Raw genomic sequence first — 57671 nt, forward strand, 5'->3', positions numbered from 1 at the left:
TAATACCGGCAAGCACACCGATCAATTGCAGCAGGCGCCGCGAAATGAGTTGCAGAAGGGGCAATCCGGTTCTCCGGTTCGAGCGTCAGGGGTGGAGGCGGCTCACTGGCCGATGGAGGTTTCTTCCAGCGTCCACTGTAGCGAGGGCGTCAGCTTGAGACCCTGGAGACGCTTCGAATAGGCAACCGCGTTTGGCGCATAATAGAGGGGGATCTGCGCCACCTCCTCGGTGGTGATCTTCTGAATCTTCTTGTAGATTTCCGCGCGCTTGCCCTGATCGGCCTCTTTGGTGCCCTGCTCCACGAGCGCGTCAACCCTCGCGTTCGCATAGAACGTGTTGTAGGAGTTCGAGCCGCAGGATCCGCACACGGCCCAGCGGACGGCAAGGTCAGGATCGGGGGTTTCGTTGTACCACCAGTTGGCAGCAGCGTCGTAATCGCCTTTGCCGGTGGCATCCCACCAGGCGGCGCCATCGACGTTGACGATCACAGGCTTCAACCCGATCGCCTGCCATTGGGCCTGGATCAGCAGTGCCGTCTGCTGCGCCGGCGCATCGGCGGTCGCCAGGATCTTTACGTCGCGCCCCGCCATGCCGGATTCGGCCAATAATTCCTTTGCCTTGGCGGGTTCGTGCGGAATACCCGGGTAATCCTTGTCATGGAAATCGACGCTGCCCGGCAGCGTGGTGTTCGCCGGTTCGGCATAGCCACGCGTGATGGCTGCGGCTATGGCCTTGTTGTCGATCGCCATGCTGGCCGCCTGCCGCGCCTTCAGATTGGAGAAGGGCTCGCGCTTGTGGTTGAGCAGAGTCATGTAGATCGTGGTCGAAGGCTCGAGCCGCATATCTACCGACTCGGCCGCCTTCAGCTCGTCGATCTGCGCCCACGGCACCGCGCGCACCACGTCGACCTCGCCGGCCTTCAGCATAGCGATGCGGGTTTCGGGAGATGTGATCTCGATCAACTCGACCGTGGCGTCCGACTTCGGATAGCCCTTGCGCCAGTAGTGCGGATTGGGTTGGAGAACAAGCTTCTCGTTCGGCTTCCACTGTTTGACTTCATAGGGGCCGGACGTAACCGGGACCGTGGCGAAAGCCGCCTCCTCGCCGCGCTTCTCGACATCGGCCTTCGAGATGATGCCCATGTTCCAGATTTCCGCGTTGCCAAGGAAAGGCGCGAAGGCCGACTTGAGCGTGATCAACACGGTTTTCGCATCCGCCGCGGTCACAGATTCCACGGCCCCCAGCGGCGCAGGATAAGCCGACCTCTTGTCGCTCCGGATACGGTTGAGGCTGAAGGCCACGTCGGCAGCCGTGATCGGCGAACCGTCCGAGAACTGGGCATCGCGCAGATGAAAGGTGTAGCTCTTGCCTTCCGGCGAAATTTCCCATTTCTCGGCGAGCCCCGGCTCGAGCGCGCCGGTTTCGGAGTTCCGGCGCAGCAGACGCGAATAAAGCTGGCCGTAGGTTTCGATATTGCCGGCCGCTGCGGAGCGCATCGGATCAAGCGTCGTAGTCTGGTAAGGCGAAACGACGCGGATTACATCGTCGGCGAAGGCCGGCACGGTCCAACATAATCCCATAGCGACGAGGGCCGCGCCGTGCAGCACCGCGCCCGCACCCCGTGGGCGGAATCCGCTCAAGGAATTCATCTTGTTCTCCTCCCGATATTTCTCTTGTGCCTTTCGGCATGAGGAGACGTTATGTGGTATTATTAACTTTTGTCAACATTAAAGTTGAAAAGCTAACATAGTCCCACTCGCTGATCGCAAGAGATAAAAAAATATCGGCCGAGCGCCCGCTGCAACGAAAAACTCTGCGTGGTCACCGGCTCACGGCCTCGGCCGTTACGAGGTCAAAATGATCGATTTACAAGATCGTCAACTGCTCACCGTGCCTTGCCTGAAGGTCGGGGCGAGGCCGGCGAACTCCCCGTCGTTGAAGCGGATGGTCCGCACCTCGTCCTGGAAATCGGCGCAGGACTGCCGCCAGACTGACCCCGGCCAAACCAGTTCCACCGAGGCGTCGAGAGGCCGGTAGACGGCAGTGTAGAGCGTGCCGCAGTCACGTCCGTAGTGTGTCTGATACACGGGGGGGCGATGGAAGCCGGCAAGAACCCTTTTGATACTCGCCGAGGCGGGCAGCAATTTCTCCACCGCCGCCTCGCGCTCGACCGAATTGGTGATCTCGGCGTAGCACGCCCATTCTACGCCGTGCTGGTGATTGGTGCTGACGCGACGCTCCACCACTTCCGCCGGGCGATCCGGATTTACATAGACGGTCGCGTGGTTTCCCTGACGGTCGATCACCGCGATGGAATAGGACATGTGCACTGGAATATCACGGAGCATGGCAACGGCTGCGGCCGTGGTGTTGGCAAACTCCAGCACGTATCGCAGCACAACCGGCATGCCGAATCCCTGCCCCACGGCTGTGCGCCCGCCGAAGGCGAGCGAGACCGCCAGCCCGTCCTCATTGATGCCATCGAGCACGCCCCACAGGCAATCGACCACCGCGACGACGCGCTTGCCGTTGAAGCGCGACGCGAGCCAGGTGCCTTCGAGAAGGCGCGGGCTGTAGTCATAGTTGCGAATGAGCGACGGCTCCGCACCGGTCACGATCGCCTGCGAACAGCCGCCCACATAGAAGGGCGGGCACCACATGGATAGGAAGCGGGCTTCGAGATCCCCGCCGCCGGCCGTCTCCACGATGGCCTCGTAGGTCGGCAGCAGTTTCGGCATATGTGTCCGCAATGCATTGAGGCTCACGGAATGGGTTGGGCGCGATCGGACACCTTCGCGCACGAACCAGCGGCTGTAGACGGGCCAATGGCGATCGAACACCCGGCGCCATTTGGGACCGGGTACATCTTCGTTTATAGCTTCGAACTTGAAGTCCATGGCGTCCTGCCGAATCTTCAACGGATCGGCTCCTTCGCTTCGTCGCACTGGATTTCGGTGACCGGCTTACTGGCATAGAGGCGCTTGATGCCCGTGATCCAGTTGTGGGCGCGCTCGTTCAGCTCGAATTCGTCGTCCATCACCCGCCCCCGCACGATCAGGGCTCCGAGGTCGACGCCCCTCTGTAGGGAGTCGCCGCGGCCGGTGAAGCGCACGAAGAGAGCCTCCTCATCGCTCTCGATCGCCTGCCGATGATAGTCGAAGCGCTGGTAGGACACGCTGCCGTCTGGCGCCATGCGGTAGATGCCCGTCGCCGGTGCATCGGTAACTGTTCCGACGAGGTCCTCGGTCCACTTGAGAATCAACTGCGACCAGGAATCGATGAATTCCTCGCGTGCCCAACGATCGTTCAGTTCCTCGACGTCGATGTCGTACTCGATACCGGAAAATTCCAATAGGTGGAATAGGAAGAGCGGCGCATCGGCATAGGCAAAGGCGGCTTGGTTTGTCAGCGAGCTTGCGCCGGATATGCGCGGATTGAGCTCGCCGAGATAGACTTCGTTGGCCTCAACATCGATGAGGAAATCGAGGTCGAAATAGCCGCGATAGCCTTCCTCGCGCAACTGATTGCCGAAGCGGTAGGCCATGTCGCGCGCCTTGGCGCGGACCTTTTCGGAAAAGGCGCCGGCGAAGATTTCATTGCCGGCCCAGCCGCCCTTGTAGGGCGTCAGCTCCAGCTTACCGACCACTTCGGTCATAAGTGGGCCGACGAGCGTGCCGGAGGCCGTGGTGCAGCCCTCCATGGTCGCGCTGCGGCAGTTGATGCGCTTCATGATCTTGACCTCGTCTTCCGCGGAAATTTTCGCGGCGTGACGGTTGAAGTCATCCTCGCTGGCGATGAAGAAGGTCGTCTTGCCGCTGTCGCCGAATGCAGTCTGCACCACGAGGTCGGCGCCGAGACCAGCCTTTCTCGCCGAACAACGAAGTTCCTCATAGGTGCGGGCGGGGCCCAGCGTGTTGGGCACGGAGGGCACGCTCGCCTTGTTGCCGATGCGCACGGTCTCCATCTTGTCGTCGCAGCGCTGACGCAACTTGGCCTTAGGATGCCAGATCTCGATACCGTGTTCCGTGCAAATTTTTTCGGTCGTCTCGTCGAACATCAGGAAGACGGCGACCGGGTCGGGGCCGCCCCTGGCGATATAGTCGATCACTTCCTCGCACTGGAGCAGGTGGTTGTTGACGCCCTCAATGCTCTTGCAGCGGGCATGGGGGATTTTGGAGGGAACGAAGACGTTTGGATGCCGCCCATCGTAGCAGTCGATGGAGTTGATGAACTTGAAGCTCCCTACCCATTCGTCGATGCCCATCAAATTGAAATTCGTCGGGGAAATGAAATAGATTGGGCGCTTATTGCGGCGCATGGCGAGCCGAAGCTCGGCAATATTGCTAATGCGTTTCATGATTGGCCCTCGTTTTCTTCGAGTGGTTGTTGCGCTTGATCGCGCCTCCTTTCTTCTTTCTTGTCTTTCTTCTTCGAGATACCCTGCTCCTGATGGGCACACTTCCGGAGATTTTCATCGCCATTTAGGCATGGGGGAGATGAGCCAAGACTGTCGAGATAGGCGGATTCGCTGGCATTCTTGTAGGTCGAGAAGGCGACGTTGCGGTCGCGGAACGACTTACGCACCTGGCCGAGGCCGTTGGCGCGCCCCGGAATTTGGGAGGAAGTGTGGATCGATTCGCTAGCGCAAATCGGTACGCGCAGATGTGGATTGGTGCGTGACAGATGAGGAAACCCATATATTTGAGGGAGCACACTCAAGACGCGCCTCCATGCTCGGGAGACGACTTTTGTGCGTCCAGAACTCTGCGAAGCGTTTCCTCCCTGAAAACCCGCAAACCCAGCTCCCGCCGGAAGCCATGTATTTCGCAAACATCGAGCGCGCACAGATATTGCAGTATCTCCGGACTAATGAGTTGGCCCCACACGAGAATGGCTGAGCCTGGAGGGTAAGGGGTGACAAGACTCGCAGAGACCAGTTTGCGGCCCCCGGCGATGGCGCCTTCGGCTTTGTCGAGGGGGAGATATTCACAGTTTGCAGGGTCACGGGACAAGGAGCGTGCCGAGCGTATGTCGCCGTCTGTGGTTCCCAGGTTAATAGCAGAGTCCATCGCGCGGAACGCCGGATGGAAGGCTGAAAAGTTCGGCAGTGGCGGCTGCTCCTGCGTCAGCGAGATAAGATCGTGGCTGCTTCGCTGGCTTGTGGAAAGATCGCGCACTTTTTCGTCTGTTTCGCGAGCGATCTTCTTCAGCGCTCCGATCAGATGGGCGATTTGGGAGCGTGTGCTGCCGATATTCACGATGAACAGCGCAGTGTTGCGCGTAGTCTTGTTGATCTGGATCTCGTGTTCATTCATCAGCTTGTCCTTGAACGCGTTGCCACTGAGGCCCGTGGCGCTGATTTCCAGCGTTAGGTGCGTCGGATCGAGGACGAATTCGTCCATCCGCCAGGCCGTCTCGAAATTGCTCCAGCCGGTCTTCTCGTCGAAATAGGATTCCGCGTTCGACTCGCGATATTCCCGCGGCACGAAACCGTCGACGCCAATGACCCGGAAATATTTCTTCAGCAGCGGATCGCAGGACAGCTGCTCGGGCAGACCCACGGCGAGCTCCCGCATGCGCTTGACGAGCCCGTAGCCTTCCATTTCCACCTGCCGACGGGCGACGTCAAGCGACGCAAGGAGCTGGTAGTTGGGTGAGGTCGAGGTGTGCGTCATTAAGGCATCGTTGAAGTTCTCCTCGGTCTTTTGCTCGAACTCTTCATCCCAGACGAGGGTCATTGTCGCCTGCCGCAGTGCCGTCAGCGACTTGTGCGTTGACTGGGTTGCATAGACGCGCGATCGCGCCTTCGACGGATCCGGCAGGAGGCGCGCGTTCAGGATCCTTTCGTCGTCCTTCCAGGCCTCGGCGTTGAATTCGGCGCTGAAGGCCTCGTAGCTGGCGGCATAGTCAGGATCTTGCAGCATCGCTGAAAGGTTGGCGGCGCTTTTCATCGCCGTGCGCTGCCGGTATGTCGGATGCGCGCAAGCAAAGGCGAACCAGGCCTCGTCCCACATGAAGATGAGATGCGGCGCGATCGCCAGGCACTCCTCCATCACGCGCTGGGGCGTGTAGACGATGCCATCGAAGGTGCTGTTGGTGAGCACCACCCCACGAACGCTGTCGATCGTGCCGGCGCGCTTGTGGGCGAGAAGGACCCGCTTCAGCTCCCGTAGGCGCACTGCGCCATATATGGAATAATCGTTCAGCGGATAGGGATCCAGATACACGGGCCGCGCGCCTGCCAGCGCCAGCGCGTAATGGTTTGATTTGTGGCAGTTGTGGTCGACCAACACCACGTCGTCTGGCCCGAAAAGCGCCTGCACTACCATCTTGTTGGCCGTCGAAGTGCCGTTGGTGCCAAAGAAGCAGCGCTTGGCGCCAAAGGCGCGGGCGGCATATTCTTGCGCAATCTTCAGTGGGCCGCGCGGATTGAGCAGGGAATCCAGGCCGCCCGAGGTGGCGGAGCTCTCCGCGCTGAACAGGCCCGTGCCATAGAACTGCTCGAAATCGCCGATCCAGTTCGAATGTCTGATCGACTTGCCGCGGGAGACCGGCAAGGCGTGGAAGTTGCTTACCGGCAGTTTGGCGTGGTCGCGCAGGGCAAAGAAGAACGGCGTATCGTATCGCTGCACGACGTTGCGGATGATGGATGGATAGAGTTCGTCGCAGTCCTCCTCGCGGAAGAAGATGCGCTTGAAGGTCTCGCCCGTGTGCGCGGGGATTTCCTCAACATTGCCGTCGGTGAAGAGATAGAGATCGAGCTCTGGTCGAAACTCCGCAATCAGGCGGCCGAGCGTCGGGCCGAGCTCAGATTCCGGAACGGCCTCGATGTCGGCGTCCAGCCCCTCGAGTCCCCAGTGCGACGTGGCCAGATGACAGTCCTGGGAGCGGAGGGGAAACCCGTTACGAATAACCACGGCTTGGATCTTGGTGTTGTCGAGCGTCGCATTCCAGGCTTCGTCGAAGCTCCGGACGAAGACGGTGCGGATGACGAAAACGTCATCGACGCTGCGTTTGCGCTGCAGGTGACGGCGTAGGGCCTTCTGCTCGGCCGCCGAATGCGTGCCGACAATCAGTACCACTACATCTGGGAGAGCTGCCATGCTTGGCGTTCCTTCATGTGTTCGAAGCAATGCGGTTATCCGCAATGCGGCTCCGCTGCCTCGCAATAGCTCTCAAGATTCGTGCCAAGCAGGCCGATTGAGATGACGAACAACAATTCGCTGCGATTTCAGTTATGTGGGCGGAAATTACGGGGATTGAGAACAGGAACGCTTGTCATAACCGACAAAGGTAGCGACAAAGGTAGCGACAAAGGTAGCGACAAAGGTAGCGACAAAGGTAGCGACAAAGGTAGCGACAAAGGTAGCGACAAAGCCGCAACTCATGACGTACCCCAATTCAATGGGCCATTTGGAATTTGCCAATTAAGATCCCTGACGGGGAGAAGTAAGGTACTCGGCGAAGGCCTCGAACATTACGAGCAGATCATTTGTTCTGAAGCTGGCGAAGGATAGACGCCACTGAAAGGCCGAGCTTTCTAAACGATCTACGCCGGGCGGGTGCCCTTGAAGAAGCAGCTAGGCCACTTGGACGCGTGCCGCACGACGTATGGTCACAAATGGCGCCTTCTTCGTCGTCTAAGGGTCATGATTTGTGCGGGGCGAGAGCTTCGTTGACATCGTTGCCACTATCATGATGGACAGCAGAGTAGGACGTTAACCCTATGCGGGGCACCAGACCCGGCATCAATTACGCCTTCCCGGTGAAGTGGATTGCTAGCCGTGGAGTAATCGAAGTGACATGACGCTTGATCATCGCCGGAAACAGCGCTTTGCGGCAAGTGATCAGAATTCGTTACGGCTGGTCTGGTGATGGGATACAGGCTGTTCGAACAATAATCCTAGAAGCTACACATGGATAAATGAGACATCCTGTCGGTTGGTCAGATATTGCACAAAGGGTCAGTACCATTCATCGGCCCTCAGAGGGTGACAATCCATTTCGACATTGTCATCACCTTTTGTCGGTTACGTGACAAGCGTCCTGTTCTCAATCCCCCTATTTTGCGCCCACACAACTGGAATCGCAGCGAATTATTGTTCGTCAGCTCAAGCGGCCCGCTTGGCACGAATCTTGAGAGCTATTGCGAGGCAGCGGGACGGCCTCCGCATCCGCGTTGCCTCGAACATATGAAGGAACGCCAAGCATGGCAGCTCTGCGTCAGATTGCATTCTATGGAAAGGGCGGAATTGGCAAGTCCACTACGTCCCAAAACACACTAGCCGCCCTTGTGGACCATGGACAGAAGATCCTCATCGTCGGCTGTGACCCGAAGGCTGATTCTACGCGCTTGATCTTGAACTCGAAGGCCCAGGATACGGTTCTTGATCTCGCAGCGACGAGAGGTTCGGTTGAAGATCTTGAACTCGAAGACGTGCTCAAGATAGGCTATAAAGGTATCAAATGCGTGGAGTCTGGCGGCCCGGAGCCAGGCGTCGGATGCGCGGGCCGCGGCGTTATCACGTCGATCAACTTTCTCGAAGAGAACGGCGCCTACAACGATGTCGACTACGTGTCTTATGACGTTCTCGGTGACGTTGTGTGCGGCGGCTTCGCGATGCCGATCCGTGAAAACAAAGCTCAGGAAATCTACATCGTCATGTCCGGCGAAATGATGGCACTCTATGCCGCCAACAATATCGCCAGGGGCATCCTGAAATATGCTGCAGGCGGCAGCGTCCGCCTGGGTGGGCTCATTTGCAACGAGCGTCAGACCGACCGCGAACTCGACCTGGCCGAAGCGCTGGCTGCCAAACTCAATTCTAAGCTCATCCACTTCGTGCCACGCGACAACATAGTCCAACATGCCGAGCTTAGAAAGATGACGGTGATCCAATATGCGCCGGACTCTCAGCAAGCGGCCGAGTACCGGACACTTGCCCAAAGAATACATGACAATTCTGGAAAAGGCACCATCCCGACCCCCATCACCATGGAAGAACTTGAGGACATGCTTCTCGATTTCGGGATCATGAAGACCGACGAGCAGATGCTTGCCGAACTTCAAGCCAGAGATGCCAAGTTGAAAGCTGCCCAGTGATCACACTGACACGAGCGAGCAGCGACACGCAAAGCGCCTGCCATCCCGTGAGGGAGGTTTCGCAGTTGAGATTTCAGCCGGATTTTCCAAGGGGTTGGGTCAATGACCTTCAAATACGCGAATGACAGTGATTTACATGCGAAGCTTATAACGGACGTGCTGTCGCAATATCCGGACAAAGCAGCAAAGCGCCGCAGTAAGCACCTTAGCCTTGCAACGAGCGAAAAGGACGCAAACGCGATTAGCGAATGCGAGGTAAAGTCGAATATCAAGTCTGTTCCAGGCGTGATGACGATCCGCGGCTGCGCTTACGCCGGTTCAAAAGGTGTCGTCTGGGGACCAATCAAGGATATGGTTCACATTTCACACGGGCCTGTGGGCTGCGGTCAATATTCCTGGTCGCAACGTCGCAACTATTACGTCGGTCTGACGGGCATCGACACGTTCGTAACCATGCAATTTACATCCGACTTTCAGGAAAAGGACATCGTTTTCGGTGGTGACAAGAAACTGGAAAAGGTCATCGATGAGATCGCTGAACTTTTCCCGCTAAGCAATGGCGTCACCCTGCAATCAGAATGTCCGATCGGCCTGATTGGCGACGATATCGAGGCCGTAGCGCGAAAAAAGGCCAAAGAACACGCGACGACCGTTGTGCCGGTACGCTGCGAAGGCTTCCGTGGCGTGTCGCAATCGCTTGGCCACCACATCGCCAACGACGCAATTCGAGATTGGGTCTTCGACAAGAAAGACATAAAATTCGAGTCAGGTCCCTACGACGTAAATGTCATAGGCGACTATAACATCGGCGGCGACGCATGGGCCTCGCGCATCCTGCTCGAGGAGATCGGATTGCGCGTGGTCGGCAACTGGTCGGGAGATGCCACTCTCGCGGAGGTGGAGCGCGCGCCGAGAGCCGCACTCAACCTCATTCACTGCTATCGGTCGATGAATTACATCTCCAGGCACATGGAGGAAAAATATGGCATTCCTTGGATGGAGTATAATTTCTTTGGGGCGTACCAAATCAACGCCTCGCTGCGCAACATTGCCAAGCACTTCGGGCCGGAGATCCAGGAAAAAGCCGAAAAGGTCATAGTCAAATACCAACCCCTCGTTTGGGCCGTAATCGACAAATATTGGCCGCGCCTCTCTGGCAAACAGGTGATGCTCTACGTCGGGGGATTGCGTCCTCGTCACGTCGTCACCGCCTATGAGGACCTCGGTATGGAAATCGTAGGAACCGGCTACGAATTCGGTCACGGCGACGACTATCAGCGCACTGGCCATTATGTAAAAGAAGGCACGCTGATCTACGACGATGTGAATAGCTACGAGCTAGAGAAATTCATTGAGGGAATTCGGCCCGATCTCGTCGGATCCGGCATCAAGGAGAAATACCCGGTGCAGAAAATGGGCATTCCATTCCGTCAGATGCACTCCTGGGACTATTCTGGTCCGTATCACGGTTATGATGGCTTCGCAATTTTCGCCCGGGACATGGATATGGCAATTAACAATCCAGTTTGGGGTCTCTACGACGCGCCCTGGAATAAAGACCGCGCTTTGGCTGCGGTTGCTGGGTGAGAACCTAGCGTTCGCGCGTAAAAAACGCTCAGGGCTTAAGCGACGCATGTTTCTGGACCGCCCTTGAGCCGCGGCCAGATTGAAAGAGGTGACCCTATGCCGCAATCAGCTAAGAAAACTCTCGACCACGCGCCCCTATTCTGCGAGCCGGAATACAGGAAGATGTTGGCCAAAAAAAAGCTGAAATTCGAATGCCCACACCCGGACCAGGTTGTCTCTGACCAACGTGAATTCACGAAGACCTGGGAATATCGCGAAAAAAACTTGGCCCGCCAAGCTCTTGTGGTTAATCCAGCCAAAGCCTGCCAGCCACTCGGCGCGGTCTTTGCAGCGGCGGGATTCGAGCGGACGATGTCGTTTGTCCATGGCAGCCAAGGTTGCGTAGCCTACTACAGATCGCACCTATCTCGCCATTTCAAGGAGCCGTCATCGGTGGTCTCGTCATCGATGACGGAAGACGCGGCTGTATTTGGCGGCTTGAAAAACATGGTCGACGGTCTCGCCAACACATACAAGCTCTATAACCCGAAGATGATCGCGGTGTCGACCACATGTATGGCCGAGGTCATCGGAGATGACCTGCATGGTTTTATCGAAAACGCCAAAAGTGAAGGTTCGGTCCCGCGCGATTTCGATGTCCCCTTCGCCCACACGCCTGCCTTTGTCGGCAGCCATGTCGATGGCTACGACAGCATGGTAAAAGGTGTGCTGGAGAATTTCTGGAAGGGCGCCGCGCGAAGTGAAGCCACCGCTTCTATCAACATCATTCCTGGATTTGATGGCTTCTGCGTTGGGAACAATCGCGAATTAAAACGCCTGCTCGACTTGATGCAAGTGACTTACATGTTCATCCAGGACGCATCAGATCAGTTTGATACGCCCTCCGATGGCGAATTTCGAATGTATGACGGCGGGACCAAAATCAATGACGTGAAGGCGGCGTTGAACGCGGAGTGGACATTGTCCCTGCAGCATTACAACACTCGCAAGACGCTGGACTATTGCAGAGACGTTGGACAAGTGGCTACCTCCTTCCACTACCCTCTCGGCGTCCAAGCTACCGACGAACTTCTGATGGTGATATCGGAGATTTCCAGGAGAGAAATTCCCGAGGCGATCCGCCTGGAGCGCGGTCGACTCATCGATGCGATGGCGGATAGCCAAGCTTGGCTATATGGAAAAAAATACGCGATTTACGGCGATCCAGATTTCGTTTATGCGATGGCGCGCTTCATCATGGAGACCGGCGGCGAGCCAACCCACTGCCTCGCCACAAACGGCACCTCGGCTTGGGAAGCCGAGATGAAGGAACTCCTCGCATCCTCGCCCTTCGGGAAGAATGCACAGGTTTGGCCAGGCAAAGATCTCTGGGCAATGCGCTCGCTACTTTTCACTGAGCCCGTGGATCTCCTGATAGGCAATTCTTATGGGAAGTATCTCGAACGGGACACCGGTACCCCACTGGTTCGGCTGACGTTTCCAATTTTTGACCGGCACCATCATCATCGATTCCCCCTCATGGGCTACCAGGGCGGACTGCGTCTTTTAACGGCGATCCTCGACAAGATTTTCGACAACCTCGATCGCGAAACAATGCACGCCGGTGTGACGGACTATTCGTATGACCTCACTCGCTAAGAGCGGTGGTCTCCCAAACGGCCTATCTCTCAACCCAGCATGAAGGCAGACGAATGGCCTCGCTCAACGCCAAAATCACAGATGCCTTCCATGAGCTCGCGAGCGAGAGGAGCGGCAGCAAGGACCCTAGGGTTCGCCGAAGGGATTGCGCGAAGCCAATGGCCCCCGGAACGGCTGTCGGCGGTTGCGCTTTCGACGGCGCCAAGGTCGCACTGCAGCCGATCACCGATGTCGCGCATCTGATTCACGGGCCGCTCGCCTGCGAGGGAAATTCCTGGGACAACCGTGGCGCTGCCTCGTCAGGTCCAACACTTTGGCGCACGAGCTTCACGACTGATCTTACGGAAATCGACATTGTGATGGGACACAGCGAACAGAAGCTCTTTAAAGCGATCCGGGAAATCAAGGAGGGGTATGCGCCCGCGGCAATCTTCGTCTATTCAACCTGCGTTACGGCGATGATCGGTGACGACATCGAGGTTGTTTGCAAGCGAGCGGCGGACGAATTTGCCTTACCGGTGGTGCCGGTCAATGCGCCAGGCTTTGTCGGATCTAAGAACCTCGGCAACAAGCTAGCGGGCGAGGCGCTACTCAAGCATGTCATAGGTACCTTGGAGCCCGATGAGCCAGGCCTTTGCGACATCAACATACTCGGCGAATTTAACCTCTCTGGTGAGTTCTGGCAGGTGAAGCCGCTCTTGGATAAGCTCGGCATCCGCGTCCGCGCCTGTATTCCCGGAGACGCGCGATATCTGCAAATCGCCTCCGCCCACCGCTCACGCGCAGCGATGACGGTGTGTTCGACAGCGTTCGTTACGTTGGCACGTAAGATGCAGGAGCGGTGGGACATTCCATTTTTCGAGGGCTCCTTCTATGGCATTTCCGGCACCTCGGAGGCGCTCCGGCGGATCGCCGATCTGCTTGTAAGGAAGGGTGCTGACCCCTCGCTTTTGCATCGCACGGAAATCCTTGTAGCGGAAGAAGAGGCAAAGGTGTGGAAGAGGCTAGAAGCCTACCGACCTCGCCTCGAGGGCAAGCGCGTGCTTCTAAATACAGGCGGCGTGAAATCCTGGTCGGTCGTCCATGCCTTGATGGAGATCGGCATGGAGATCGTCGGCACATCAGTCAAGAAATCGACGCTCGAAGATCGGGAGCGAGTGAAACAGACCCTGAAGGAGGAGAACCTCCTGTTCGAGTCGATGTCGCCGCGCGAGCTTTTCTCGCTTCTACTCGAGAGAAAGGCTGACATCATGCTGTCGGGCGGGCGCACCCAGTATATAGCGTTGAAGGCTAAACTGCCCTGGCTCGATATTAATCAGGAGCGTCATCACGCTTACGCTGGCTACGAGGGAATGGTGCAACTTGCTCGACAAATTGACCTGGCAATCCACAACCCTATGTGGCCGCAGGTGCGCGAGCCGGCGCCATGGGAGCCGGCTTTGGTCGTTGCAAAGCGAGCGAAAAGAGAAGCGTAAGCGCGTCGAACCAAAACCGCGAGATCACTCGCAAAGAACGTTGAGGTCGTACTATGGCACGCGTCGTATCACAAACTAAGTCGGCGGCGGTCAACCCACTCAAGTCGTCTCAGCCGCTTGGGGCTGCCTTCGCCTTTCTGGGCATCGACGGCGCAATACCTCTGCTCCATGGCAGCCAGGGATGTACGAGCTTCGCGCTCGCACTGCTCGTGAGGCATTTCAATGAAGCGATCCCGCTGCAAACGACGGCGATGAACGAAGCCGCGATAATCGTCGGCGGCGCGGATCGTCTCGAAGAGGCAATTCTCAGCCTCAAAGCCCGCACGAGGCCTCGACTGATCGGAATATGCACGACCGCATCGGTAGAGGCCCGCGACGAGGATGTCGCCGGTGACGTCGAAAACATCAAGCGCAGGCGGGCGATGGAACTTATGGGGACCGAAGTGGTAGTCGCCAACACGCCTGACTTTGATGGCGCCATAGAGGAGGGTTGGTCCAAAGCTGTTACCGCCATGATCGAGGCAATAGCGCGACCTGACAAGCAGTATCGCAATCCGAGGAAAATCGCGATCTTGCCTGGCTGGAACTTAACGGTTGCTGACATAGAACATCTGCGCGAGACGGCCGTAAGCTTCGGCCTCGACCCGGTTATTCTGCCTGACGTATCCGGATCGCTCGACGGCTCCATCCCCGAAGAATGGATGCCGATAACGTATGGCGGCACGAAATTGAAGGAGATTCGCGATCTCGGGGCGACGATGCAGTGTATCGCAATCGGTGAGCATATGCGGCGACCGGCTGAAGCGCTGCAGAGACTGACCGGCGTGCCGTACGTGCTGTTTAGATCGCTGACGGGCCTAGAAAACGTCGATCGCTTTATTCGCGTGCTTGCCGCTATGTCACGCAAACAGTCACCACTCAATGTCCGCCGCAACCGAATGCAGTTGCAGGATGCCATGCTCGACGGACATTCCCATATGGCTGGCAAGAAGATCGCAATCGCTTCCGAGCCCGATCAACTTTTCCAGCTCTCCGACTTTTTTACTGCCATGGGTGCGGAAATTGCGGCCGCGGTCACCACGACCGGCACTTCGAAGGCGCTCGAGATGGTACCGGCGAAGACCGTCAAAGTCGGCGATCTCAGTGATCTGGAAAGTCTCGCCGCAACGGCCGATCTTATCGTCACACACTCGCACGGCCGAGAAGCTGCCAGACGTCTCGGCGTTCCGCTGATGCGGGTGGGGTTCCCCATGTTCGACCGCTTCGGCAGCCAGCACAAACTTACAATATTATACCGCGGATCCCGCGAGGTGATCTTCGACTTCGCGAACATCATTCAGGCTAACCACCACCCTCCGAACCCCTGGCCACTTGACTCAACCGACAGGCGGGGATCGCAATAATGAGATCAATTCGTCGCCTCTCGCTCTTCAATGGCAGATTCTATCAACAGCGGCCGAAACGGTAGGTGGGCGCTTTGAATTGCGATCGCCCACGCAAGATGTGAAGGGACTGAACTCGGAGTTAGAATCGGCCAGACTCTTTGTCATCTACGACGCGACTCGCAACGCGTGGACCTTCGTGGAAGCCGCCGGGTTCGAGGACATCTCCGACGAGATCGGAAGACACTGATCGAAGGTAAGGAACCGCATCGCGGCAAAGATAACGGCGTTAGAAAGCTGCCGGCTCGCATTTTGTCTGGCGATCGGCGCGCCTTCGGCGGTCACATATATCATGGCAGAACTCGCTAAAATCGGAGGAATCTATGACAAGGTCATGCGTTACTCGCGACGGGTCCCGATGGATGCCGGAATATCTGAATTCGATCAACCCTGCGATGTGCATCGGCTGCGGTCGCTGCTTCAAGGTCTGTTCACGTGAGGTCATGCACCCCTACGGCATCGACGACGCAGGTGAAACGCTCGGTGTCTGCGATGGCGAGGACGACTTTAATGGTGAGCTCAGTCGCGTGATCATGGTCATTGATTATCCCGGCCGCTGTATCGGCTGCGGAGCGTGTGCCCGCGTCTGTCCCAAGAACTGCCAGACTCATATCGCCGTTGATCATCGTGCGGTGCACGAATCTTGAACTCCGTTCCGAGCGGTAGAAGCCGCCGGCGCCGTCCAAATTGCGAGACTATCGCATCGGTTCGAAGACGTGGAGAAGGCCGCATGGCAACTTCCTGAAAGCAAATCCGGCTGGCGACGCGAAGATCTTTCTAGGCGTCCACCAGGTCGAAAGTCCAACGATCTGAAGAGAGGAGGCATTGAACTGTGCATCAAGCCGCGACGACAGACTTCCAGTTACATCCTTGGGCGGCCGAAGCGAGCTTCGAATTTTGAAAGCAAGATCCAACCACGAGCGTCTAAATGAGGTACTCATGAGACCATTAGATATTTCTGTCGTTGGAGCAACCGGGGCGGTCGGAACGGCCCTGATCAAATTGTTGGAAAAAAGCGAGATTAAGATCAATCGACTGCGGCTGTTCGCCTCCAGTTCGGGTGCGCGTCAATTCAAGTTTCGAGACCAAACATACCAGGTTGAGGCACTCCGCGACATTAGCGATATCGGTGATACCAAAACCGACATTGCATTCTTCTCTGCAGGCGGCGACGTAAGCGCCGTATGGGGACCTCGGTTCGCATCCCAAGGAGCCTTGGTGATTGACAACTCGAATGCCTTTCGAATGAGGCCTGACGTACCCCTCATCGTACCACAAGTTAACGCGTGTTCACTTACGGTTCGTCCACCGTCTGGAATAGTAGCAAATCCAAATTGCTCCACGATACAGCTGGTTCGGGCACTGCGACCGTTGATAGCGACGTTCGGCGTTAACCAGGTTCTTTTGACCACCTATCAAGCCGCCTCAGGAGTTGGCCTGCGCGGGATTAAGGAGCTAGAAGACGGTGTCAAAGCCTGGCTCGAGGGGAGCACAGGACCCGCTGCGGAGAGCTTCCCTGTCCCTCTTGCATTCAATGTCATACCGCAGATCGGAGAGATTTCCCGCGAAGGCGTGGCGCTTGAGGAACGCAAGCTGGTTCAAGAGTCACGGAAGATCTTCGGTATGCCTCATCTGCAGTTAACCGCCACCTGCGTTAGAGTGCCAGTAAAGACGGGTCATTCCGAGGCGGTATACGTCGAGTTCGACGAACATGTTCGAATAGAACAGGTCCGTGAGCTCCTGGCAAATGAACCAGGTGTTCGACTTTATGCTGACGAAGTTCGCGACGGATATCCAATGCCACGCTATCTGGGAGATCCTGCAGATGTTCACGTCGGACGGGTCCGAGTTAATCCCGAGAATCCGCGCGGGCTGTGGATGTGGGTAGTAGCCGACAACATTCAGGTTGGGGCGGCACTCAACGCACTCCTCATCGCACAGCTTGCGATCGCCAATAACTTGATCGGTGAATCATGAAGACGACTATTGTCAAATTCGGGGGCTCGAGTTTTCGAGATCCTTGTGATTACGCTCGAGTTGCTCAGCATTTAGCTGAGCTGCGGGCAGCAGGCGGAGCCAAGATTATCGCCGTGGTCAGCGCAATGTATGGAATGACCGACAAGCCGAAAGCAACCATGCTTGGCGTCAACAGGGAAGCATCACCATCGAATCTCGATGCGGCACTTGCCACGGGCGAGATGCTAAGTGCCTGCATGTTGGAGGCTGCAGTCTGCTGCCTTGGGATTCCCGTAACGTCGTTGAATGGCTATGTCCTAGGGATAGGCACAAATTCAGACTTCGGTCGGGCATCAGTAGAAAGGGTCGATCCTCAGCCAATCAGGGCTGCACTTCAGGAGCATGACATTGTCATTGTAACGGGCGGTCAGGCAATTGATCAGTCGGGCAGACTAACGTTTCTCGGCAGAAACAGCTCCGATCTGACAGCCGTCGTGATCGCTGCCATGTTAGGAGAGCAAGCGTGCGAAATATATTCAGATGTTAAGGGCGTCTACACGGCAGATCCTCATCTTGTACCAGGGGCACGATTAATCCCGAAGATTGGGTATTGGACAATTGCGCAGATGTCGCAGCAGGGCGCAAAGGTGCTGCACCATAGGGCAGTGGATTATGCTAAAGAGCACGCAGTCACCATAGTGTGCAAAGCACTGACTAGTGACGGAGCGGCGACGGGCACGATCATCACAGGCCACGGATACTCCGCTTCCGTGACACTAGCACGCGACACAGCAGTATTAGCTGTCGCGAGTGTTGCAGAACGCGACACTCTCCTTGTGCTTCTTGATCAACACGATATTAGCTCGATATGCTTTGAAGAGGACGGCAGGCCCTGCCTTTGCATCATAACCGACATCGATTTTGCGATGCGCCTTGTCGCAGCGGCAGGCACGCGCGCCGTCGCCATCACATCAAAGGACGTGGTGACCGAGCTTAATGGCGCGATGTCGCGCGTCCACCTTCACGTTGACTACGAGAGCGCCTTGGCACATGCGCAAAACATCCACGAACAAATGTATCCTGCAGCCGTTCGCGATCTTGTGATAGAGAACGACTAAACAGCGCCACAGGCGACGCCCGAATGGAGGCGGCGGCGAAATCGCTTGATCTGGCCATCGGCCCAGGGATGCTTCGACTTGGTAGCCAGGTGATCGCTAGCGACGATCGCCTGTTCCACCGCCCTGATAACCCCGGCGCATCGTCGAGTTCAAGATGCAGTCTTCATCGCAGGGACAGGGCGCGGACAGACGCGACCGGTGGATACGGATAGGGTTGTAGGTTCCGGATCGGCTCTTTCCCGTTTTTGTGGACGAGGCAGTCCAATGCGGCTGAAGTTGATAGCCTTCCTTCGGTGCGCCAGCGTATCGTTGTCTGGCTCCGGCTCGATCATGAAGCGCTTGCTGGTCGCCAGACCCATCGCAAAGTATTGAGCTCGCATTCGCGGTCATTGATGCGGCTGGCGGCAGTCCGCGCCGCGGTGGCATACGACTGGCCGCCATGTGATGGCATTGCGGTTGGTCTTCGGCGCACCTTCCAGCCTTCGGACGACTCGCGCAGCCCCCATACAACGGGAGGAGAACGCTCCCTGGCCTGCTGCCGGTTTATCGGACACGAGGTTAAGCTAATCCCACCTTTGTTTCAAAGTCATTGGGGCTGAGATAGCCCAGTGTCGAGTGGCGACGCTTCGGGTTGTAGAAGCGCTCGATGTAATCGAACACATCGGCTCTGGCGTCATTCCTCGTGCGATAAACCTTCCGTGCCGTTCTCTCCGTTTTCAGTGAGGAGAAGAAGCTCTCCATTGCAGCGTTGTCCCAGACATTTCCAGAGCGGCTCATCGAGCAGGTGATGCCGTGATCTCCCATGAGGCGCTGGAACTGCTCGCTGGTATATTGGCTGCCCTGGTCGGAGTGATGCAGCAGAGCATCTGGTTTTCCTCGACGCCATATCGCCATGATCAGCGCATCTGTGACGAGTTGGGCTGTCATGTTGGCATTCATCGACCAGCCGACGACACGGCGTGAGAACAGGTCGATGACGGCTGCGACATACAGCCAGCCTTCCGCGGTCCAGATATAGGTGAAGTCAGCCACCCATTTCTGGTTCGGACGGTCTGCCACGAACTGGCGGTCCAGCACGTTAGGCATGATGACGGCACGGTCACCGGCATCCTTTGGCAAGCCACGCCGCCTCGGTCTTGCCCTGAGCGCATTCAAGCGCATCAGCCGCTCAATACGATGGAGGCCACAGGATAACCCTTCCTCCAGCACATCGTGCCAGACCCGTCGGGCACCATAGGTGCGGTCGCTGGACTGGAAACTCTGCTTGATCCTTTCCAGCAGGACCTCGTCATGGCGTGCATGTTCGCTCGGAGAACGATTGAACCAGGCGTGGAAACCTGAACGAGAAACTCCCAGCGCTTCACAGAGCCATGCCACCGGCCAGATCGAGCGGTGCTTTGCAACGAACGCGAACTTCATATCGCGTCCCTGGCAAAGTAGGCTGCGGCCTTTTTTAGGATATCGCGCTCTGCCTTCAGCTTTGCGACTTCACGACGGAGCCGCTCGATCTCAAGCTGCTCCGGCTTCATTTGCCCTTTTCCAGGAAAGGATTGGCTGGGATCGTCGCCGTATTCCCGAACCCATTTGCGCAACACATTCTCGTGGACATCAAGATCACGGGCAGCCTGCGCAACGGCAACCCCACGCTCCCTGACCAGCTTCACCGCCTCAAGCTTGTACTCGCGGCTGAATATTCGTCTTTGCATTCATGCTCTCCGGTTTCAGGAGGAACACCTTAACCTCGTGTCCATGAAACCGGCAGCAGGCCACCCGACGGAACGCTCTGATCGAATCGGACTTCCACCGACCTTGGCGAACCAGGTGTTGGACGGCCCCCTTTTAGCCAGACAACCAACATAGGGAGGGACAAGAATGCCGCTCACCCGTAGCGGCGTTTTTGACACGATCGAGCGAAGCGCGCAGCTTGCTTTCAATCGGCTCGTCCTTGATCGATTATACGCCGCGGGCTTGCACCCCGTCGACTAGTTGCCGCTCGAAACACTTATCCCAGCCGATGTTAGCAACGATTTCCTTGGCCCTCCTTTTGGACTTCTCACCTCAAGGTGCAACGCCCCTAAATTCGGCGTTTCCTACGACACGTCGGCCAAGAGCATAATTTTTCTTCCGGCCACCTTCCTCAGATTGATCCTTAGCGCGTCAGCAAACTCTGATATTGTTTGATGGAGTGCATCTGTCGTCGTGCTCTCGTGTATCACAGCTGGCCCATAACGCGTTCCGCCAGTCCAGAGAACTGATCCACCACGAAAACGCGAGATCGAACCTTAAACACCCTGCGTGACGGGACGACAGTCGGAATGTGCCAACGACTAACGACCCCTTGTATTATAATCGTAGCGCCGGCCGTTTTCCCGACCTCTCGTTGACGCAGATCAAGGAGCAATTTGCGGCTTCGTGACAGTCCTGGCGAGAAAGACGGCCGCGACGCGGTCGTCGGCGTACTGGGGACGACATCATGAATTACACAACGGAAACGATGGTGATCGCGGTCGCGGCGTTTCTAGCTCTGCTAGGAGCGGCGTTCGCGCATGATCATCTCTTTGCGGTCCATATGGGCTTACTTTTCTTCTGCCTCGCCGCGGGGGCTGTGGTGCTGGTCAAGAAGGTTCAGTTTTCACCGGCAGGCCAATGGCGGAAAGTCGATATATCAGGCTATTTCGACGAGGTGATCCGGTATGGCCTGATCGCCACTGTATTCTGGGGCGTGGTTGGCTTCCTGGTTGGCGTGATCATCGCGCTGCAACTGGCCTTTCCTGACCTCAACATCGCCCCTTATCTCAATTTCGGAAGGCTGCGGCCCGTTCACACGTCGGCGGTCATCTTCGCCTTTGGCGGCAACGCGCTGATCATGACGTCGTTCTACGTGGTGCAACGCACCTGTCGCGCGCGTCTTTTCGGCGGCAACCTGGCTTGGTTCGTATTCTGGGGCTACCAGCTTTTTATCCTGATGGCTGCGACCGGATACGTTCTTGGAATCACTCAAGGCCGCGAATATGCCGAACCTGAGTGGTACGTCGACCTCTGGCTGACCATCGTTTGGGTCGCCTACCTAGCAGTATATCTTGGAACGATCCTGAAGCGCAAAGAGCCGCACATCTACGTGGCAAACTGGTTCTATCTCAGCTTCATCGTCACCATTGCGATGCTGCACGTGGTCAACAACCTGGCGGTTCCCGCCTCGTTCCTGGGCTCCAAGAGCTATTCTGTCTTCTCGGGTGTCCAGGACGCGCTGACCCAATGGTGGTACGGCCATAACGCCGTCGGTTTCTTTCTCACCGCCGGGTTCCTGGGCATGATGTACTACTTCGTGCCGAAGCAAGCCAACCGCCCTGTTTTTTCATACCGGCTTTCGATCATCCACTTCTGGGCGCTGATCTTCATGTACATCTGGGCCGGGCCGCACCATCTGCACTACACGGCACTGCCTGACTGGGCCCAGACGCTCGGTATGGTTTTCTCGATCATGCTCTGGATGCCGTCCTGGGGCGGCATGATCAACGGCGTCATGACCCTTTCGGGCGCCTGGGACAAGATCCGCACAGATCCGGTCATCCGTATGATGATCGTCGCTATCGCCTTTTACGGGATGTCGACCTTCGAAGGCCCGATGATGTCGGTGAAAACCGTCAATTCGCTCAGCCACTATACCGAATGGACGATCGGTCACGTGCATTCCGGCGCTCTCGGCTGGGTGGGAATGATCACCTTCGGGGCGATCTACTACCTGACGCCGAAGCTATGGGGACGCGAGCGTCTCTACAGCCTGCGGATGGTCAACTGGCACTTCTGGCTCGCAACCCTCGGGATCGTCGTCTACGCCGCCGTGCTTTGGGTTGCCGGCATCCAGCAGGGGCTCATGTGGCGCGAGTACAATTCCCAGGGCTTCCTCGTCTATTCCTTCGCGGAGACGGTCGCGGCGATGTTTCCCTACTACGTGCTGCGCGCGGTCGGCGGAACGCTTTACCTGGCGGGCGGTCTCGTCATGGCCTGGAACGTGTTCATGACGATCCGCGGCCACCTGCGCGACGAAGCTGCAATCCCAACCACTTTCGTGCCCCAACCACAGCCTGCCGAATGAGGTGAGACATGGCATCGATACTAGATAAACATCAGATCCTCGAGAAGAACGCGACGCTTCTTCTCGTCGGCTCGCTGCTCGTCGTGAGCATCGGCGGCATCGTCGAAATCGCACCGCTGTTCTACCTGCAGAACACGATTGAAAAGGTGGAAGGCATGCGGCCGTATACGCCGCTCGAGCTGGCCGGACGAAACATCTACATCCGCGAAGGCTGCTACCTCTGCCACAGCCAGATGATCAGGCCGTTCCGCGACGAGGTCGAACGTTACGGCCATTACTCGCTCGCGGCCGAGTCCATGTACGATCATCCTTTCCAGTGGGGATCCAAGCGAACCGGGCCGGATCTGGCCCGTGTCGGCGCACGCTACTCCAACGAATGGCATGTCCAGCATCTCGCCGATCCTCGGGCAGTCGTGCCGGAGTCGATCATGCCGCGTTACGCCTTCCTCAAAGAACAGAGGGTGACGGTCAAGGACGTGGGAATGGACCTGAAGGCCAACGAGGATGTGGGCGTGCCTTATAACGACGACATGCTGGCGAACGCGGAGGCCGACATGAAGGCCCAAGCCGATCCGAACGCAGATACGACAGCGCTGCTTGCCCGCTATCCGAAGGCGAAGACCGGCGATTTCGACGGCGATCCTGCTGCGCTGACCGAAATGGATGCCCTGGTGTCCTACCTGCAGATGCTCGGAACGTTGGTCGATTTCTCGACCTACGACGATGCGACCGGCTACCGATGAGGTGATCCATGGAAACCTACACTGCAATGAGACACTTTGCCGACAGCTGGGGCCTCCTGGCAATGGCGGCATTTTTCGTCGGCGTCGTTGTGTTCACCCTTCGCCCAGGCAGCAAGCAGACGGCGAAAGAGGCCGCCGATATTCCCTTGAAGGAAGATTGAGATGTCGGAAAAACATATCGATGAATTTAGCGGCGTCGAAACGACCGGACATGAATGGGACGGCATCCGCGAACTCAACAATCCGATGCCCCGCTGGTGGGTATGGACCTTCTACGCCACAATTGTCTGGGCGTTGGGCTATGCAATCGCATATCCCGCGATCCCGATGATTACCGACGCCACGAAGGGCATGCTGGGCTTTTCCAGCCGCGCCGAGCTGCAGCAGAACCTGGATCAGGCCAAGGCATCGCAGACGACGCTTCATGATCTGATCGCCGCCAAGACGGTGCGCGAGATCGATTCCGATTCTGCCCTTCGCGAATTCGCGGTCGCCGGCGGCGCATCTGCATTCAAGGTGAACTGCGCGCCGTGCCATGGCTCGGGAGCAAGCGGCGGCCCGGGATTTCCGAACCTCAACGACGACGATTGGCTGTGGGGCGGAGACCTGGATGCCATCCAGGCGACGATCGCGCATGGGATTCGCTTCGACGGGGATACGGACACTCATGCGTCCGAAATGCCGCCCTTTGCCGATGTTCTGGATCCCCTCCAGACAAGGCAGGTCGCGGCTTACGTCTGGGGACTGACCAATACACCGTCGGACCCCGGTCTCGCAGAGGCCGGAAAACAGGTCTTCGTCGATAACTGTGCCGCATGTCACGGTGACGACGCCAAAGGAAAAGCCGAAATGGGCGCGCCGGATCTCGCCGATGCGATCTGGCTGAAGGCACGCGGCGAGGATGCGATCATCCGTCAGGTGGCCGCTCCCAAGCATGGCGTCATGCCTGCCTGGGCAGGGCGTCTCGGCGATACGACGGTTAAGGAACTTACCATTTTCGTGCATTCGCTTGGCGGCGGGACGTGAGGAGAAAGCCATGACAGCTCACGGCCACAACCAGATCCTCGATCTCTATGGCACGCCGCGCGCCACGATACGATTACGCGGCTCGACGCGCCAAGGCCACGCCGCCACCTTCCAATCAGGACGACCTAGCAAAGAGCGGCAGTTCGATCATCAGTTGGACCTGCCTCAAAGACCACGAGCAGACAAGCCGGTAGCTGTAGCGTTGTCGAGGGCGTTCCAGCGAGGTTGTTTGTTCCCCCGCGGCCCCCGAGGCCACGCCCTCTCTCCATGGCGTTTTCCTTCCCCGGGAAGGCCTCCGCTCTTAATCTGCATCAATGACAGATGCGCAGCAGATGGGACAACGGCAGATGAAATCCGATAGGTCCCATGAATCTCTACACCGCACCAGATCCCGATACATCAAAAGGCTCAGTGGCAAGCCACTCAACGCCCGTCGCAACCGGCAGCCTCTCTACGCTCCTCGGAAGAAGGTTTTCCCCAAGCATGCAGAGGGACGTTTCCGTCGGTTCAAGTGGATCGTCCTGCTGATTACGCTTTGCATCTACTTTCTCGCGCCATGGATTCGCTGGGACCGGGGTCCTTACGCGCCTGACCAGGCAATCCTCATCGACCTTTCCTCACGGCGCTTCTTCTTTTTCTTCATCGAAATCTGGCCTCAGGAATTTTACTATGTAGCGGGTCTCCTCGTCATGGCGGGCTTCGGCCTGTTTCTCGTCACTTCAGCGGTTGGCCGCGCATGGTGCGGCTATGCTTGTCCGCAAACCGTCTGGGTTGATCTCTTTCTCGCCGTCGAACGTGGGATTGAAGGCGACCGAAACGCGCGCATGAAGCTTGACGCTAGTCCCATGAGCTTTGCCAAGCTGAGGAGGCGTGTCGTCAAACATTCGACCTGGCTGCTGATCGGCGTCCTCACGGGGGTAGCGTGGATCTTTTATTTTGCCGACGCGCCGAGCCTGCTTGTTTCGCTGTTCACCGGCCGCGCTCCTGCAGTCGCCTACACCACCGTCGCCATCCTTACTGCAACCACCTATGTGCTCGGCGGTCTGATGCGAGAGCAGGTGTGCACCTACATGTGCCCGTGGCCACGCATACAGGGCGCGATGCTCGATGAAAATTCTCTCGTCGTCACCTACAATGCCTGGCGGGGCGAGCAGCGGTCGCGGTACCCCAAGAGGGCTCGAGCCAGGGGCATGCCGGTCGGGGATTGCGTCGAATGCAATGCCTGCGTGGCAGTGTGTCCGATGGGAATCGACATTCGCAACGGGCAGCAGATGGGGTGCATCACATGCGCGCTCTGCATCGATGCCTGCGACGGCCGCATGGAGAAGCGCGGGAAGCCTCGCGGCCTGATCGCCTACGCCACGCTCAGCGAATACTCGAGCAACATGTCGCTCGCCACGGACGAAGGACGAACGGCCGTCCAGCCATCCAGGGTTCGAAATCAGGATGGGACCTTCGTTCCGGCGATCCGGCACTTCAACTGGCGTATCATCTTTCGTCCGAGAACCGTCTTTTACGCAGTCGCCTGGGCGTCGGTCGGCGTGGCCATGCTCGTCCATCTTACCTTTCGGGAGCGCCTTGAACTCAACGTCGTTCACGACCGAAACCCCCAATATGTTCTGGAAAGCGACGGCTCTCTGCGGAATGGCTACACGCTTCGTATCCTGAACATGGTGCCGACGCCGAGGGATGTGAACATAAGCCTGGTCGGGCTGGAGGGGGCGACGATGCGCATCCCCGAGTTCGGCAAGGAAGGCGCTCGCAGCTTTACAGTCCATGCCGAACCCGACGCGGCCACGACGCTCAAGGTCTTCGTTACACGCAAGCCTACCGGAGCCGCGATCAATGAATTTCTGTTCGTTGTCGAAGATACCGATCATGCCGATCGGGCAACTTACCGCGCGGCGTTCAATGCACCGGGAGACATCAAATGAAGACCTCCGCTCAAGGTTTTACAGGCCTGCACATGCTGCTTGCGACCTCGGCATTCTTTGGCGTGGTAATCGCGGTGAACGTCACCATGGCCTTCTATGCCTCTTCCAGCTGGAGCGGTCTGGTCGTGGAAAACACCTATGTCGCCAGTCAGGAGTTCAACCGCAAAGCGGCGGCGATGAAGGCAATGGCCGCTTCCGGCATCGAGGGCAACCTCTCCATAAAGGGCCACGAGATCCGCTACGACATTCGCGACAAGAGCGGATCGCCTGCGATCGTCGACGACGTCGTTCTGAATTTCAAACGGCCCGTCGGAGACCACGAGGACTTCCTCCTTACGCTCAAGAAGGCAGCCGCGGGGCGGTTCGAAGCGGAACATGATCTAGCCGAAGGTGACTGGATCGTCGAGGCCATCTCGCGAAACAACGGCGTGGTCGTCATGCATGAGGCAAAACGCATCGATACTGCGGAGTTAGACCAATGACCTGCTGTACCATGGACGCCGAAAGCGTGCTTGCCCTCAGCACGACATCATTCAGTGCCGAAGAGGTCCGCCTTGCCAGCCAGCCGCTCGGCGAAGGATTGCGCCAGTTGGACCTGAGCGTTTCCGACGTCCACTGCGGCGGCTGCATTTCGACCATCGAAAGGACGTTGTTGACGCTTCCCTTCGTCAAGACAGCGCGAGTCAATCTCACGGCGCGAAGGGTGAGCTGCGTCTACAAGGAGGAGATCGAGACGGGCGCAACCGATCCGTCCAGGATCCTCGCAGCGATCAACGCGGCCGGATATCGCGCGCATCTCTTCACCCCCTCAGCTCCCGAGAACGACAAGACCAGAAATCAGCTTCTCCTCGCGATCGGCGTTTCCGGTTTTGCGGCTGCCAACATCATGTTGCTCTCAGTATCGGTCTGGTCGGGCGCAGATGCCGCGACGCGCGATATGTTTCATTGGATCTCGGCGATGATAGCAGCGCCCGCGCTGGTTTATGCGGGGCGCTTCTTCTTCAAATCGGCCTGGAATGCGCTGCGGCACGGGCGCACCAACATGGACGTTCCGATCTCACTCGCCGTGTCGCTCTCCTATGCCGTTTCCTTGTGGGAGACCGTCCATCACGGCGAGCATGCGTGGTTCGACGCTTCGGTCTCGCTGCTCTTCTTCCTGCTGATCGGCAGAACCCTCGATCATATCATGCGGGAAAAGGCTCGGGCAGCGATCAACGGACTGGCACGGCTCGCCCCGCGCGGAGCATTGCTGATCAATCCGGACGGGTCGCGACGCTACATTGCGGTAGAAGAGATCGCGGCGGGGGATGAAATCTCGATAGCCGCGGGCGAAAGGGTTCCCGTCGATGGCATAGTCGTCAGCGGAAAAAGCGACGTGGATCTCTCCATCGTCACCGGCGAGAGCAGCCCCGTCGCCGTTGCCAGCAACAGCGAAGTGAGTTCCGGGGCAATGAACCTGACCGGCTCGCTGGTGTTGCGGGCAACGAGAATTGCCAAGAATTCGCTTCTCTCCGAGATCATCGGCCTGATGGACGCCGCTGAGGGCGGAAGGGCTCGCTATCGCAGGATCGCCGATCGCGCTGCGGCACTCTATTCCCCGATCGTGCATCTGCTGGCGCTGGTCTCTTTCCTTGCCTGGGGCATCCTGGGAGGAGACTGGAAACAGGCCATGCTGGTCGCCGTAGCGGTGCTGATCATCACCTGCCCGTGTGCATTGGGTCTTGCCGTGCCCGTGGTCCAGGTTGTCGCCGCAGGGGAGCTTTTCCGGAAGGGCATCATGGTGAAGGACGGTTCAGCACTCGAAAGACTGGCCGAGGCCGACACCGTGGCCTTTGACAAAACGGGCACCTTGACGATGGGCAGTCCGCGCCTTGTCGGAGTGGACACCATGGAAGAGAGCGCCACCGCAATCGCCCGTGGATTGGCCACGCATTCACGGCATCCTCTTTGTCGGGCTCTGGTGCGGGACACCGAAACCGCCCCCATGTCCTTCGACAGCGTCACGGAAATCCCCGGCGGGGGACTGGAGGCCAGGAACGGAGCGGATGTCTATCGATTGGGCAACACGGCGTTTGCCTGCGGAACCAGCATCGTGCCCCGTATCGTCGACAATCCGTTCTCGGAAGTGGTCCTGTCGAAGAATGGCGTCGATCTTGCCCGCTTCTTCTTCGATGACACGCTTCGTCCGGGTGCGTGCGATGCCATCGACCGGCTCGATGCAGCAGGCCTTGAAACGCTGATCGTGTCCGGCGACAGGCAGACCGTCGTCGACAATACTGCGCATGCCCTGGGTATCGACAGGGCTTTTGGCTCTCTGACGCCGAAACAGAAGGTCGAGGAATGCCAGAGGCTGAATGGCCAAGGTCGTCGCGTGCTGATGGTTGGCGACGGTATCAACGACGCCCCGGCGCTTGCTGCGGCGCATGTCTCGATGGCGCCGGCCACGGCCTCCGATATCGGCAGACAGGCGGCCGACCTGGTTTTCTTCAACGATCGCCTTGACGCTGTTCCAGAAGCGATCGCCGTTGCGCGACGATCCGCCAGCCTGATCCGCCAGAACTTCGCTCTCGCCATTGGTTACAACGTTCTGGCGGTGCCGATCGCCATCGCCGGATTGGCGACGCCGCTAATAGCGGCGGTGGCAATGTCGACATCTTCGATCATCGTCGTGACCAACGCCCTGCGCCTGAACGCCTTTGGCAAGCGTCCGGATATACGCATTCGAGGGCGGATCGGCAGGAGTGCGGAGGTCAAAGCCGCATGAACATGTTGATCTATCTCATACCGATCGCGCTGCTGATGGGAGGAATAGGACTCCTGGCATTCCTTTGGTCGCTGAAGAGCGGCCAGTATGACGACCTTCAAGGCGCCGCCTGGCGAATCCTCGCCGAGGACGAAACCGATCAACGAGAACCCTGACCGCACACTCGGTCCAAACAGGAAAGGCAGATGGGGAATTGCGAAGATCGAACTGTCGTCGTTTCGTCGGGTCCGCAACACATGCCCCTATCCAAACTGTGTTCACCCAACAACCGAATTTGAGCATCTTTTCGGAAGCCAATCGAGTGGTTTGGCACGAAATCTCGAAAGCAGATTACCGGCCGAGGCGCCCAAACTGTCCAATGGTTCATGATGTTAAGCACGTGTCAATTTTCACGCGAAGGGATCGATTTCCGAGCCCTGAAGCCATGATCGGCAGCTCCTGCGAGTTAAGGGTTTTATCATGAAATGCTCTGCCAATTTTTTCCTGCATCAGACCCAGTCTTTGGGGATGTCACCGCAACGGATGCAATCCATCCAGTTGCTGCAAATGAATCATTTTGAACTCAGCCAGTTTATCGCTCAAGAAGTGGAACAGAATCCGCTGCTCGAATTTCAGGACGACGACGAGGCGGGTGGCGAATGCTGCGAAACCCAAGATGGAGAGTATGCTCATCAGCCGGAGGATGCCGGCGGGGACGATGGTTATGACAATCGTGACGAGGCGCTCTCCACCGACTGGTATGACAATGGCGGCAGCGCCAGCACCAGCCGACTGAATGACGAGCTCGACGCCAACTACACCAATGTCTTTCCTGACGACGCGGCCCCGCAGCGCCTCGACGCGCCGGAGCTCGTCAGCCAATGGAAGTCGATGCCGGGCAGCGGCGATGGCGCCGACTACGATATCGACGATTTCGGCGCCGGCCAGGTGTCGCTGCGCGATCATATCGCCCAGCAGATCCCTTTCGTCCTGCCTGACATGGCCGACCGGCTGATCGCGCAGAATTTCGTCGACCAGCTCGACGAGCGAGGTCGTCTGCAGGCCGATATTGTCGGGGCAAGCGAGAGGCTGGGCACGAGCCTCGCACAGGCCGAGCGCGTGCTTGCCACCCTGCAGAGCCTCGATCCGCCGGGTGTTTTCGCCCGCAGCCTCGCCGAATGCTTTGCCATCCAGCTCAGGCAGAAGGACCGCTACGATCCGGCCATGCAGGCCCTGGTCGAAAATCTCGAACTGCTTGCCCGGCGCGATTTTGCCACGCTGAAGCGGCTTTGCGGCGTCGACGAGGAAGATCTTCTCGACATGCTCGGCGAGATCCGCCAGCTCAATCCGAAGCCCGGCAGCGGTTTCGAGGCACCTGTTTCCGAAGCGATCATACCCGATGTGGCCGTCAGAGCCTCCTCGGATGGCGGCTGGCTGGTCGAGCTCAATCCGGATGCGATGCCGCGCCCGCTGATCAACAAGTCCTATTCTTCCCTGGTGAAAAAGAACGACGAAGCTCGCGCCTTCCTTTCCGGTTACCAGGAGAAGGTCAGTTGGCTGATGCGCAGCCTCGACGAGCGGGCAAAAACCATCATGAAGGTGGCAAGCGAAATCGTCCGCCAGCAGGACGCCTTCCTGCTGCACGGCGTCGATCATCTGCGGCCGCTGAACCTGAAAACGGTCGCCGAGGCGATCAAGATGCATGAATCCACCGTCAGCCGCGTCACGTCGAACAAATATATGCTGACGCCGCGCGGCCTCTTCGAACTCAAATATTTCTTCACCGTCTCGATCAGCGCCGTCGCCGGCGGCGACAGCCATTCGGCCGAGGCCGTGCGTCACAAGATCCGCGCGCTGATCCTGCAGGAGAGCCCGGAGGCGGTGCTTTCCGATGACGATATCGTCGACATGCTGAAGAAGGGCGGCGTCGATCTCGCCCGCCGCACGGTTGCGAAATACCGGGAGGAGATGAACATCGCCTCTTCAGTCCAGCGCCGCCGCGAGAAGCGGGCACTCGCCAAGGTCGCGGGCTTCTGAGGCTGTGTTCAACCCGTTCGAATTATCCTGCTCTAAGCGGCGGCGCGATCTATGTGAAAGCTAGCCCTTGGTGAGTTTGGAGCACGCCCGAGCCTCGATCCTCAACTGGTTGCACTGACCCGTGACGAATCCATCTGATTGCGGAACAGACCACAAAACCGCTGCCCTGGGGTTTTGGCAGCGGAACGCCAAGCATCACCGCCCGGATCAAGAGGCCGTCGAAGCGGCCGGGGTGAACCGTGCGAGCATCGGAGTTCAGCGCCTCGATCTCGTTGTTCAAAAAGCAATCAATCGGATCCAAAAGCGACGAGCAGACGGCAACTGCGGTCAATCAGTTGCGCCGCCATGGTAAAGCCGCATCAATTTTGACTTGATCTACGGTCCTTCAAATTCAGACGGTCAGTCCTGCCTAAGACCGGTGAGCTGCCGCCATGCGCCCAGTCGGGTTTCCGCGTTCGGCTGCGCACGTGTTACGATGGAACCAACGTTTGATCGAGGAGAAGGCATTGCCGGATATGCCTACCCGAGCCGGTCAGGCCGCGGTCGTGGGCGATACCCTGGAGGGCTATGACCCGATTGGGCTCGATCATTTTCTCTTCGCCGGACGATGAGCTTGCGCTGGCGCAGAAAGCCCGCCAGTTGCGACGTAACTCATTCGGGTATTCGGCCGACACTTGCACAACCGAGATCGGGTTCGGCGGGTCAACTATTGGTCTTCTATGCGAGGGCTACGCACAAAACGAACTTACGCAATATTTGTATAGCCGGAACATCGGATCAGGCCGAATTGCTCTCACCAGCGAAGATCGGCTCGCAATCATCGAGCGGCGCAACGGAACTATAACCCAGCTGTTGCTTATTTTCGGTTGGACCCAGTGGGCCAAGATTCAAAATATATAGACCGGATGGACTGTAGTCGCTATCTGAAAGGCTTGCGATGCTGAAGACGTCGCCGAACCTTCGAATCAGACACCCGAGGCTTCTTTACGATGAAAAAAGTCCAACGCAGCTTTGCCATAGAATATAAATCCGGTCGCCGAAAACTCAATTTCAAACCGAACTCAATCTGGGGAGACACCGATCTCAAGTCCGTTGCGCAAGATATGCAGGACGAGGCAATGCCATATATGTCATTAACTCCTCAGGCAAAAAGCAGCGAGATGCTTGTATCCGCAGAAGAACAGGCCGGGGCGTTATTGACACTGCCGATCGAGCAGGAGACAAATGCATCGGCTTTACAGGAGACCACAATGGCCGACGAAAACGATGCGATGACCAATGCTGACATGCCGGCCGCCACGGCGTCCGATGTATCGAAGAAAGTGCGCAAACCTCGCGCCGGGAAAGCGGTGCCTGAAACGGCCCCAGACCCGGTTTCTGTGCAACCAGCAGCGGCTTCGCTTGCCACCACCGGAAAGCAGAAGAGAGGACGCAAAGCAAAGTCTGACGAAGGTGCGACAAACGCCAGACGTGCGCCTATCAAGCGTGCTCCGAGGGCGGTTCAGGCAGCGACGGCACCGTCGGTGACTGCAGTTGACGAGTTTGCGGATCTTCTGCAGCTGGAAGAGGAAAATCAAAGACTGCGCAAGCTGTTGGCCGAGAAGCTACGTGCCGAAAATGCCGATCTGCGAAAGCGGCTCAACCTCGGTTGATCGAAAGCTGTCGGCCAAGCGCTGGCCGCATTCTCATGCTTATTGATGCGAATAGTTTGGCGGCGGTTAGTCATGCCGCCAACGCTTTTGCACGTAGTTTGCGCACGGGGTAGAATTCGAGGTCGAATAAAATGGCGTCTCCATGGAAGCTTCTTGCCCGACTGGTGTCCCCGCGACGGCAGCAGAGGCAAGAACACGGCTCGACCGATGCCGTGAAGCCGGACGTATTGGCCATTGCCAAGCCGACAGCCAACAACGAGTTAGGCGCCGCAGACCGTCCGGCCGACGAAAAGTCAGTTCTCCAGGGTCATTCCGCGGCGGTGTCAGTCGACCCGGATCATGCCGACGAGGCGGCAAGCGCTATTGATGGTCCCGCAGATATCGAAGGCGCGAGGCCGGAGGAAGCAGCTGATCCAGCTTTGTCCAATGAAGCCGACATAGCTGCACATGCTGCATATGCTGCACCAAATGCCTTTCGACTTGGTGAAGGTCAAACGCGAAAGCGCAGCACGCGGGGCAAGAAGGCGAAAACTATTGCAGTCGTTCTCCCACGGCCTCCGAGCGTTTCCACTGCTTCTGACGATGCAATCAATCTCGATGAAGAGATCAGGCTCCTCCGGCACCAGTTGGCGGGCAAGCTTCGAATGCAAAATGCACAATTGAAGCGTATGCTGGAGCGGTTCGAGCACTGAACGTGTACAAGTCCGATCCACCGGCCGCGGGCTTGAGCAGAGTGACAACGCATTTTATGCTGGGCTCCGCCGACGCCACTTGGCGCCCGGTCAAGCGCCACGCAAGGAGCAAACCGCGCCTACACTCGAACTAAGCTATCAATAGCATGATCTGGGCCTTTCGAATTGACCGACGATAGCCGTACGGCACACGCTTCTCGCAGGTCTCACGAAGACGACGTTCCAGACCGGCCTGATCGGCGCGGAGAGCCGGCATACTTCTTCTTCCAGCTGAGGTAGGTCGCCTGATTGATGCCCGCTTGCGGCAGACGCAGCAACCGACACCTTCATCACCTTGTTTCAGAATGAACGCCTTCTGCGCGTCCGAAAATTGCGATGCCTTCATCGTCTTCCGTTCCTTTCCCAGGAAAATACACCGACGCCGGTCCATTGCGTAGTGAAATCCTGGTGCGACAGCTTGCGAGTGTCGTCATAGGCTGGGTCCATGACAGTGAGCCTCCTCGCGTCGACCGCTTGGAAGTCGCGGAGCGAGGTTCAATTCGGCCGCGGCATCACTACGGGAAAAATCGGTTCTCACGCAGCAGGTTGAGAAAATGCGCCAACTCGGCCTTATCCGTTTCAGTGAGGAGGCGGACCGGGCCGATCGTGGTTCCGGACGAGATCAGAGCTTTGAGGTCAATGGCAAGATCGCTGCTAGCGCGAACATTGGCTCTAACCGCCATGAGCTTTTCGCAACCACCTCATTATCCAGGGTGAGGATCTCCTGATCTTGCGGAACCCGGTCGGCGGCTAGGATGCGAGAAGCGCGCCCGGAGAAGGGCGCGACCAGGGGGGATGGGTACCCATGGTATGGGGATTGTTCAAATCTCCCCGCTCGTAGCGCAGCCTTCATGACTTATCCGATTTGAAGGCTGTCGGAGCGCCTCTCCAACGCGGTAGTGATCGGGGCGGCTTCCGACACGACATGTCGGAAGCCCTACAAAACCCTCCGAATAGCGACAACGACACATGTGCAATCTCAAAGGCTTACCGGCGCAACCTGACTGGCACGATTAGTGCTCAGAGTAAGCCGGGTCGCTACTGACCTATTCCGACTTTGGGAGATCAAGTGACTATGCACACTGTGCCTTTTATCAAACGGGTGCTGGACATTCAGGAGCCTGATCGTCGTTCCGGAAAGCGGACAATTGATGGCGACCCGGCCTCGGTCGGATCCGGAATTGCAAAGAGGCTGAACCTCCGGCGCCTGACTTACAGGCGTCGCTTGCACAACCCCGCGGCGTCTAACACGGAGAAGCATAGGTGTTCATGACTAATGGGAATTCCAATGACCTCCAACTGCATCAAGGCTCGGCGTCTTCCTGTCACGACGGAGACATCGCCACCCTCCCAAAAGAAGGACACTATCGCAATGGCCGCCCGCACCCGCAGAAGCCATTTTAGAAGACGAGATCACAAGCGTGCGTCCAACAGACGGAACATGCGCCGCGTTTCGAAATCGAAGCAACTCGAGCTGATACTCAACACGCTCATTCCTGGCGCACGAAGCGCCGGATAAAACACTGGTGGAGACCAAAACATGACCTCTGATTTGGGCATAGACTCTCCAGCTCCGTCCATCAATGTGCAGCACTGGCTGCGCGGCGATCCGCTTTCCAACTTCCAGCTCGGCAAGATATACATCCTTGAGTTCGTTTCGACTACCTGCAGTGGTTGCGGGCCGGCGCTGGCCCGCCTGGCTCAGTTGCAGGAGGAATACAGCGACATCGGAGTTGAGCTCATCGGCATTACAGCAAATGAGCGGGCTGCAACGGCTGACGAGGCCCTAGCTCAGGTGGACGCATGGGTGACCAAATGGCTCCCCAACTCGAAAATTCGGATCGGGTTCGACTACTCAGGCGAAATGGATAAGGATTGGAAGAAAGCTAGCCTAACTTTCCATGTTCCACAGGCGTTCGTTGTCGACCGAGCCGGCAGAATCGCCTTTATCGGTGATCCGGACATGCTCGAGGATGTTTTGCCAAAAGTGATTGACGGCAGCTGGCTCGCCAGCGCGGAATCAAGAAATGCCGAAGAGGAGCGCATTGCTAAAGCCGAGATCGATGCTCCGGAGCGCGCGTTGTTTGATCGAATCCGGGCGGCGACAGAGATTGAGGATTGGAAGACGGCGCTCTCTGCCATTGAGGAGGGCATCAACCTTTTCCCGGACAGTATCTCCTTGCACCAGTGGCATGTCCGGATATTGATTGGAGGAATGCGCGACATGGAGGCGGGCTGGATAGCATTAGTCCAATTTGCTCGCACTGCAATTGAACGAAACTCTGAAGTTTGGCTTCTTATGGCGATGCAAGAACTCTTCGGTCCACACCTCGATTACTCGGGCCTTCCATTGGCGGAACGCATTTCGATGGGCAAGGATCTCTCCGAACGAATCCTGAGACTGTGTCCGCAGCACGATGCTCCTTTCCGCTATTATTCTTACCTGACGATTGCCTTTTACTACCATGAGAGCGGCGACAACAACCGCGCTGTGGATTTGATCGAGCAGGCTCTGAAGTTCGTGGACGGAGAGTCTCTCCCGGACGTCGAGAAGCGTGAACGGATGGTGCATTTGCTGCATACCCTGGCGAAGTATAAGGGTGAGCAGGTTTGCTATGGGGGGATTTGTGCGGCTCCACGGAAGCAGTGTTGAAATAGAAACCTGTTGGCGCTGCTCAGGCAGCGTCGACAGGAATTCTAACGAACCATTGGAGCAAAAATCATGTTTGATCCGACCGGATCGCTCGCGTTTCGCGCACATCCCACAACCGGCATCAGGAGGGAAGACGGTCCATCTGTCAGTTTCTTCCGAAATCGGCGCGCTGCTGCCAACCGGAATGAAGCTTTCGCTGGGATACGGGGAATCTGGATGCATTGACGGCGATCATCGGAGCTTTGCGCCATGTCAAACTGGGCGCTGATATCAAGGTCTACCCGAATCGCGAACCAACGCCAGGTCTGCTCGTGCTGCCGCTTGCCCGCGAAGTTAGCAAGGCTTCGCCGGCTATGTGCGGGGGATTACCGTTCGTCAACATTGCGCATCGCCCGCGCGGACTCGCGTTGCAGCGTTTCCAACAGATGCAATGCTCGATCAGCTAGGCCCGCCGGAACAAAGATGTGGTCGTGGTGATATGCTGCCACCATGTTGCACGGTATGCCAGCTTCTGCGAGAGAGGCGGCGACGCCCGCCGTAAGGCCGACGCTATCGAGCGCAGAATTCACATTGAGGGTGATCTGGCGCATCGCAAGTGAAGTTTCGAACCCCGCTTCGTGCGCCTCTCCTTTCTCAAGGATGACTGTCAAACCTTCTCTTTCGTGAAATGTCCCAATCGGACTCAGATTGTGGACTTTGCTCCCTTCATTGGGTATCGAGCAGAACACATACTCGCCGTCTTCGACCGAGGGCGTCATGTTCGACAGCATTTCGAACTTGTCTCGCGACACAATAGTCATTTTAGCGGTCTCCTTTGCCTATCATCATGATGTCTTAGGTGTTCCTTGTCTAAGACGGGGCGCGAACAAATGAGATTTCCTTAACTGGCATAAGGCAGATTGACGACGTTCGAGTGTCGCGGCAACTCACAGGGTGGCTCCTGCGTCGGGGTCGGAGCAAAAATCACTCATGCGACAATGTTAGACCGTAAGCCGTCGTCAGGGCCGCAAACTATGCCGCCTAAGAGTTCAATGCAGTCGATTACCAATTCGACCGAAGCAGCTGATCAACTTTCTGAGGAACACATCTGCAACGCAGGCGAGAAGGTGGGCAAGCCAGGCTTGGTCTTCGACGCCGTTTAGATTGACGATCGTCGTGGCAGAGCCTGGGCGGAATGTGAGATTTGCTCGTGGGCACGATCATGAACCTTCCCTGCCCCGTTGACAGGATGCTCCAAAAAACTGCGTACCGATACAACGAGGGGCGCGTTTGCCTAGGGGCCAGGGCCAACCGTTGGTTACGCAGGCTCCAATTCAACCGAAGGTCCAGCGTCACCCTGGCGATCGCTCTGCCGCTTTCAGGTATCCGCAAAAAGCTTCCCGTTCATGTACTTTAGACCGGTGTCGCTCGCGACCGTGACGACCGTCCTACCCGGCCCCAACTCCTTGGCCAGACAAATCGCCGCAGTGACGTTGAGGCCCGTGGACGTACCGACCAGCAATCCTTCCTCCCGTGCCAATCGGTGACACATAGCGCGTGCTTCCTCTTCCGGAATGCTGCGCGTTTCGTCATACAGATGTTGATCGAGCAAAGGCGGAACGAAGCCTACCCCTATGCCCTCGACGTGGTGGGTTCCGGCCCAACCTTTCGATATGACGGGTGAAGAGGCCGGCTCCAGAACCACGATCCGAACCGTCGCTGAGCGCGATTTTAGAATCCTTGCCACGCCCATTGTCATTCCGGCCACACCGACCGCGCCACAGAAGGCGTCGATACCGTCTGGAAATTGTGTGACCAACTCGTGACCGATTTCTTCGTAGCCAATTAAGGCGTCACGGTTGTTAAACTGGTCCGAATAATAGCAGTCCGATCGGGCGGAGACCTCCTGGGCGTGCCGGATCATAGACGGAATCAGATCGGCCGAGATTTCGCCGGACGGGCTATGGATCAGATCAACGGTTGCGCCAAAGCTGCGCATGGTACGCAACTTCTCCATGGCAAAGGCGTTGGAAGAAGCCACAATGAAATGATAGCCTTTCACTGCGCAAACGAAGGCGAGCGAGGACCCCGTGCTTCCCCCACTCGCCTCGACTACTGTCATTCCTGGCTGCAAATCTCCGCGGCGCTCAGCCTCTTCGATGATGGATTTTGCCATGCGGTCTTTATACGAGCCTGTCGGGTTGAAATACTCGAGCTTCACATAGACTTGAGCGCTCCCGTCCGGTACGACGCGACGCAGGCGTATGACCGGTGTATTGCCAATAGCGTTGAGCGCGGAATCGACGGGGGGCGGGGGGCTCAGTTGCATGTTTTATTTGTCCTTCCGGTTGATCGTCTAGCGTCTATTGGACAAGCCACCCGGGTGAACCGCGTGTTGAGTTTTCAGATGGGCGTCAAACCGATGCAAAACACCCAACAAGATCATACAGCGGATTCCCACGAAGTTTCCCAAGAGACTGCTGAACCTTGGAATCGAGCTGCACGCGATGATGCCGAATTTGCGAGCGGAAGAACTGCGCCAGCCGCCGCCATTCCCCTTGAAGAGTCAGCTGGTTGTCGAACATCACAGCCGAGGTTCCCTGCCCTACCCTTCAAAACTGTGCCCGAGTCGAACGGCATCCCCATTGAAGCGCGACCCGTGAGTTGCTGCACCCACCTTCCTTGAGGAGGTAGAGCCGTGGAAAAAGCTGTTCAACGATGTCTGCGCGGCACATCTCATATCTTTTCTAAAATCCCTAGAGCGGATGCGGTCCTTCGAATCCTCGACGCGTCGAAATCCACGTCGTTCTCCAGAGCTGTCACCTCTGCCACAGTCAGACCAGTGGTTTCTGCGACGTCGTCCAGCGAATAGCCGCGAGCCAGGCGAGCTTCTGCAAGCAGAGCACCAACGGACGGGGCAACTGGGGATTTCGCAATCTTCGAGACCATGTTCATGTCGATTAAGGCTCCTTTTGGCGGCCGGAAAACGTGCATCCGTTTTCTCGTTCCACCGCTGCCGACCGCGTCCGGCAACGGACAGTTTCTTCGAATTCCGCGGGCGCTCTTTCTATCAATTTCTGCGGCGGAGTACAGGTCTGACGCGATGAAGGGCCGACAAGCAGCTTCCGATCTGGCAGGAGCGTTCGCCCCGGTCGGGAAGCTCGTAGGGCGTGATGCACCGATCATTCCCAAGCGGAGAACGATGGACAAACAATTCGAGAGTTGCCTCGGCGTGATAAGCTCATGGCCCGCAGATTCGGCCAGAGCCTGTGAGAACCCTGCCGGGCGCTGTTGATCGGCCGTCGTCTTGAAGAGATCGCCTGAGAACGGCGCATGGGGATCAAGCGCAGCAGCCTGAGAACTCAAGGGTCCTTCATCTTTAAGGATTTGAGGAACTTCGAGCGCCCGAAAAGAGGATACGGGCAAAGCCCGCATCCTGTGTGGCGTTCGCCTCAGTTCTTGGTGACGAAGTCCTTGACGTTGGCAGGCGTCACGAGCTGGAAGGGAATGTAGACCTTCTTTTCGATCTTTTCGCCCTTGGCGAGCTTGAGCGCTGCATCAAGCGAGCCCTTGCCCTGGCCGGCGGCATCCTGGAACACGGTAACGTCGAGATCGCCCGCCTGCATGGCGGCAAGCGCGTCCTGCGTGGCGTCGACGCCGCCGACGACGACCTTGCTCATGTCCTTGCCGGCTGCCTTCAGCGCCTGGATGGCGCCGATCGCCATTTCGTCGTTGTTGGAGATGACGGCGTCGAACTCGATGCCGCTGGAGAGCCAGTTGGTCATCAGGTCGGCACCCTGGGTACGATCCCAGTTGGCCGTCTGCTCTTCAACGATCTCGATGCCTTTGCACTCATCGGTCTTGATGACGTCATGGACGTCCTGGGTCCGCATGCGCGCAGCCTGGTTGGAGAGTTCGCCCATGATGACGACAGCTTTGCCCTTGCCGCCGAGAATACGGCAGATTTCCTTGGTTTCCAGCGTGCCGGATTCCAGCTCGTTGGAAGCGACGAAGGCCTGCTTGTCCGGCAGCGTGTCGACGTTGACCGGCTGACGGTTGACGTAAACCAGCGGTATGCCGGCATCGGCTGCGAGCTTCGACATCGCCGTGGTCGCATCGGTATCGACAGGGTTGACGATGATTGCATCGACCTTGGAGGCGATGAAATTCTGGATCTGGCTCTGCTGCTTGGAAACGTCGTTCTGTGCGTCTTCGACCTGCAGCGTCACGCCGCTCAGTGTCTTTGCATAATCGGTCATGCCGTTGCGCAGAACCGTCAGGAAATTGTCGTCGAACTTCGCCATCGAGACGCCGACCGTTTCCGCGTGAGCCGCCGTCGACATGACGAGCGCCATCGCAGTGCCCAGGATAAACTTTTTCATTTTCACTTCCTCCACAAAGCGGTGCCCGGCTGCACCCTCCTCACGCCGGGTTTCCAGCACACTGGCCGAAAACAATTACCAGGGCTGCCAGATAAGGGCCGGACATCACCATAAGATATCAAGACAATCTCGATGCTGACGACTAGCCCCTCCTTCGCCGGTACGTTGGCTCGCGCGAACCCCCAATTTTTTTGGTGCCTAATTTGATGATTTAAGTCCGCAGTCTTCAACAGCGCCAATGCCGAGCGTCTTTCACCAAAGACACCACAATGATGCAAAGCCGACACATGCCATATTGTCCAATCTCTTCGTCAGCTTTCGCGTGATCGCGAGGCAACGTGACGCAGTTTTGGCAAGCTTCTATCTATTTCGTTTTGCGGTCCATGCATCGTTGTTTGTAAATCCTCTCATTCTTGAAAGAATCGTCGCGGTGAATGAGAGAACCCCATCAGTCCCCGGATATTTTCAGGGATATCGAACCCGATGCAGGAGAGATTAACAAGAGCGGCGCCGCCGCAATGGACCGGGCAGTCGCTGAACTGGGCCGGTCGAGGCGGCAACTCTACACTCACCCTCGCAGACCTCCCGGCTCCGGCGCAGACCTCTCCGGAGATGTCGTTGGCGTCGACATGTCATCTGCACTTGTCGATGCAATTTTATTTCATGACCGTGTCCAATCGCTGGCAATAGATTGTGCAAATACACGAGGGGTAAAAACGATCATGGCCCGAATTCTCAACCGAATGTGACGGCCGTACTCCTGCCATGGGGACCCTGTCAGCGTCAGCGTCCGACTCCTTGAATCGACGGTCGACTTCCGCGCGTTCCTCTCTGCGGCCGCGTTAAGCTCCGAGAAGAAGTGATGCATTGAGAGAGCACACTCTACAAATGCGATCGGCGACGGTCGCGGGCGTTGGTGCACAGATCTGGAATTGAACGGATGGGGATCTTTGAAACGGCTGATCATGCCGTGGCCGCCTTGCCGGAGATGTATTTCGGGCGTGCGCAGTCAAGCATGCGGTTGAGACGGCGCAGCCGATGGCGACTTCGGTCTGCTGACCATGCCGCGACCTCCCCCGCAGACGCCGCCCGATGATGAACTTGTGTCGCCCGATTGCCGTTTCGACCAGCGTAACCGTTAGAGCCCTGCCATTTCATCCGGGCCACCAATGCCACAAAGCGCGATTTATGTAATTATATATACAATAATATATGATGTAACGGACTTGTTTCTCATAATATTCAATAATTGTCCGCCAAACTGAAACCGATATACTATAAAATATATCCAACTAACTGTTGCGTTGTTTGTCGTTTTCATCAACTGTCCTGTTACGAGGAGTGATGATGGTGCAACAGGAAAATTCTTACCCTATGAATGCTGAAATCTAGCCGGCGACATCATCCTCCGGAAGGTTTGCACAAGGAGCGCGATGACATGGATCACCAAAAGAAATCAGACAAGCGCCTTGGCTACTCGCATCTGCGGTTGGCAACCATCGACGGCGTGTCGCTGCCTGGTCTACAATTGTCACTCGACCGGCAGGAGGGCTCCGTGTCGACGAAGAAGACCTTTTTCGAACAATGGCTCCTGGATTTTGCTTTCGGTTGCTACCTATTTTATCCGATCCAGCTGTATGAACATCCCGCAACGAGCGAGAGGACGACAAAGGCGCTAAACCGTTAAGTGAAAGTTACGGTATATAATTGGGAGAATTTGGACCGGCCGCCACGTTCCTCCTTTGAAATCCACGTCTATCGGGTTTCCATATTTCAGGATGGAAGCGCCGGCTCAGTCGCGAACGCTTGCAAATCAGGTCGGCGAGCGGATGGAGGATATCAAGGACGACATCGATGCGAGGCAAGCCAAAGGACGCCTCGGGCACACAGGCTTCAATCAGGTGTGAACCAGCACGGCAGGAACATCGAAAGATGGTAAGAAAGTCTTTGGAAACCTGACCGTTATACGGTTCACGCAAGGCGCATCTCAAATCTTGCTGCCGCTATCAAATACGCTGACAACGCGCGCTCGCCTGCCAATCAAGGAAATTTGACGCGCAGGGTTCGCCCATCAAATTTGCTGCAGAAAGGATTCGTTCTCCGTGTCATTTTGTTCTTCGAAACGCATTCGCATCGCCGCACTTGCAGCGACCACCATCGTGCTGGGCACCCAGATCGCAATTGCGCAAGAACCGTCTCTAGGGTCTCAGTGGCTGAACACGCCGGCATCTCGAGTGGAAGCGCTTGCTGTCCTCCAGACCTTGAATGCCAATCTCCTGAGTAACGCCAGCGCTACGTTGACGCTTGACCGCTGGTGCGCCGCGCACAAGCTCGCACCTGAAGGTTCCAAGATCGTAGCTCAGCGTGTGGGCGGGCAAGGCAAACCAGCCGATGAGCACATCCGTGAACTTCTGACCGTCGGCCCCGGTGAGCTGATCGCTTATCGCCGCGTCCGCCTGGTCTGCGGCGACCGCGTCTTGTCCGAGGCCGACAACTGGTATGTACCTGCAAAATTAACTGCAGAAATGAATCAGGCGTTGAATACCAGCGATATCGCGTTTGGCAGAGCCGTTCAGGCTCTTAATTTCACTCGCACAAACCTGTCTGCCACGTTGCTCTGGTCCCCTCTATCCGAAGGCTGGGATATGGACGGCTTAACAGCGCATGAAACAAGTTCCCTTAGCCTGCCGCCGTTCCTGCTCGAACATCGTGCCGTACTGAAACTTCGAGACGGCACGCCGTTTAGCGCCTTGGTCGAAAGCTACACGGACAAAGTATTAGACTTTCCAGTTCCGCACCTGCTTTCTCAATAGCGCTTCGGTATTTCGGTACACTTGCTAAACTGCTCGGAATAAAAATCGACAGCCACTGCATGCGACAAAGGCGTCTGTCTTGCGGATGCGTGTCGGTCGGGCGATTGCCCTTGTGGATTCGTTGAGCGCGGCGACCACGCACGATAGCCTAAGTGTAACCCGGATCCCAAGCCATGGCAGATTGTCGCTTGACAGTCCCCTCGGCAAGCCTCTACCCTTTTTTGCATTCACCAGGGGGGTCCCGGCAAGGGGCTGAGATACTGCTATCGCGCGCAGTGACCCGTTGAACCTGATCCAGTTCATACTGGCGTAGGGACGGTGCAAGCGCTCGAAGGCAGTGGATTCACGTGTGGAATCCATGCCGGCGTCTTTTCATCATTCCGGCTGAGGACTGGGTCTCCAATCGAAAACTTGGAGCCTCAAACCATGAGTATCGCCGCCACCCCAACCGTCACCACCGGCCCCTTGCCGGCATCCAGGAAGATCTACATTCGCGGGGACATCCATCCCGACATTTGCGTGCCGATGCGCGAAATCAGCCTGCATCCGACATCGGGCGAGCCGCCCGTTGTCGTCTACGACTCCTCCGGCCCCTATACGATCGACGGCGCCGAGATCCGTATCGAACAGGGGCTGCCCTCACTGCGACGCGACTGGGTTCTCGCCCGCGGCGACGTCGAGGCATATCAGGGCCGCCATGTCCGTCCCGAAGACAACGGCTTTGCAAGCGGCGAAAGGCTGACGCCCGAATTCCCCACGCTACGCCAGCCGCTGCGCGCAAAGGACGGCAAGGCCGTCACCCAGTTCGCCTATGCGCGCGCCGGTATCATCACGCCGGAAATGGAGTTCATCGCCATCCGCGAAAACCTCGGCCGCAAGGCGCAGGCGGACGCCATAGTCCGCGACGGCGAGAGCTTCGGCGCCCACGTTCCCGACCATGTGACGGCGGAATTCGTCCGCCAGGAAGTGGCCGCAGGCCGGGCGATCATCCCCGCCAACATCAACCATCCGGAAGCAGAACCGATGATCATCGGCCGGAACTTCCTGGTGAAGATCAACGCCAATATCGGCAACTCGGCCGTCACCTCGTCGATGACGGAAGAGGTTGAAAAAATGGTCTGGGCCGCCCGCTGGGGCGCTGACACGGTCATGGATCTCTCCACCGGCCGCAACATCCACAACATCCGCGAATGGATCATCCGAAACTCGCCCGTGCCGATCGGTACCGTGCCGCTGTATCAGGCGCTGGAGAAGGTCGAGGGCATTGCCGAGAACCTGACCTGGGAGCTCTATCGTGACACGCTGATCGAACAGGCCGAACAGGGCGTCGACTATTTCACCATCCATGCCGGCGTGCGGCTTCACTACATCCCGCTCACTGTCAACCGTGTGACGGGCATCGTCTCGCGCGGCGGTTCGATCATGGCCAAGTGGTGTCTCCATCATCATCGCGAAAGCTTCCTTTACGAGCATTTCCAGGAGATCTGCGACATCTGCCGTGCCTACGACGTCTCCTTCTCGCTCGGTGACGGCCTGCGCCCCGGCTCGATCGCTGACGCAAACGATGCGGCGCAGTTCGCCGAACTGGAAACACTGGGAGAGCTGACCAAGATCGCCTGGGCGAAAGACTGCCAGGTGATGATCGAAGGCCCCGGCCATGTGCCGATGCACAAGATCAAGGAGAACATGGACAAGCAGCTGAAGGTCTGCGGCGAGGCGCCTTTCTATACGCTTGGGCCGCTGACGACTGATATCGCGCCGGGCTACGATCACATCACCTCTGGGATCGGCGCTGCCATGATCGGCTGGTTCGGCACCGCGATGCTCTGCTACGTCACGCCGAAGGAGCATCTCGGTCTTCCGGATCGCAACGACGTCAAGACCGGCGTTATCACCTATAAGATCGCGGCCCACGCCGCCGATCTCGCCAAGGGGCATCCGGCAGCACAGCTGCGCGACGACGCGCTCTCGCGTGCCCGTTTCGAATTCCGCTGGGAGGATCAGTTCAACCTCTCGCTGGACCCCGAAACCGCCCGCAGCTTCCACGACGAGACGTTGCCGAAGGAAGCCCATAAGGTGGCGCATTTCTGCTCCATGTGCGGCCCAAAATTCTGCTCCATGCGCATCTCGCACGATATCCGCGCCGAAGCACAGAAGGAAGGTCTGGATGCGATGGCAGCGCGTTATCGCGAGGGCGGCGACCTCTATATGCCAGTTCAAACCCTGCAACATTCGGGCGAATGAGATGCGTGTGCTTGTCAAAGGGGCCGGCGTTGCCGGCCTGACGGTGGCGCATGAACTGCGCGCTCGAGATGCCGAGGTCACTGTGCTCGATCCATATGACGGTTTCCTGCGTGCTGCTTCGTGGCTCGCGGGCGGAATGTTGGCGCCCTGGTGCGAGCGGGAGAGTGCTGATGACGCGGTACTCATGCGGGGTCTCACCGCCGCCGACAAATGGGAGGCAATGGTGCCGGGAGAGGTGCGACGAAACGGAACGCTCGTGGTCGCCTCGGCCCGCGATCTTGGTGAACTGAGACGCTTTGCCTGCCGCACGACGGGTTATGAATGGCTGGAAGAGCCGGCGATCGCGGCGCTGGAACCCTCTCTTGCCGGGCGGTTCCGGCACGGGCTGTTCTTTCGCCGCGAAGCCCATCTCGATCCCCGGCGAGTTTTGACTCTGCTGCGCACCAAGCTGACGGTTCAGGGGGTCACCTTCATGGGCGAGAGCCCGCGCGAGAGCTTCGACAGGGTCGTCGATTGCACGGGCGCAGCGCAGATCGGCAAGGCCGAGGAGTTACGCGGCGTCCGCGGCGAAATGCTTTACCTTAGAAGCTCCGACGTGAACCTCTCCCGGCCGGTCCGCTTGCTCCATCCGCGTATCCCGGTCTACATCGTCCCGCGTGGAGACGGTCTGTTCATGGTCGGCGCGACAATGATCGAGACGGATTTCGACGGGCCGATAGTCGCCCGTTCACTGATGGAATTGCTCAACGCCGCATACACGCTATCTCCGGCCTTTGCCGATGCAACCATCATCGAAACGGGTGTTGGAATCCGCCCAGCCTTTCCGGACAATCTTCCGCGCGCAAGCCATCAGGGAAAGGTGATCTCGCTCAACGGCCTCCACCGCCACGGCTTTCTGCTCGCGCCAGCCATGGCGGCCGAGGCGGCTGAACTTGTCTTCAATCAACATACCACGGGAAGGAATGTCCCATGAAATTGATCGTTAATGGCGAGGAACACGATGTCGCGGCTGAGACGTTGTCAGAGCTTTTAGTCCTGATGGAATACGAGGGTAATTGGCTGGCGACAGCCGTCAACGGTGAGCTTGTCCATCGCGAAGACCGGTTCGATCGCTCGCTCAAAGACAACGACAGCATCGAAATCCTGTCGCCGATGCAGGGAGGCTGACGGATGCTGACGCTTTATGGGGCCGAAATAAACTCACGTCTGCTGCTCGGCACAGCGCGATACCCCTCTCCTGCCGTCCTCTCCGAGGCTGTCAGGCAATCGGCGACGGAAATCGTCACCGTCTCGCTTCGTCGTGAGATGTCTGGCGGCCGCAGTGGGGGCACCTTCTTCGAGATGATCCGCGCGCTCGCCATCCGTATCCTACCCAACACTGCAGGTTGCCACAGCGTCGCGGAAGCGGTGCTGACCGCAAGGATGGCGCGCGAGCTGTTCGCCACCGACTGGATCAAGCTCGAGGTCGTCGGCAACCATGATACGCTACAGCCGGATGTCTTCGGTCTCGTCGAGGCGGCTCGTATTCTCGTCAGCGAAGGTTTCGAAGTCTTCCCGTACACGACCGACGATCTGGTCGTGGCCGAACGACTGCTGGAGGCCGGCTGCAAGGTGCTGATGCCTTGGTGCGCACCGATCGGCAGTGCCGCCGGGCCGCTCAATCCGACAGCGCTCAGAGCAATGCGGGCGCATTTCCCTGACGTGTCGCTAATCGTCGATGCCGGCATCGGTCGGCCGTCCCACGCAACTGCGGTCATGGAGCTCGGTTTCGATGCGGTTCTGCTCAACACCGCCGTTGCCGGCGCCGGCGATCCCGCAGCGATGGCAGCCGCCTTTGCCGCGGCAATCGCCGCCGGCAATCAAGCCTTTAACGCCGGTCTGATGGAGCCACGCGACATGGCCGTCCCCTCCACGCCGGTGATCGGAAAGGCGGTGTTCACATGAAGATCGATCCGTTCTACCTGATCGTCGACAGCGCCGAGTGGATTGCCCGGCTGGTACCGCTTGGCGTCAAGCTGGTGCAGTTGCGCATCAAGGATCGTCCGGAGACTGAACTACGCGCCGAGATCCGTCGCGCAGTAGCAGTCTGCGCTAAACATCAATCTCAACTGATCGTTAACGACCACTGGCGGCTTGCGATCGTGGAAGGTTGCGACTGCGTCCATCTCGGCCAGGAGGACCTTGCGACAGCGGACCTCGACGCGATCCGAGCGAGTGGCCTGAAGCTTGGCGTCTCAACGCATGACGAACGCGAGCTGGAAATCGCACTGGCAGCAAGGCCTGACTATATCGCACTCGGCCCGGTCTACACGACGATCCTCAAGCCGATGAAATGGGCGCCGCAAGGGCTGACGCGGCTGAGCGAATGGAAATCGCGCATCGGCGACCTGCCTCTGGTCGCCATCGGCGGGTTGAATGTCGAACGGATCGAAGGCGTCCTTGCTCACGGGGCGGATAGCGTCGCCGTCGTGACCGACGTGATGCGGCATGAAAATCCGGAACTGAGAACAAAGCAATGGATCATCGCCACAGCGCAGGCGCGAACCCGCAATCTTCAGTAAGCCGTCAGGAAACCTGGGTAATGGATTGTAGAATCTACGGGTCGGTCAAGGTAGTGGCATCATCAAAAAATCGAAGTTTGAACGCTATGGAAACCGAAAGCGTATCGGTCTTCAAAGGATCTGAACTTCTGACCCATCAATCGGTGGCAGAGCTTACACCAGCCCACTCGCGGTCGTGCCCATGAAAACAGGGCGGCAGAGATTCAGGCAAACTGTCCTCCAAGCCTTGATCATAAGTGCACATGGATCTAATGAGGCGCGTCAGTGATCCTAGGAGTTTAGAATGCAAGTTCTGGTACGCGACAACAACGTTGAGCAAGCGCTTCGCTTTCTGAAAAAGAAGTTGCAACGCGAGGGCGTTTTTCGGGAGGCCCGACTTCGGGAGCGTTTTGAAAAGCCCTCCGAAAAACGTGCCCGTGAAAAGGCCGAGGGTATCAGGCGCGTCCGTAAACTCGCTCGCAAAAAGCTTGAACGGGAAAGCGGTATTTCCGCCCCGAAGAAGGCGAGAGCTTCTGGTCGCTAGTACCACGCCACAGAGATTATGACTCTTTGACGGGGTAAGCTTTACGGAGCTTTTTGCGGGCATTTTCGGTTGTGAACATCCATTGGATCTTTGCGCCGTGGGCGTTGCGTTGCTGCTCCCAGGCTGCGACTTCGGCGATTATGGTGTCTTTGTTGTCGATACGACGGTCGAGGCATTGGCTACGCAGGACACCGATCTCGATCTCGACCATGTTGAGCCAACTGGCGTGCTTGGGCGTGTGGTGGAACTCCAGTCGCTTCAGCACCCTTCGAGCTTGCGGGGCGGGAAATGCGTCGTAAAGCGCCCCGGCGGAATGAGTGGAGAGGTTGTCCATCACCACGCGGATGATCGGCGCGTCGGGATAATCGACGTCGACCAGTTCGCGCATGCACTCGGCGAAGTCTTGGTTGGTTCGCCGATCGGTGACCTTCACCCTGCGCCAGGGCCGGTGGGCGTCCATGAAGACAAACAGATTGACCGTGCCGTTTCGGCGATACTCGCAATCGTAGCGTTCAAGCTGGCCAGGCTTGGCCGCAATGGGCTCGCGCACTTCGCCGATGAGTTGGGTCGGGCTCTCGTCGAAGCAGACCACGGGCCTTTGTGGATCAGGCGTTTCTGCGTAGAGGTCGAGAACATCCTCCATGCGCGCGACGTATTCCCCATCGATCTTTGGGATGCACCACATGTCTTTGCGCCAAGGCTTGAGATGGTTCTCAGCCAGCCGGCGACGCACGGTCTCCGAGGACAACTGGTCATGATCGGTGAGCCGGACCATCTCATCTGCCAGAAGCTCCAGGGTCCAGCGGGCTCGCCCGGGCGGCGGCTTTGAGCAGGCGGTCGCTACCAACAGCGCCTCCTCCTTGCTCGATAGCTTGCGCTCAACACCCGGGCGCGGTTCTTCGCTGAGCGCCCCTTCCAGATTGGCTTCCACAAACCGGCGTTTGGTCCGGTAAATCGTCGATCCGCTGACGTTCAAGGTTGCCGCGATCACCTCGTCGCTGAAGCCTTCGTTCGCTGCGACCAGGATCTGGGCGCGCTTGATCTTGCGCGACCTGTGGCACCCCCCGCTCAACAAAGCGGCCAGTTGGTCACGTTCCGATTGGCTAAGCTCTATGTGAAACTTTATATTCATCGACACCTCCTTCAGCGTGGAGACGCAGATGAATCCCAAAATGAGTCCCTCACTTGACCCGCAAGCCGCAACGGCAAGACGGGGCCTTACGCAGATCCAAGGCCAGTACCTGGCCTTCATCTACGCCTACAGCCGCATCTTCAAACAGCCTCCGGCCGAAGCCGACATGCGTCGCCACTTCGGCGTTACGGCTCCGTCTGTTCACCAGATGGTGCTGACCCTCGAGAAGGCGGGTTTTATATCTCGCGTGCCAGGCGCCGCACGCAGCATCCAACTTCTCATCCCACCAGAAGCCCTGCCAATTCTACGATAAGACAAACCGTCATAATCTCTGTGGCGTGGTACTAGTCGGGATCGAGTGACGGATGTTTCGTCTGTCGAGGGTATCACATTGTCGTGCCCTTCCCTCAGGAGCACAGTGTCCAATGGGAAGTGCTTACGGCGCCTTGATAAAGGTGCAAGGGGCGTCGATGCCTTCGATTAGCGTGAGCTCTCCTTTTAAGGCCGGAAAGATTTCTATTTATCAAGTGGAATCCTCGCGACCCGACAATACTAGCCCCTCCTGGTTGCTTCCTCGGACGGAGTTCGTGACCTAGACATCGCGCCTATTTTTTGGCCCTACCTCGACGAAGCGATCGCGCGCTTCTCCTATCTTCATCCCAGGGTGGCAGTCGCCGCTACCGGCGGAAGCGTGGCGCTCGACAGTTTCGATCCAGCCGTGGAATTCCGGCATACGCTCTACCGTCAGAAGATCCATGGGAGGCGGATGAGCTTCGTCGGGCAATGATCGAAAGACTGCTGCGGCGCCGCCGCAGGCTTCTTTCGTTCGGACGAGTCGTTCCTCGAACGCTATCTCCGCGACAATCTCACGGCGGCCGATCAAGCCTTCCTCAGGACGAATGGTCACGCATTCGAAAGGCAGGGCGACCTCGCCTATAACGCGTTCGGCTATCGATGGGTAAAGCGGTTTGATGCTCCGTCGGATCTCAACTATGTCGTCCTCGTCGACGCTGCGTTGCGATATTTCCTGTACTGTCAGGTCAGCCGAGTCAGCGAAGATGCGCGCGCGGACACGACCGGGACGCAACAACGCTGCTGGCCGTCGTCCGCTGGCTCGACGGCCTGCCGACAAAGACATCAAGATTGAACTCCAGGGCGGCGAGCCTCTTCTCCGTTTGGATGTGTTGACGGAAATCTGAGGTTTCGCCCGGGGCAGGTTCGACAACGGAGTTCGTGGTCTGCACCAAACTCCAGGAGGTCTCAAAGATTGATATTGGGGGCATAGCGCGACCAAGTCGACGGAGCTAAGTATACGTGCCGCCTACACTTTTTTGAGCGATTTGCGCATCAGAGGAAGTCTCAGCGCCCCAAGGTCGGCCGGCTGCAAAATGATGCCGCTTTCAGTGAGCTTAAACGGGGCCTCCGGCAACAGTTCCTTGATGTGTGTAGTCTCTTCGATGAACTTGGCCTTGAAATCGCGCTGACGGCTGAACCCCGATCCAAACTGCTCCGTGAGCGGACCCCAACTAATTGTAAGTGGGGCGCTGATGTTGTACATTCGCCAGCCAAGCCAGAAGTATATATCCAGTTTGCGCGCGCTGCCTTGTAAGGCACTCGCAACGTGCAGGTTGACCGGCAGAGCATGGACCTTCAGGTTCTCGAACATCACGCTGCTAAACGTGACTGTAGACCGCCAGCGGGATTCCGGGTGGCTATCTGTCGATAGCCACATATCGATGTCCTCGATCAGGAAAAACTGATTGGCCTTCATCTTGTTGGGCTCGGTTGAGCTGATGCGTATGGAGCAATGGGCCAGGGCATTCAGCTGCTCCTTGCACGCAGTCAACGGCCCTTTTTTTCCCCCACTGTCGGAGAGGCCCATTTCGCGTACGAAGGCCGTGAAAGTGTCGGCGATTTCGACCGTCGGCGATTTCTGGCGGATGGCTTCGGAGCATAGGTGGATCAGGATCAATCGGGCCTTGGGGCCGAATGGCAGGGTATGCTCAAGCCATGCCCCATCAGGACCCAGGCTAGTCCCCGCCTGCACCATGATCCCCATGTTGCCCTGCTTGCGCCTAAAGTCGCGCAGGTCGATCGGTGGGCGCTTATAAGGCAAGCCACAGATCGCAAGCACGCTATGAAGGTGGCGAATATCCGCAGGTCGCGGATGTTCTTGTAGAAAATGGTCATGGGTCAGGGCACGGCGCCGTTTCTCGCGCGGCATGGCGCTCAGTTCGACCTCGCGCGCTGTACTTTCCGCGTTGCGGGCCACCTGCTCGGCGATGATCTGGCGGACTTCGACTTCGCGAACAGCAGGGAGCTTGAAACGGCTTGCGTCGCGAAGCCGTTTTCTAAGATCGGCGTCCTTGACGATCGATGTATCAGGCATGGGATTGCAGACATGTCGAGGGCAACAAGCGCGCCTGACGCAACGCCGCCAGATCAGCCGAGCCGGTGCAGAAGCAGGCGACCGCCAACTGGCGGATGACGATCTGGAAATGCCCAACAACCGCCTCGGTGGACACCGTTGCCGCGCCCAGCACGCCGGCCGCCTGCCCGGCGATGTCCGCGCCCAGACGGATGGCCCTGGCCACGTCCACGCCATCGCGGATCCCGCCCGACGCGATCAGCTCCACCGTTGGCAGCACCCGACGTACCGCCTGCACGCTGGCCGGGGTCGGGATCCCCCAGTCGGCGAACGCCATCGCCACTGCACGGTCGGCGTCATCGCGGGCGCGCTCGCCCTCCACCGCGGCCCAACTGGTGCCGCCGGCACCGGCCACATCGATCACCGCCACGCCCGCCTCGATGAGCGCACAGGCCACCGAGGCGGATAGGAGCGTCATATAATGTAACATAGAAGACCTCGTGACAGTTTTTCTGAAGCGTGACGTGTTTATGCCGTCTACATACATTTCCTGTGCCAGTCAACGGTCAACAAGCACTTTGCCACGCCAGCAAACTTACGGGCTCCATCGGAGCAGGCATTTCGTCAGCTTTTGGAACAATGGCCCTCAATAACGTCTGCCCTACTCGCTTGAGATTCCATCAAGGGTGGGTAGCGACCTGCACAAGCACAGACGGCGTGCGACAGTGATCGAGGCGGCTAGACGCGCCCGTGCTTGAGCATGAAGGCCCAGACCGTCGTGCGCTCGCCGGCCCTCAATAGCCGGGCGCGCGCAAGCAAGTCTCGACGGTTCGTCCTGACGCGGTCGCCAGGCTTTCTCGGGATCAGCGACGGAGCGACAACCAGGCAGTCATGGCCCAGCGACTTGATGAGCTGGTGGAGGCCGTAACCCGTGGGGCCGGCCTCGTAGCAGAAATGCACGTGATCAAACTTTGCGGCTATACGCTGGATAATGCGGCGCATACTGGCATCCGATGCCTCAACCTCTCTCTCCGTTCCGGCCAGATTCAGCAATCGCATTCTTCAGCTTGGCAACATCGATTCCGACAAAAGCGTTTCTATAATCTGCCACGGCTCGTCCTCCTGTCGTGAAGATCGGCCCGGAGAGTACACACATCAAGGAAGTGTTGCTGAATACCCCGCTTAGGCTCACTGAAAGCGGCTTCATTTTGCAGCCGGCCGACCCTGACGTGCTGGAAACCGCATCTCGCTGAAAAAAGTGTAGGCGGTGCGCCTACTTAGCTCCGCAGACTTGTTCGCGCTTTGCCCCTATATGAATCCTTTAGATTCAATAGGTTGCACCGGGCGCTCCGCAGACTTGGTCGCGCCCCTCCGCAGACTTGGTCGCGCTTTGCCTTGATCTCCGCAGACTTGGTCGCACTTTACCGCAGACTTGGTCGCACTTTGCCGCAGACTTGGTCGCACCTATTTATAGAAACAGAACACCACAAAACATTTCAGAACACTTTTCAAAACATATTTCTAAAATTTCAAAACAGGGATTTTCAAATTTTTGAGAAGATTTTTGACAGGCTCAGAGCCTCCAGGAGAGCGTTTCGAGGAGCTGACGAGGCATTGGCACGAGCTATCAAAAACGCTCCTGAGGGCCTTGGGGCCGGGCCGGGGCAATGCCAGCCGCCAATCCTTCGGTCATCAGTTCCTCAGCCTGTATCGTGGCAGTGAGTGAATCACGCTATCAAGGCCGTGGCTGCGGCTTCCCGGGTGGTTCCTCCCGTGTGGCCCGCAGGATCTCGACCACCCCCGCCGTCGAAGGGCCTGCTCCGGTGGAGCCCGTAAGTTTGTTGGGGCGGCAAAGTGCTTGTTGACTGTTGACTGGCACAGCAAATTGATTTAATCCCCGACGGGATAGATACGTCACACACTAGGAAATCCGTTACGATGCTATTTATGCCGCATTATAAGAATAAACGCTCTCCAACGGATACGTCGGAGTGCATCCAGCGCCATGGCAAAAAAATCTCGGATCGCCTAAGCGCGCGGGGCGCAGCTCCCAAATTTTCATTTCCAGACGACATGACCTTGCGCTCGTACTCCTTGGGCGAGGTCGCCGAGATTCTCGGCGTGGTCGGGCAGTTATCTGCGGCTGTTGTCAAACGATGGGCCGGGGCCAACACCGGAGCGAGGGACCGCAGCAAGACGCTCCTATACGCTTCGACAGATCAACGAACTCCGTCCTTATCACGCTTCGGCCCGTCCGAAAGAGGCTCTGAAGTTTTGCCCGCGCAGGCGCGAGGGTGAGAAACTACAGATCATTCTCAGTAGCTGCCTGCCCGCAAGAACCACTACATCGCTCTATCTGACTCAGGGCCTTGCACTTCAAGGATTCCGCGTTCCTGGCGCACGAACACTGTGGAGAACAAGACATGGCCTCTGGCTTAAATAGCGGCTCTCCGGCCCCGTCGATCAAAGTGCAGCGCTGGCTGCGCGGCGATCCGCTTTCCAACTTCCAGCTCGGGAAGATATACATCCTCGATTTCTTTTCGACTACCTGCGAAGGTTGCGGGCCGGCGCTGGCCCGCCTGGCCCAGCTGCAGGAGAATTACAGCGACATCGGAGTTGATGTCATCGGAGTTGCAGCAGATGAAAAAGCTGCAACGGCTGACAAGGCTAGAGCTCGGGTGCGCCATTGGGTAACCAAATGGCTCCCGCATTCGAACATTCGGATCGCGTTCGACTACTCAGGCGAAATGGATAAGCATTGGATGGATGCCAGTCTGTCTTTCCGATATCCACGGGCGTTTATTGTCGACCGAGACGGCAGCATCGCCTTTATCGGCCACCCGTTTCGTGATCGAATTCGGGCGGCTGCAGAGATTGAGGATTGGGAGACGGCGCTCTCGGCCAGTGAAGAGGGCACCAACCTGATCCCGGACAGCCTCTCCTTGCGCAAATGGCATGTCGGGACATCGATCGGAGGAATGCGCGACATGGATGCGGGCTGGATGGCGTTAGCCCAATTTGCTCGCGATGCAATTGAACGAAACGCTGAAGATTGGCTTCTCGCGGCGATGCAAGAACTCTTCGGTCCCTATGATTACTCGGGCGTTCCACCTGCGGAACGCTTTTCGATGGGCAAGGAGATCTCCGAACGAATCCTGAGACTGTATCCGCAGCAGGATGCTCTCTCACGCGCTGAGTCTTACGAGACGATTGCCCCTTACTACTATGAGAGCGGCGACAACGATCGGGCTGTGGATTTGGTCGAGCAGGCTTTGAATTTCGTAGAGGGAGAGCCTCTCCCGCACGAGGTCAAGCGGAAAGAGCTGGAGCGCTTGCTGCTGATCCTGGCGGAATACAAGGGCGTGGCTCCGTGGAAGCGGTTTTGAAAAAAAGAACCTGTTGGCGCTCCTCAGGCAGCGTCGACAGGAATTCTGACGAACCTGTCAGGCGAAATGAGAAACTGACCCCCTAACGAAATGAAGAACTGCCCCCTCGTTTCACAACGAGGAGAGATGGATGACGAGCTTGATTTCAGCGCATCCTGCTTTGTCGCGAACGATGCAGGGCGAAGATATGCTTCAGGCAGATGAGGTGGTGGCAATGTTGCGGCTGCACGAGCTTGGCTGGGGTGCCAAGCGTTTATCGAAAGAGTTTGGCTGCGCTCGCAACACTGTCCGCCGATATCTGCGGGAGGGCGGAGCAGCGCCATTCAAAAAGCCGGTTCGCCGCAGTGCTTTCGATGGCTTGGATGATTGGCTCCGCGAACGCTTCTTCCGGCATGACGGCAATGCCGATGTGATCCGGCAGGAGTTGGCCAGCGAGCATGGAATTACCATCGGTTTGCGCTCGGTAGAGCTTCGGGTCCGGGAATGGCGGCGCGAACTCAAAGCGCAGAAGCGGGCAACAGTCCGGTTCGAGACACCGCCAGGCCGTCAATTACAGATCGACTTTGGGCAGACGCGTGTCTGGATTGGCGACGAACGAATCCGGGTAAACGTCTTTGTCGCCACGCTGAGCTATTCCCGACGCATCCATATACGTGCCTCACTGCGAGAGGGACAGACCGACTGGTTCGAGGGCATGGAAGGCGCGTTTCTTCGGTTCGGCGGCGTTCCCAGTGAGGTTCTACTGGATAATGCGAAGGCGCTTGTCGAGCATCACGACGCGGTTAGTCGGGAGGTTCGCTTCAATGCACGGCTATGGGCATTCGCGCGTTACTGGGGCTTCGTGCCACGCGCTTGCGCTCCATACCGGGCCCGGACAAAGGGAAAGGACGAGCGCGGGGTCGGCTACGTCAAGAAGAACGCCATCGCAGGTCGCCGGTTTGAGAGCTGGGCCTCGTTCGAGGCACATTTGGATCGTTGGATACGTGAGGTCGCCGATCAGCGCGACCACGGCACGACTGGTGAACCTCCAATTGAGCGCTTCGCTGGCGAGGCCGATGCCCTTCGCCGCTGTCAGGCCGTGCACCGTTTGGACAGCTGCGCGATCTCGTGCGCAAGGTGCAGGCGGACTGCGCCATCGATCTCGACACGAACAGTTATTCCGTACCCTGGCGTCTCATCGGCGAAAGCGTCCAGGTCGTTGTGCTGGCGGGTCGTGTCATCGTCCGCCACGCCGGCCATGTCGTAGCTGATCATGCTCTCTGCCAGGGACGGCGACAACGGATCGTGGACCGGGCCCACTTTGTCGGCGTTGCGGGTATCGAAGGGTTGGTTCGTTCCGCTCCAGTCGAGACGACGCCAGCAGCCCTGCTGCGACCGCTTGCGGAATACGAGGCTGTGGTTGGAGGTGGCTGGTGATGACAACCGTGGATAATGATTTACTCATCGCGACGCTCGATCGCCTGAAGCTGACGGCAATCCGCGATCAACTCGACAGCCTGCTGGATGAGGCCGCCCGCTCGAAGATGACTCTGCGCGAGGCACTGGCGTTCTTGGTGTCGCGCGAGATTGCCCGGCGCGACGAGCGGCGTATCTCCATGTCGAGCAAACTGGCGCAGTTCCCCTTCGTACGTGAACTCGACGGCTTTGACTTCGAGGCACAGCCATCGGTGGATCGAGGACAGATCAGAGAGTTGGCGACCTGCCGCTGGATCGCTCACGGCGATACCGTCCTATTCCTGGGGCCACCCGGAACAGGGAAAACTCATCTTGCCGTCAGTCTCGGCCGCGAGGCGATCCGCCAAAATTACAATGTCCAGTTCGTGACGGCAGCCACGCTTGTCGCCATGTTGGCCAAGGCTCACAACGACGGAACCCTAGACAAGCAGTTGACGACCCTGTCACGGCCGAAACTGCTCATCATCGACGAACTCGGATATCTGCCCTTCGAAGCGAACGCGGCTCACCTTGTTCTTCCAAACTGGTCTCTCGCCGCTACGAGAAGGGATCGATCCTGATTACCTCAAATCGATCGGTCGAAGAGTGGGGGGAGCGTCTTCGGAGACCCTGTCGTCGCCACCGCGATATTGGACCGCCTGCTGCACCATTCGACAGTGATCACCATCCGAGGTGATAGCTACAGGCTTCGCGAAAAGCGCCGTTCCGGCGCTCGAGACAAACGAAACAGCAAATCAATGAAGGGGGTCAGTTCTTCCTTTCGCCTACGGGGTCAAATCTTCACTTCGCTTGACAGAGCCATTGGAGCAAGAACGTATGGTTGATCCGACCGGATTGTCTTCAACACGTCGAGCAACCGTTGATGAACCGGCCGCAGATGCATCTTCGAAGCT

At 57.8% G+C, this 57671-nt stretch carries 48 protein-coding genes, 10 pseudogenes and 1 riboswitch (2 of these 59 running past the window's edge); of the genes and pseudogenes, 37 read left to right on the forward strand and 21 right to left on the reverse strand.

The window, feature by feature from the left end; genetic code table 11:
• The 6 genes from BA011_RS36580 to BA011_RS36600 all read right to left on the reverse strand — a co-directional run.
• Positions 1–64, reverse strand: partial view of an ABC transporter permease gene (locus tag BA011_RS36580; protein ID WP_062940079.1) — the start only. Its footprint begins 875 nt before the window's first position; 64 of the gene's 939 nt are visible here — the first part of the coding sequence; it begins with the start codon at positions 62–64; the stop codon falls past the left edge of the window.
• A 38-nt stretch (positions 65–102) separates the two neighbouring features.
• Positions 103–1650 carry an ABC transporter substrate-binding protein gene (locus BA011_RS36585; protein ID WP_062940080.1) on the reverse strand — a complete coding sequence of 516 codons (1548 nt, stop codon included), beginning with the start codon at positions 1648–1650 and terminating at the stop codon, positions 103–105.
• A gap of 228 nt (positions 1651–1878) precedes the next feature.
• Positions 1879–2919, reverse strand: a complete 1041-nt coding sequence (locus tag BA011_RS36590) for a C45 family autoproteolytic acyltransferase/hydolase (protein WP_062940081.1) — start codon at positions 2917–2919, stop codon at positions 1879–1881.
• The gene (locus BA011_RS36595; protein ID WP_065284407.1) at positions 2916–4358 is read right to left on the reverse strand and encodes a biotin carboxylase; all 1443 of its coding nucleotides are present in this window, start codon (positions 4356–4358) and stop codon (positions 2916–2918) included. The genes BA011_RS36590 and BA011_RS36595 overlap by 4 nt, the downstream gene beginning before the upstream one ends.
• On the reverse strand, positions 4355–4720 hold the full coding sequence (locus tag BA011_RS43555) for a hypothetical protein (RefSeq protein WP_151343756.1): 366 nt from the start codon (positions 4718–4720) through the stop codon (positions 4355–4357). Before BA011_RS43555 ends, BA011_RS36595 begins: the two co-directional genes overlap by 4 nt.
• Entirely contained in the window at positions 4717–7149 is a 2433-nt protein-coding gene (locus BA011_RS36600; protein ID WP_237352832.1) for an aminotransferase class I/II-fold pyridoxal phosphate-dependent enzyme, read from the reverse strand. Before BA011_RS36600 ends, BA011_RS43555 begins: the two co-directional genes overlap by 4 nt.
• 57 nt (positions 7150–7206) lie before the next feature.
• Here BA011_RS36600 and BA011_RS44710 point away from each other — a divergent pair, with 57 nt between their 5' ends.
• From BA011_RS44710 to BA011_RS36645, 9 genes are all read left to right on the forward strand, one after another.
• Positions 7207–7518, forward strand: coding sequence for a hypothetical protein (locus BA011_RS44710; RefSeq protein WP_186806628.1), 312 nt, complete (start codon positions 7207–7209; stop codon positions 7516–7518).
• 692 nt (positions 7519–8210) lie between these two features.
• The gene (nifH, locus tag BA011_RS36605; RefSeq protein ID WP_062940084.1) at positions 8211–9104 is read left to right on the forward strand and encodes a nitrogenase iron protein; all 894 of its coding nucleotides are present in this window, start codon (positions 8211–8213) and stop codon (positions 9102–9104) included.
• 102 nt (positions 9105–9206) lie between these two features.
• Positions 9207–10691, forward strand: coding sequence for a nitrogenase molybdenum-iron protein alpha chain (gene nifD / locus BA011_RS36610; protein ID WP_065284409.1), 1485 nt, complete (start codon positions 9207–9209; stop codon positions 10689–10691).
• Positions 10692–10787: 96 nt separating this feature from the next.
• Positions 10788–12329, forward strand: coding sequence for a nitrogenase molybdenum-iron protein subunit beta (gene nifK, locus BA011_RS36615; protein WP_065284410.1), 1542 nt, complete (start codon positions 10788–10790; stop codon positions 12327–12329).
• Between the two features lie 53 nt (positions 12330–12382).
• The gene (gene nifE, locus BA011_RS36620) at positions 12383–13804 is read left to right on the forward strand and encodes a nitrogenase iron-molybdenum cofactor biosynthesis protein NifE (RefSeq protein ID WP_065284411.1); all 1422 of its coding nucleotides are present in this window, start codon (positions 12383–12385) and stop codon (positions 13802–13804) included.
• 53 nt (positions 13805–13857) lie between these two features.
• Positions 13858–15207, forward strand: coding sequence for a nitrogenase iron-molybdenum cofactor biosynthesis protein NifN (nifN, locus tag BA011_RS36625; RefSeq protein WP_065284412.1), 1350 nt, complete (start codon positions 13858–13860; stop codon positions 15205–15207).
• A gap of 362 nt (positions 15208–15569) precedes the next feature.
• On the forward strand, positions 15570–15893 hold the full coding sequence (gene fdxB, locus BA011_RS43565) for a ferredoxin III, nif-specific (RefSeq protein WP_072641008.1): 324 nt from the start codon (positions 15570–15572) through the stop codon (positions 15891–15893).
• Between the two features lie 292 nt (positions 15894–16185).
• The gene (locus tag BA011_RS36640; protein WP_065284415.1) at positions 16186–17223 is read left to right on the forward strand and encodes an aspartate-semialdehyde dehydrogenase; all 1038 of its coding nucleotides are present in this window, start codon (positions 16186–16188) and stop codon (positions 17221–17223) included.
• Positions 17220–18320 (forward strand): uridylate kinase, encoded by a 1101-nt coding sequence (locus BA011_RS36645; RefSeq protein ID WP_065284416.1) that lies wholly within the window; start codon positions 17220–17222, stop codon positions 18318–18320. Before BA011_RS36640 ends, BA011_RS36645 begins: the two co-directional genes overlap by 4 nt.
• A gap of 558 nt (positions 18321–18878) precedes the next feature.
• On the opposite strand, the gene BA011_RS36650 is transcribed toward BA011_RS36645, so the two are convergent.
• Positions 18879–20026 (reverse strand): IS3 family transposase gene (locus tag BA011_RS36650; protein ID WP_130718853.1). Its coding sequence is split into 2 segments (ribosomal slippage): positions 18879–19777 and positions 19777–20026, totalling 1149 coding nucleotides; the frame shifts between segments, so codons are not numbered across the junction.
• Between the two features lie 767 nt (positions 20027–20793).
• On the opposite strand from BA011_RS36650, the gene ccoN reads away from it, so the two are divergent.
• The 10 genes and pseudogenes from ccoN to rpoN all read left to right on the forward strand — a co-directional run bounded on the left by ccoN (position 20794) and on the right by rpoN (position 30899).
• Complete coding sequence (ccoN, locus tag BA011_RS36660; RefSeq protein ID WP_065284417.1) at positions 20794–22416, forward strand: cytochrome-c oxidase, cbb3-type subunit I; 1623 nt, start codon at positions 20794–20796, stop codon at positions 22414–22416.
• 8 nt (positions 22417–22424) lie between these two features.
• A complete protein-coding gene (ccoO, locus tag BA011_RS36665; RefSeq protein ID WP_018070435.1) occupies positions 22425–23159 on the forward strand; it encodes a cytochrome-c oxidase, cbb3-type subunit II in 735 nt (244 codons plus the stop codon).
• Positions 23160–23167: 8 nt separating this feature from the next.
• Entirely contained in the window at positions 23168–23320 is a 153-nt protein-coding gene (locus BA011_RS36670; RefSeq protein WP_003549664.1) for a CcoQ/FixQ family Cbb3-type cytochrome c oxidase assembly chaperone, read from the forward strand.
• Between the two features lies 1 nt (position 23321).
• Positions 23322–24185, forward strand: coding sequence for a cytochrome-c oxidase, cbb3-type subunit III (gene ccoP / locus BA011_RS36675; RefSeq protein WP_065284418.1), 864 nt, complete (start codon positions 23322–23324; stop codon positions 24183–24185).
• Between the two features lie 10 nt (positions 24186–24195).
• Positions 24196–24379 (forward strand): annotated as a pseudogene (locus tag BA011_RS45760) (hypothetical protein).
• Positions 24380–24551: 172 nt separating this feature from the next.
• Positions 24552–26119, forward strand: a pseudogene (ccoG, locus tag BA011_RS36680) (cytochrome c oxidase accessory protein CcoG).
• Positions 26116–26601, forward strand: a complete 486-nt coding sequence (locus BA011_RS36685) for a FixH family protein (protein ID WP_065284419.1) — start codon at positions 26116–26118, stop codon at positions 26599–26601. Before ccoG ends, BA011_RS36685 begins: the two are co-directional and overlap by 4 nt.
• Positions 26598–28883, forward strand: a complete 2286-nt coding sequence (locus tag BA011_RS36690) for a cation-translocating P-type ATPase (RefSeq protein ID WP_065284420.1) — start codon at positions 26598–26600, stop codon at positions 28881–28883. Before BA011_RS36685 ends, BA011_RS36690 begins: the two co-directional genes overlap by 4 nt.
• Positions 28880–29038 carry a cbb3-type cytochrome oxidase assembly protein CcoS gene (ccoS, locus tag BA011_RS36695; RefSeq protein ID WP_003549679.1) on the forward strand — a complete coding sequence of 53 codons (159 nt, stop codon included), beginning with the start codon at positions 28880–28882 and terminating at the stop codon, positions 29036–29038. The genes BA011_RS36690 and ccoS overlap by 4 nt, the downstream gene beginning before the upstream one ends.
• A gap of 304 nt (positions 29039–29342) precedes the next feature.
• Positions 29343–30899, forward strand: a complete 1557-nt coding sequence (rpoN, locus tag BA011_RS36700; protein ID WP_065284421.1) for an RNA polymerase factor sigma-54 — start codon at positions 29343–29345, stop codon at positions 30897–30899.
• Positions 30900–30948: 49 nt separating this feature from the next.
• Here rpoN and BA011_RS43575 read toward each other — a convergent pair whose 3' ends face one another.
• A complete protein-coding gene (locus BA011_RS43575) occupies positions 30949–31230 on the reverse strand; it encodes a hypothetical protein (protein ID WP_151343757.1) in 282 nt (93 codons plus the stop codon).
• 157 nt (positions 31231–31387) lie between these two features.
• Here BA011_RS43575 and BA011_RS46210 point away from each other — a divergent pair, with 157 nt between their 5' ends.
• The 3 genes from BA011_RS46210 (at position 31388) to BA011_RS43580 (ending at position 33243) form a co-directional block, all read left to right on the forward strand.
• Entirely contained in the window at positions 31388–31510 is a 123-nt protein-coding gene (locus BA011_RS46210) for a hypothetical protein (RefSeq protein ID WP_257785332.1), read from the forward strand.
• A 378-nt stretch (positions 31511–31888) separates the two neighbouring features.
• Positions 31889–32551: a transcriptional regulator gene (locus tag BA011_RS36710; protein WP_065284423.1), complete on the forward strand. Its 663-nt coding sequence runs from the start codon at positions 31889–31891 to the stop codon at positions 32549–32551.
• Between the two features lie 131 nt (positions 32552–32682).
• Positions 32683–33243 (forward strand): hypothetical protein, encoded by a 561-nt coding sequence (locus BA011_RS43580; RefSeq protein WP_072641013.1) that lies wholly within the window; start codon positions 32683–32685, stop codon positions 33241–33243.
• Between the two features lie 248 nt (positions 33244–33491).
• Here the strand turns inward: BA011_RS43580 and BA011_RS46720 are convergent.
• Together BA011_RS46720 and BA011_RS44715 are read right to left on the reverse strand one after the other, a co-directional pair.
• Positions 33492–33628, reverse strand: a pseudogene (locus BA011_RS46720) (transposase); the annotation flags it as partial.
• 169 nt (positions 33629–33797) lie between these two features.
• Positions 33798–33965 carry a hypothetical protein gene (locus BA011_RS44715; protein ID WP_186806629.1) on the reverse strand — a complete coding sequence of 56 codons (168 nt, stop codon included), beginning with the start codon at positions 33963–33965 and terminating at the stop codon, positions 33798–33800.
• Between the two features lie 857 nt (positions 33966–34822).
• Here BA011_RS44715 and BA011_RS36720 point away from each other — a divergent pair.
• On the forward strand, positions 34823–35935 hold the full coding sequence (locus tag BA011_RS36720) for a TlpA disulfide reductase family protein (protein ID WP_065284425.1): 1113 nt from the start codon (positions 34823–34825) through the stop codon (positions 35933–35935).
• Between the two features lie 365 nt (positions 35936–36300).
• Here the strand turns inward: BA011_RS36720 and BA011_RS36725 are convergent, their stop codons facing one another.
• The 6 genes and pseudogenes from BA011_RS36725 to BA011_RS43600 all read right to left on the reverse strand — a co-directional run.
• Positions 36301–36735 carry an ACT domain-containing protein gene (locus BA011_RS36725; RefSeq protein ID WP_065284426.1) on the reverse strand — a complete coding sequence of 145 codons (435 nt, stop codon included), beginning with the start codon at positions 36733–36735 and terminating at the stop codon, positions 36301–36303.
• 557 nt (positions 36736–37292) lie between these two features.
• Positions 37293–38243 carry a PLP-dependent cysteine synthase family protein gene (locus tag BA011_RS36730; RefSeq protein WP_065284427.1) on the reverse strand — a complete coding sequence of 317 codons (951 nt, stop codon included), beginning with the start codon at positions 38241–38243 and terminating at the stop codon, positions 37293–37295.
• An 85-nt stretch (positions 38244–38328) separates the two neighbouring features.
• Positions 38329–38499: a hypothetical protein gene (locus tag BA011_RS44720; RefSeq protein WP_155773460.1), complete on the reverse strand. Its 171-nt coding sequence runs from the start codon at positions 38497–38499 to the stop codon at positions 38329–38331.
• Positions 38500–38650: 151 nt separating this feature from the next.
• Positions 38651–38869, reverse strand: a complete 219-nt coding sequence (locus BA011_RS36735) for a helix-turn-helix domain-containing protein (protein ID WP_065284469.1) — start codon at positions 38867–38869, stop codon at positions 38651–38653.
• Between the two features lie 497 nt (positions 38870–39366).
• Positions 39367–40296 (reverse strand): sugar ABC transporter substrate-binding protein, encoded by a 930-nt coding sequence (locus tag BA011_RS36740; protein WP_065284428.1) that lies wholly within the window; start codon positions 40294–40296, stop codon positions 39367–39369.
• 963 nt (positions 40297–41259) lie between these two features.
• Positions 41260–41457, reverse strand: a pseudogene (locus tag BA011_RS43600) (IS5/IS1182 family transposase); the annotation flags it as partial.
• A gap of 277 nt (positions 41458–41734) precedes the next feature.
• Here BA011_RS43600 and BA011_RS36745 point away from each other — a divergent pair.
• From BA011_RS36745 to rpsU, 8 genes are all read left to right on the forward strand, one after another.
• Positions 41735–41983 (forward strand): hypothetical protein, encoded by a 249-nt coding sequence (locus tag BA011_RS36745; protein ID WP_062940189.1) that lies wholly within the window; start codon positions 41735–41737, stop codon positions 41981–41983.
• Between the two features lie 415 nt (positions 41984–42398).
• A complete protein-coding gene (locus tag BA011_RS36750; RefSeq protein ID WP_062940103.1) occupies positions 42399–43109 on the forward strand; it encodes a hypothetical protein in 711 nt (236 codons plus the stop codon).
• 222 nt (positions 43110–43331) lie between these two features.
• Positions 43332–43443: riboswitch (TPP riboswitch) on the forward strand.
• A 92-nt stretch (positions 43444–43535) separates the two neighbouring features.
• Positions 43536–45353 carry a phosphomethylpyrimidine synthase ThiC gene (gene thiC / locus BA011_RS36755; RefSeq protein WP_065284429.1) on the forward strand — a complete coding sequence of 606 codons (1818 nt, stop codon included), beginning with the start codon at positions 43536–43538 and terminating at the stop codon, positions 45351–45353.
• 1 nt (position 45354) lies between these two features.
• Positions 45355–46326 carry a glycine oxidase ThiO gene (gene thiO / locus BA011_RS36760; protein WP_065284430.1) on the forward strand — a complete coding sequence of 324 codons (972 nt, stop codon included), beginning with the start codon at positions 45355–45357 and terminating at the stop codon, positions 46324–46326.
• Positions 46323–46520 (forward strand): sulfur carrier protein ThiS, encoded by a 198-nt coding sequence (thiS, locus tag BA011_RS36765; protein WP_065284431.1) that lies wholly within the window; start codon positions 46323–46325, stop codon positions 46518–46520. Before thiO ends, thiS begins: the two co-directional genes overlap by 4 nt.
• A gap of 3 nt (positions 46521–46523) precedes the next feature.
• Complete coding sequence (locus tag BA011_RS36770; RefSeq protein ID WP_062940107.1) at positions 46524–47297, forward strand: thiazole synthase; 774 nt, start codon at positions 46524–46526, stop codon at positions 47295–47297.
• Complete coding sequence (locus BA011_RS36775) at positions 47294–47914, forward strand: thiamine phosphate synthase (protein ID WP_062940108.1); 621 nt, start codon at positions 47294–47296, stop codon at positions 47912–47914. Before BA011_RS36770 ends, BA011_RS36775 begins: the two co-directional genes overlap by 4 nt.
• A 283-nt stretch (positions 47915–48197) precedes the next feature.
• Positions 48198–48437 carry a 30S ribosomal protein S21 gene (rpsU, locus tag BA011_RS36780; RefSeq protein ID WP_003554884.1) on the forward strand — a complete coding sequence of 80 codons (240 nt, stop codon included), beginning with the start codon at positions 48198–48200 and terminating at the stop codon, positions 48435–48437.
• A 16-nt stretch (positions 48438–48453) separates the two neighbouring features.
• On the opposite strand, the gene BA011_RS36785 is transcribed toward rpsU, so the two are convergent.
• Positions 48454–49569 (reverse strand): IS630 family transposase, encoded by a 1116-nt coding sequence (locus tag BA011_RS36785; protein ID WP_065282351.1) that lies wholly within the window; start codon positions 49567–49569, stop codon positions 48454–48456.
• 28 nt (positions 49570–49597) lie between these two features.
• On the opposite strand from BA011_RS36785, the gene BA011_RS36790 reads away from it, so the two are divergent.
• Entirely contained in the window at positions 49598–49882 is a 285-nt protein-coding gene (locus tag BA011_RS36790; protein ID WP_420493416.1) for a LexA family protein, read from the forward strand.
• Positions 49883–50161: 279 nt separating this feature from the next.
• Here BA011_RS36790 and BA011_RS44725 read toward each other — a convergent pair whose 3' ends face one another.
• From BA011_RS44725 to BA011_RS36810, 4 genes and pseudogenes are all read right to left on the reverse strand, one after another.
• The gene (locus tag BA011_RS44725; protein WP_062940111.1) at positions 50162–50707 is read right to left on the reverse strand and encodes a hypothetical protein; all 546 of its coding nucleotides are present in this window, start codon (positions 50705–50707) and stop codon (positions 50162–50164) included.
• A 183-nt stretch (positions 50708–50890) separates the two neighbouring features.
• A complete protein-coding gene (locus BA011_RS36800; protein ID WP_065284432.1) occupies positions 50891–51958 on the reverse strand; it encodes a replication protein RepA in 1068 nt (355 codons plus the stop codon).
• Positions 51951–52406: pseudogene (locus BA011_RS36805) on the reverse strand (alpha-hydroxy-acid oxidizing protein); the annotation flags it as partial. The pseudogene BA011_RS36805 and the gene BA011_RS36800, both read right to left, overlap by 8 nt.
• Before the next feature lie 272 nt (positions 52407–52678).
• Positions 52679–53048 (reverse strand): annotated as a pseudogene (locus BA011_RS36810) (IS110 family transposase); the annotation flags it as partial.
• 836 nt (positions 53049–53884) lie between these two features.
• On the opposite strand from BA011_RS36810, the pseudogene BA011_RS45770 reads away from it, so the two are divergent.
• The 5 genes and pseudogenes from BA011_RS45770 to BA011_RS43615 form a co-directional block, all read left to right on the forward strand.
• Positions 53885–54329 (forward strand): annotated as a pseudogene (locus BA011_RS45770) (MerR family transcriptional regulator); the annotation flags it as partial.
• Positions 54330–54360: 31 nt separating this feature from the next.
• Positions 54361–55323, forward strand: a complete 963-nt coding sequence (locus BA011_RS36815) for a TlpA disulfide reductase family protein (RefSeq protein WP_065284433.1) — start codon at positions 54361–54363, stop codon at positions 55321–55323.
• A 130-nt stretch (positions 55324–55453) separates the two neighbouring features.
• Positions 55454–56739 (forward strand): annotated as a pseudogene (gene istA / locus BA011_RS36820) (IS21 family transposase).
• A pseudogene (gene istB / locus BA011_RS36825) lies at positions 56739–57602 on the forward strand (IS21-like element helper ATPase IstB). The pseudogenes istA and istB overlap by 1 nt, the downstream one beginning before the upstream one ends.
• A 55-nt stretch (positions 57603–57657) precedes the next feature.
• Positions 57658–57671 (forward strand): annotated as a pseudogene (locus tag BA011_RS43615) (IS66 family transposase); its annotated part runs 203 nt beyond the window's last position; the annotation flags it as partial.

The sequence above is a fragment of the Rhizobium leguminosarum genome (assembly GCF_001679785.1).
Taxonomy (GTDB): Bacteria; Pseudomonadota; Alphaproteobacteria; order Rhizobiales; family Rhizobiaceae; genus Rhizobium; species Rhizobium leguminosarum_R.

Bases quoted from the DNA above. Each gene is read 5' to 3' on its own strand.
- BA011_RS36710 (WP_065284423.1), top strand. From the start codon at position 31,889: ATGAAAAAAGTCCAACGCAGCTTTGCCATAGAATATAAATCCGGTCGC.
- nifE (WP_065284411.1), top strand. From the start codon at position 12,383: ATGGCCTCGCTCAACGCCAAAATCACAGATGCCTTCCATGAGCTCGCG.
- nifD (WP_065284409.1), top strand. From the start codon at position 9,207: ATGACCTTCAAATACGCGAATGACAGTGATTTACATGCGAAGCTTATA.
- BA011_RS36740 (WP_065284428.1), bottom strand. From the start codon at position 40,296: ATGAAAAAGTTTATCCTGGGCACTGCGATGGCGCTCGTCATGTCGACG.
- BA011_RS36800 (WP_065284432.1), bottom strand. From the start codon at position 51,958: ATGCCTGATACATCGATCGTCAAGGACGCCGATCTTAGAAAACGGCTT.
- BA011_RS36725 (WP_065284426.1), bottom strand. From the start codon at position 36,735: ATGACTATTGTGTCGCGAGACAAGTTCGAAATGCTGTCGAACATGACG.
- BA011_RS44720 (WP_155773460.1), bottom strand. From the start codon at position 38,499: ATGTTCGACAACCAGCTGACTCTTCAAGGGGAATGGCGGCGGCTGGCG.
- nifH (WP_062940084.1), top strand. From the start codon at position 8,211: ATGGCAGCTCTGCGTCAGATTGCATTCTATGGAAAGGGCGGAATTGGC.
- ccoP (WP_065284418.1), top strand. From the start codon at position 23,322: ATGTCGGAAAAACATATCGATGAATTTAGCGGCGTCGAAACGACCGGA.
- BA011_RS36790 (WP_420493416.1), top strand. From the start codon at position 49,598: ATGAATCCCAAAATGAGTCCCTCACTTGACCCGCAAGCCGCAACGGCA.
- thiO (WP_065284430.1), top strand. From the start codon at position 45,355: ATGCGTGTGCTTGTCAAAGGGGCCGGCGTTGCCGGCCTGACGGTGGCG.
- BA011_RS43580 (WP_072641013.1), top strand. From the start codon at position 32,683: ATGGCGTCTCCATGGAAGCTTCTTGCCCGACTGGTGTCCCCGCGACGG.
- BA011_RS36735 (WP_065284469.1), bottom strand. From the start codon at position 38,869: ATGAACATGGTCTCGAAGATTGCGAAATCCCCAGTTGCCCCGTCCGTT.
- BA011_RS36685 (WP_065284419.1), top strand. From the start codon at position 26,116: ATGAAGACCTCCGCTCAAGGTTTTACAGGCCTGCACATGCTGCTTGCG.
- BA011_RS36690 (WP_065284420.1), top strand. From the start codon at position 26,598: ATGACCTGCTGTACCATGGACGCCGAAAGCGTGCTTGCCCTCAGCACG.
- BA011_RS36640 (WP_065284415.1), top strand. From the start codon at position 16,186: ATGAGACCATTAGATATTTCTGTCGTTGGAGCAACCGGGGCGGTCGGA.
- BA011_RS36645 (WP_065284416.1), top strand. From the start codon at position 17,220: ATGAAGACGACTATTGTCAAATTCGGGGGCTCGAGTTTTCGAGATCCT.
- BA011_RS36595 (WP_065284407.1), bottom strand. From the start codon at position 4,358: ATGAAACGCATTAGCAATATTGCCGAGCTTCGGCTCGCCATGCGCCGC.
- ccoO (WP_018070435.1), top strand. From the start codon at position 22,425: ATGGCATCGATACTAGATAAACATCAGATCCTCGAGAAGAACGCGACG.
- BA011_RS36720 (WP_065284425.1), top strand. From the start codon at position 34,823: ATGACCTCTGATTTGGGCATAGACTCTCCAGCTCCGTCCATCAATGTG.
- BA011_RS36730 (WP_065284427.1), bottom strand. From the start codon at position 38,243: ATGCAACTGAGCCCCCCGCCCCCCGTCGATTCCGCGCTCAACGCTATT.
- ccoS (WP_003549679.1), top strand. From the start codon at position 28,880: ATGAACATGTTGATCTATCTCATACCGATCGCGCTGCTGATGGGAGGA.
- rpsU (WP_003554884.1), top strand. From the start codon at position 48,198: ATGCAAGTTCTGGTACGCGACAACAACGTTGAGCAAGCGCTTCGCTTT.
- rpoN (WP_065284421.1), top strand. From the start codon at position 29,343: ATGAAATGCTCTGCCAATTTTTTCCTGCATCAGACCCAGTCTTTGGGG.
- BA011_RS36775 (WP_062940108.1), top strand. From the start codon at position 47,294: ATGAAGATCGATCCGTTCTACCTGATCGTCGACAGCGCCGAGTGGATT.
- thiS (WP_065284431.1), top strand. From the start codon at position 46,323: ATGAAATTGATCGTTAATGGCGAGGAACACGATGTCGCGGCTGAGACG.
- fdxB (WP_072641008.1), top strand. From the start codon at position 15,570: ATGACAAGGTCATGCGTTACTCGCGACGGGTCCCGATGGATGCCGGAA.
- nifK (WP_065284410.1), top strand. From the start codon at position 10,788: ATGCCGCAATCAGCTAAGAAAACTCTCGACCACGCGCCCCTATTCTGC.
- BA011_RS44710 (WP_186806628.1), top strand. From the start codon at position 7,207: ATGACGAACAACAATTCGCTGCGATTTCAGTTATGTGGGCGGAAATTA.
- thiC (WP_065284429.1), top strand. From the start codon at position 43,536: ATGAGTATCGCCGCCACCCCAACCGTCACCACCGGCCCCTTGCCGGCA.
- ccoN (WP_065284417.1), top strand. From the start codon at position 20,794: ATGAATTACACAACGGAAACGATGGTGATCGCGGTCGCGGCGTTTCTA.
- BA011_RS44715 (WP_186806629.1), bottom strand. From the start codon at position 33,965: ATGGCGGTTAGAGCCAATGTTCGCGCTAGCAGCGATCTTGCCATTGAC.
- BA011_RS36770 (WP_062940107.1), top strand. From the start codon at position 46,524: ATGCTGACGCTTTATGGGGCCGAAATAAACTCACGTCTGCTGCTCGGC.
- BA011_RS36815 (WP_065284433.1), top strand. From the start codon at position 54,361: ATGGCCTCTGGCTTAAATAGCGGCTCTCCGGCCCCGTCGATCAAAGTG.
- BA011_RS36670 (WP_003549664.1), top strand. From the start codon at position 23,168: ATGGAAACCTACACTGCAATGAGACACTTTGCCGACAGCTGGGGCCTC.
- BA011_RS36745 (WP_062940189.1), top strand. From the start codon at position 41,735: ATGGATCACCAAAAGAAATCAGACAAGCGCCTTGGCTACTCGCATCTG.
- BA011_RS36585 (WP_062940080.1), bottom strand. From the start codon at position 1,650: ATGAATTCCTTGAGCGGATTCCGCCCACGGGGTGCGGGCGCGGTGCTG.
- BA011_RS44725 (WP_062940111.1), bottom strand. From the start codon at position 50,707: ATGTCTTTGTCGGCAGGCCGTCGAGCCAGCGGACGACGGCCAGCAGCG.
- nifN (WP_065284412.1), top strand. From the start codon at position 13,858: ATGGCACGCGTCGTATCACAAACTAAGTCGGCGGCGGTCAACCCACTC.
- BA011_RS36785 (WP_065282351.1), bottom strand. From the start codon at position 49,569: ATGAATATAAAGTTTCACATAGAGCTTAGCCAATCGGAACGTGACCAA.